Annotated in this window: 59 protein-coding genes (1 of these 59 only partly in view); 25 read left to right on the forward strand and 34 right to left on the reverse strand. The window is 63.5% G+C overall.

Annotated features, from left to right (window positions below; all coding sequences use genetic code 11):
* Nucleotides 1–27: 27 nt before the first annotated feature.
* The 11 genes from NUH88_RS14085 to NUH88_RS14135 all read right to left on the reverse strand — a co-directional run bounded on the left by NUH88_RS14085 (nt 28) and on the right by NUH88_RS14135 (nt 8877).
* Nucleotides 28–1170, reverse strand: coding sequence for an acyl-CoA dehydrogenase family protein (locus tag NUH88_RS14085; RefSeq protein WP_257767045.1), 1143 nt, complete (start codon nt 1168–1170; stop codon nt 28–30).
* 13 nt (nt 1171–1183) lie between these two features.
* Nucleotides 1184–2383, reverse strand: coding sequence for an acyl-CoA dehydrogenase family protein (locus NUH88_RS14090; protein WP_257767046.1), 1200 nt, complete (start codon nt 2381–2383; stop codon nt 1184–1186).
* Between the two features lie 14 nt (nt 2384–2397).
* Nucleotides 2398–3579 carry an acetyl-CoA C-acyltransferase gene (locus tag NUH88_RS14095; protein WP_257767047.1) on the reverse strand — a complete coding sequence of 394 codons (1182 nt, stop codon included), beginning with the start codon at nt 3577–3579 and terminating at the stop codon, nt 2398–2400.
* A gap of 98 nt (nt 3580–3677) precedes the next feature.
* Entirely contained in the window at nt 3678–4481 is an 804-nt protein-coding gene (ppk2, locus tag NUH88_RS14100; RefSeq protein ID WP_257767048.1) for a polyphosphate kinase 2, read from the reverse strand.
* A gap of 51 nt (nt 4482–4532) precedes the next feature.
* The gene (locus NUH88_RS14105) at nt 4533–5243 is read right to left on the reverse strand and encodes an SDR family NAD(P)-dependent oxidoreductase (RefSeq protein WP_257767049.1); all 711 of its coding nucleotides are present in this window, start codon (nt 5241–5243) and stop codon (nt 4533–4535) included.
* 26 nt (nt 5244–5269) lie between these two features.
* A complete protein-coding gene (locus tag NUH88_RS14110; RefSeq protein WP_257767050.1) occupies nt 5270–5563 on the reverse strand; it encodes a hypothetical protein in 294 nt (97 codons plus the stop codon).
* Nucleotides 5563–6327 carry a hypothetical protein gene (locus NUH88_RS14115; protein ID WP_257767051.1) on the reverse strand — a complete coding sequence of 255 codons (765 nt, stop codon included), beginning with the start codon at nt 6325–6327 and terminating at the stop codon, nt 5563–5565. Before NUH88_RS14115 ends, NUH88_RS14110 begins: the two co-directional genes overlap by 1 nt.
* A complete protein-coding gene (locus tag NUH88_RS14120) occupies nt 6324–7379 on the reverse strand; it encodes a Rieske 2Fe-2S domain-containing protein (RefSeq protein ID WP_257767052.1) in 1056 nt (351 codons plus the stop codon). The genes NUH88_RS14115 and NUH88_RS14120 overlap by 4 nt, the downstream gene beginning before the upstream one ends.
* Nucleotides 7376–7534, reverse strand: coding sequence for a hypothetical protein (locus NUH88_RS14125; RefSeq protein WP_257767053.1), 159 nt, complete (start codon nt 7532–7534; stop codon nt 7376–7378). The genes NUH88_RS14120 and NUH88_RS14125 overlap by 4 nt, the downstream gene beginning before the upstream one ends.
* Nucleotides 7531–7767, reverse strand: coding sequence for a hypothetical protein (locus NUH88_RS14130; protein ID WP_257767054.1), 237 nt, complete (start codon nt 7765–7767; stop codon nt 7531–7533). Before NUH88_RS14130 ends, NUH88_RS14125 begins: the two co-directional genes overlap by 4 nt.
* 39 nt (nt 7768–7806) lie before the next feature.
* Nucleotides 7807–8877 carry a methyl-accepting chemotaxis protein gene (locus NUH88_RS14135; protein ID WP_257767055.1) on the reverse strand — a complete coding sequence of 357 codons (1071 nt, stop codon included), beginning with the start codon at nt 8875–8877 and terminating at the stop codon, nt 7807–7809.
* Between the two features lie 287 nt (nt 8878–9164).
* Here NUH88_RS14135 and NUH88_RS14140 point away from each other — a divergent pair, with 287 nt between their 5' ends.
* A complete protein-coding gene (locus tag NUH88_RS14140) occupies nt 9165–9371 on the forward strand; it encodes a hypothetical protein (protein ID WP_257767056.1) in 207 nt (68 codons plus the stop codon).
* Here the strand turns inward: NUH88_RS14140 and NUH88_RS14145 are convergent, their stop codons facing one another.
* The 3 genes from NUH88_RS14145 to NUH88_RS14155 form a co-directional block, all read right to left on the reverse strand.
* Nucleotides 9372–9836 carry a DUF123 domain-containing protein gene (locus tag NUH88_RS14145; protein ID WP_257767057.1) on the reverse strand — a complete coding sequence of 155 codons (465 nt, stop codon included), beginning with the start codon at nt 9834–9836 and terminating at the stop codon, nt 9372–9374.
* 7 nt (nt 9837–9843) lie between these two features.
* Nucleotides 9844–12018, reverse strand: coding sequence for a malate synthase G (locus NUH88_RS14150; protein WP_257767058.1), 2175 nt, complete (start codon nt 12016–12018; stop codon nt 9844–9846).
* A 125-nt stretch (nt 12019–12143) separates the two neighbouring features.
* Complete coding sequence (locus tag NUH88_RS14155) at nt 12144–12659, reverse strand: D-glycero-alpha-D-manno-heptose-1,7-bisphosphate 7-phosphatase (RefSeq protein ID WP_257767059.1); 516 nt, start codon at nt 12657–12659, stop codon at nt 12144–12146.
* A gap of 525 nt (nt 12660–13184) precedes the next feature.
* On the opposite strand from NUH88_RS14155, the gene NUH88_RS14160 reads away from it, so the two are divergent.
* From NUH88_RS14160 to NUH88_RS14190, 7 genes are all read left to right on the forward strand, one after another.
* Nucleotides 13185–14141, forward strand: a complete 957-nt coding sequence (locus NUH88_RS14160) for a S1C family serine protease (RefSeq protein WP_257767060.1) — start codon at nt 13185–13187, stop codon at nt 14139–14141.
* A 145-nt stretch (nt 14142–14286) separates the two neighbouring features.
* On the forward strand, nt 14287–15549 hold the full coding sequence (locus tag NUH88_RS14165; RefSeq protein WP_257767061.1) for a polyhydroxyalkanoate depolymerase: 1263 nt from the start codon (nt 14287–14289) through the stop codon (nt 15547–15549).
* A 113-nt stretch (nt 15550–15662) separates the two neighbouring features.
* Nucleotides 15663–17210 (forward strand): acetolactate synthase large subunit, encoded by a 1548-nt coding sequence (locus NUH88_RS14170; protein WP_257767062.1) that lies wholly within the window; start codon nt 15663–15665, stop codon nt 17208–17210.
* A gap of 21 nt (nt 17211–17231) precedes the next feature.
* Nucleotides 17232–18374 carry a hypothetical protein gene (locus NUH88_RS14175; protein ID WP_257767063.1) on the forward strand — a complete coding sequence of 381 codons (1143 nt, stop codon included), beginning with the start codon at nt 17232–17234 and terminating at the stop codon, nt 18372–18374.
* Between the two features lie 4 nt (nt 18375–18378).
* Nucleotides 18379–19356, forward strand: a complete 978-nt coding sequence (locus tag NUH88_RS14180) for a PLP-dependent transferase (RefSeq protein ID WP_257767064.1) — start codon at nt 18379–18381, stop codon at nt 19354–19356.
* A 100-nt stretch (nt 19357–19456) separates the two neighbouring features.
* Nucleotides 19457–19747 carry a hypothetical protein gene (locus NUH88_RS14185; protein WP_257767065.1) on the forward strand — a complete coding sequence of 97 codons (291 nt, stop codon included), beginning with the start codon at nt 19457–19459 and terminating at the stop codon, nt 19745–19747.
* Between the two features lie 93 nt (nt 19748–19840).
* The gene (locus tag NUH88_RS14190) at nt 19841–21133 is read left to right on the forward strand and encodes a hypothetical protein (RefSeq protein ID WP_257767066.1); all 1293 of its coding nucleotides are present in this window, start codon (nt 19841–19843) and stop codon (nt 21131–21133) included.
* Here NUH88_RS14190 and NUH88_RS14195 read toward each other — a convergent pair.
* Nucleotides 21130–21390 carry a hypothetical protein gene (locus tag NUH88_RS14195; protein ID WP_257767067.1) on the reverse strand — a complete coding sequence of 87 codons (261 nt, stop codon included), beginning with the start codon at nt 21388–21390 and terminating at the stop codon, nt 21130–21132. The genes NUH88_RS14190 and NUH88_RS14195 overlap by 4 nt on opposite strands.
* 16 nt (nt 21391–21406) lie before the next feature.
* A complete protein-coding gene (locus NUH88_RS14200; RefSeq protein ID WP_257767068.1) occupies nt 21407–21640 on the reverse strand; it encodes a hypothetical protein in 234 nt (77 codons plus the stop codon).
* 238 nt (nt 21641–21878) lie between these two features.
* Here NUH88_RS14200 and NUH88_RS14205 point away from each other — a divergent pair, with 238 nt between their 5' ends.
* A complete protein-coding gene (locus NUH88_RS14205; RefSeq protein WP_257767069.1) occupies nt 21879–23780 on the forward strand; it encodes an ABC transporter substrate-binding protein in 1902 nt (633 codons plus the stop codon).
* A gap of 12 nt (nt 23781–23792) precedes the next feature.
* Here the strand turns inward: NUH88_RS14205 and NUH88_RS14210 are convergent, their stop codons facing one another.
* Genes NUH88_RS14210 through NUH88_RS14220 form a run of 3 tightly spaced genes read right to left on the reverse strand, consistent with a single transcriptional unit; the run spans nt 23793 to nt 25641 of the window.
* The gene (locus NUH88_RS14210) at nt 23793–24344 is read right to left on the reverse strand and encodes a biotin transporter BioY (RefSeq protein WP_257767070.1); all 552 of its coding nucleotides are present in this window, start codon (nt 24342–24344) and stop codon (nt 23793–23795) included.
* 26 nt (nt 24345–24370) lie between these two features.
* On the reverse strand, nt 24371–24970 hold the full coding sequence (locus tag NUH88_RS14215; protein WP_257767071.1) for an energy-coupling factor transporter transmembrane component T family protein: 600 nt from the start codon (nt 24968–24970) through the stop codon (nt 24371–24373).
* Nucleotides 24967–25641, reverse strand: a complete 675-nt coding sequence (locus tag NUH88_RS14220; protein WP_308220063.1) for an energy-coupling factor ABC transporter ATP-binding protein — start codon at nt 25639–25641, stop codon at nt 24967–24969. The genes NUH88_RS14215 and NUH88_RS14220 overlap by 4 nt, the downstream gene beginning before the upstream one ends.
* A 226-nt stretch (nt 25642–25867) precedes the next feature.
* Between NUH88_RS14220 and NUH88_RS14225 the strand changes: the two genes are divergently transcribed.
* Together NUH88_RS14225 and NUH88_RS14230 are read left to right on the forward strand one after the other, a co-directional pair.
* Complete coding sequence (locus NUH88_RS14225) at nt 25868–28945, forward strand: hybrid sensor histidine kinase/response regulator (protein WP_257767072.1); 3078 nt, start codon at nt 25868–25870, stop codon at nt 28943–28945.
* The gene (locus NUH88_RS14230; RefSeq protein WP_257767073.1) at nt 28942–29358 is read left to right on the forward strand and encodes a response regulator; all 417 of its coding nucleotides are present in this window, start codon (nt 28942–28944) and stop codon (nt 29356–29358) included. Before NUH88_RS14225 ends, NUH88_RS14230 begins: the two co-directional genes overlap by 4 nt.
* A gap of 4 nt (nt 29359–29362) precedes the next feature.
* Here NUH88_RS14230 and NUH88_RS14235 read toward each other — a convergent pair whose 3' ends face one another.
* The 5 genes from NUH88_RS14235 to NUH88_RS14255 form a co-directional block, all read right to left on the reverse strand.
* Nucleotides 29363–29764 carry a DUF1636 family protein gene (locus tag NUH88_RS14235; protein ID WP_257767074.1) on the reverse strand — a complete coding sequence of 134 codons (402 nt, stop codon included), beginning with the start codon at nt 29762–29764 and terminating at the stop codon, nt 29363–29365.
* A complete protein-coding gene (locus NUH88_RS14240; RefSeq protein ID WP_257767075.1) occupies nt 29761–30516 on the reverse strand; it encodes an ABC transporter ATP-binding protein in 756 nt (251 codons plus the stop codon). Before NUH88_RS14240 ends, NUH88_RS14235 begins: the two co-directional genes overlap by 4 nt.
* Nucleotides 30516–31577 carry a FecCD family ABC transporter permease gene (locus tag NUH88_RS14245; protein WP_257767076.1) on the reverse strand — a complete coding sequence of 354 codons (1062 nt, stop codon included), beginning with the start codon at nt 31575–31577 and terminating at the stop codon, nt 30516–30518. The genes NUH88_RS14240 and NUH88_RS14245 overlap by 1 nt, the downstream gene beginning before the upstream one ends.
* A 73-nt stretch (nt 31578–31650) precedes the next feature.
* A complete protein-coding gene (locus NUH88_RS14250; RefSeq protein WP_257767077.1) occupies nt 31651–32772 on the reverse strand; it encodes an ABC transporter substrate-binding protein in 1122 nt (373 codons plus the stop codon).
* Between the two features lie 55 nt (nt 32773–32827).
* Entirely contained in the window at nt 32828–33160 is a 333-nt protein-coding gene (locus NUH88_RS14255; RefSeq protein WP_257767078.1) for a hypothetical protein, read from the reverse strand.
* A gap of 409 nt (nt 33161–33569) precedes the next feature.
* Here NUH88_RS14255 and NUH88_RS14260 point away from each other — a divergent pair, with 409 nt between their 5' ends.
* Together NUH88_RS14260 and NUH88_RS14265 are read left to right on the forward strand one after the other, a co-directional pair.
* The gene (locus tag NUH88_RS14260; RefSeq protein WP_257767079.1) at nt 33570–35477 is read left to right on the forward strand and encodes a PhoX family protein; all 1908 of its coding nucleotides are present in this window, start codon (nt 33570–33572) and stop codon (nt 35475–35477) included.
* A gap of 122 nt (nt 35478–35599) precedes the next feature.
* Nucleotides 35600–37126 (forward strand): cryptochrome/photolyase family protein, encoded by a 1527-nt coding sequence (locus NUH88_RS14265; RefSeq protein WP_257767080.1) that lies wholly within the window; start codon nt 35600–35602, stop codon nt 37124–37126.
* Here the strand turns inward: NUH88_RS14265 and NUH88_RS14270 are convergent.
* Nucleotides 37084–37272 carry a DUF2256 domain-containing protein gene (locus NUH88_RS14270; protein WP_257767081.1) on the reverse strand — a complete coding sequence of 63 codons (189 nt, stop codon included), beginning with the start codon at nt 37270–37272 and terminating at the stop codon, nt 37084–37086. The two genes, NUH88_RS14265 and NUH88_RS14270, sit on opposite strands and share 43 nt — an antisense overlap.
* A gap of 122 nt (nt 37273–37394) precedes the next feature.
* On the opposite strand from NUH88_RS14270, the gene NUH88_RS14275 reads away from it, so the two are divergent.
* Nucleotides 37395–38021 (forward strand): 2-hydroxychromene-2-carboxylate isomerase, encoded by a 627-nt coding sequence (locus tag NUH88_RS14275; RefSeq protein ID WP_257767082.1) that lies wholly within the window; start codon nt 37395–37397, stop codon nt 38019–38021.
* A gap of 39 nt (nt 38022–38060) precedes the next feature.
* On the opposite strand, the gene msrQ is transcribed toward NUH88_RS14275, so the two are convergent.
* The 4 genes from msrQ to hutI all read right to left on the reverse strand — a co-directional run bounded on the left by msrQ (nt 38061) and on the right by hutI (nt 43477).
* The gene (gene msrQ, locus NUH88_RS14280) at nt 38061–38936 is read right to left on the reverse strand and encodes a protein-methionine-sulfoxide reductase heme-binding subunit MsrQ (protein WP_257767083.1); all 876 of its coding nucleotides are present in this window, start codon (nt 38934–38936) and stop codon (nt 38061–38063) included.
* A gap of 108 nt (nt 38937–39044) precedes the next feature.
* The gene (gene hutU, locus NUH88_RS14285; RefSeq protein WP_257767084.1) at nt 39045–40715 is read right to left on the reverse strand and encodes a urocanate hydratase; all 1671 of its coding nucleotides are present in this window, start codon (nt 40713–40715) and stop codon (nt 39045–39047) included.
* Nucleotides 40716–40733: 18 nt separating this feature from the next.
* Nucleotides 40734–42281, reverse strand: coding sequence for a histidine ammonia-lyase (gene hutH, locus NUH88_RS14290; RefSeq protein ID WP_257767085.1), 1548 nt, complete (start codon nt 42279–42281; stop codon nt 40734–40736).
* On the reverse strand, nt 42278–43477 hold the full coding sequence (gene hutI, locus NUH88_RS14295; RefSeq protein ID WP_257767086.1) for an imidazolonepropionase: 1200 nt from the start codon (nt 43475–43477) through the stop codon (nt 42278–42280). The genes hutH and hutI overlap by 4 nt, the downstream gene beginning before the upstream one ends.
* A 92-nt stretch (nt 43478–43569) precedes the next feature.
* On the opposite strand from hutI, the gene NUH88_RS14300 reads away from it, so the two are divergent.
* Both NUH88_RS14300 and hutC read left to right on the forward strand, forming a co-directional pair.
* The gene (locus tag NUH88_RS14300) at nt 43570–44946 is read left to right on the forward strand and encodes a formimidoylglutamate deiminase (protein ID WP_257767087.1); all 1377 of its coding nucleotides are present in this window, start codon (nt 43570–43572) and stop codon (nt 44944–44946) included.
* A 29-nt stretch (nt 44947–44975) separates the two neighbouring features.
* The gene (hutC, locus tag NUH88_RS14305) at nt 44976–45644 is read left to right on the forward strand and encodes a histidine utilization transcriptional repressor HutC (protein WP_257772214.1); all 669 of its coding nucleotides are present in this window, start codon (nt 44976–44978) and stop codon (nt 45642–45644) included.
* On the opposite strand, the gene NUH88_RS14310 is transcribed toward hutC, so the two are convergent.
* Entirely contained in the window at nt 45641–46114 is a 474-nt protein-coding gene (locus tag NUH88_RS14310) for a MarR family winged helix-turn-helix transcriptional regulator (protein ID WP_257767088.1), read from the reverse strand. The two genes, hutC and NUH88_RS14310, sit on opposite strands and share 4 nt — an antisense overlap.
* 127 nt (nt 46115–46241) lie before the next feature.
* Here NUH88_RS14310 and NUH88_RS14315 point away from each other — a divergent pair, with 127 nt between their 5' ends.
* From NUH88_RS14315 to gloA, 8 genes are all read left to right on the forward strand, one after another.
* Entirely contained in the window at nt 46242–47063 is an 822-nt protein-coding gene (locus NUH88_RS14315) for a hormone-sensitive lipase (RefSeq protein ID WP_308220064.1), read from the forward strand.
* 2 nt (nt 47064–47065) lie between these two features.
* Entirely contained in the window at nt 47066–47476 is a 411-nt protein-coding gene (locus NUH88_RS14320) for an acyl-CoA thioesterase (RefSeq protein WP_257767089.1), read from the forward strand.
* A gap of 165 nt (nt 47477–47641) precedes the next feature.
* Nucleotides 47642–48583 (forward strand): diguanylate cyclase, encoded by a 942-nt coding sequence (locus tag NUH88_RS14325; RefSeq protein ID WP_257767090.1) that lies wholly within the window; start codon nt 47642–47644, stop codon nt 48581–48583.
* Between the two features lie 98 nt (nt 48584–48681).
* Nucleotides 48682–49065 (forward strand): RidA family protein, encoded by a 384-nt coding sequence (locus tag NUH88_RS14330; protein ID WP_257767091.1) that lies wholly within the window; start codon nt 48682–48684, stop codon nt 49063–49065.
* A 28-nt stretch (nt 49066–49093) separates the two neighbouring features.
* Nucleotides 49094–49894, forward strand: a complete 801-nt coding sequence (locus NUH88_RS14335) for a metal ABC transporter permease (protein WP_308220065.1) — start codon at nt 49094–49096, stop codon at nt 49892–49894.
* 90 nt (nt 49895–49984) lie between these two features.
* Entirely contained in the window at nt 49985–51010 is a 1026-nt protein-coding gene (locus NUH88_RS14340; RefSeq protein ID WP_257767092.1) for a zinc ABC transporter substrate-binding protein, read from the forward strand.
* A gap of 62 nt (nt 51011–51072) precedes the next feature.
* On the forward strand, nt 51073–51711 hold the full coding sequence (locus NUH88_RS14345; protein WP_257767093.1) for a 2-dehydro-3-deoxy-6-phosphogalactonate aldolase: 639 nt from the start codon (nt 51073–51075) through the stop codon (nt 51709–51711).
* 103 nt (nt 51712–51814) lie between these two features.
* Entirely contained in the window at nt 51815–52258 is a 444-nt protein-coding gene (gene gloA, locus NUH88_RS14350; protein WP_257767094.1) for a lactoylglutathione lyase, read from the forward strand.
* 61 nt (nt 52259–52319) lie between these two features.
* On the opposite strand, the gene NUH88_RS14355 is transcribed toward gloA, so the two are convergent.
* The 4 genes from NUH88_RS14355 to NUH88_RS14370 are packed head-to-tail and all read right to left on the reverse strand — an operon-like array spanning nt 52320 to nt 54632.
* A complete protein-coding gene (locus tag NUH88_RS14355) occupies nt 52320–52727 on the reverse strand; it encodes a CBS domain-containing protein (RefSeq protein ID WP_257767095.1) in 408 nt (135 codons plus the stop codon).
* On the reverse strand, nt 52724–53074 hold the full coding sequence (locus NUH88_RS14360) for a P-II family nitrogen regulator (protein WP_257767096.1): 351 nt from the start codon (nt 53072–53074) through the stop codon (nt 52724–52726). The genes NUH88_RS14355 and NUH88_RS14360 overlap by 4 nt, the downstream gene beginning before the upstream one ends.
* 2 nt (nt 53075–53076) lie before the next feature.
* Complete coding sequence (locus NUH88_RS14365; RefSeq protein WP_257767097.1) at nt 53077–53895, reverse strand: DUF1538 domain-containing protein; 819 nt, start codon at nt 53893–53895, stop codon at nt 53077–53079.
* A gap of 2 nt (nt 53896–53897) precedes the next feature.
* The gene (locus NUH88_RS14370; RefSeq protein ID WP_257767098.1) at nt 53898–54632 is read right to left on the reverse strand and encodes a DUF1538 domain-containing protein; all 735 of its coding nucleotides are present in this window, start codon (nt 54630–54632) and stop codon (nt 53898–53900) included.
* 146 nt (nt 54633–54778) lie between these two features.
* On the opposite strand from NUH88_RS14370, the gene NUH88_RS14375 reads away from it, so the two are divergent.
* Nucleotides 54779–55166 carry the 5' portion of a carboxymuconolactone decarboxylase family protein gene (locus NUH88_RS14375; RefSeq protein ID WP_257767099.1) on the forward strand. Its footprint extends 44 nt past the window's final position, so the window shows 388 of its 432 coding nt (coding positions 1–388); its start codon is at nt 54779–54781; its stop codon lies off the right edge, out of view.

Raw genomic sequence — 55166 nt, forward strand, 5'->3', positions numbered from 1 at the left:
GACGCCCTTCTATTGGGCTGTGAACGCTTACGCAGCCGCGTCAGAGAGTGCCGCGAAGCGCTCGAGATGGTGGTCCGTATCGCCGAACAGGTGGTCGATCATCACCAGGCGCTTGGCGTAATGCGCGACCGGCACTTCCCAGGTCATGCCAATACCGCCATGGAGCTGGATTGCCAACTCGCCGACGATGCGGGCATGCTGGCCGATCCCGGCTTTGGCGGCGCTGATTGCCATCTCGCGCACGGCGCGCGGCTCGCCGAGGCGGGCGGCCGCGAGGACCGCCAGTGACTTCGCCTGCTCCAGCGAGATCCGCATGTCGACGGCCCGGTGCTGCAGCACCTGGAACTGGCTGAGCGCCTTACCGAACTGCTTGCGGGTCTTCAGATACTCGACAGTGGTCTCGACCGCGACTTCCATCGCGCCGACCGCTTCGCCCGCGAGCATGACGATGGCGCGGGCCATCACCTCCTCGATCGCCGCAAAGCAGGCTCCCGGCGTGCCGAGCACGGCGTCCGCGCCGACCTCGACCCCGTCGAGCGCGATCTCGGCGACATGGGTGCCGTCGATACCGGGCGTGCCGTGGACCTTTAGATTCGCGGCGTCCTTGCCGACCAGGAAGAGGCCGATGCCGTCTTCATCGTCATGCCCGCCGGAGATCCGGGCGGAGACGATCAGCTGATCCGCCGCCGCACCGTTCAACACCACGGACTTGCGGCCTGTAAGCGTCCAGCCGCCGCCTGTCTTCTCGGCCTTGCAGCGGACATGCGCCGGCTCGTAACGGCTGTCCGGCTCGCCGTGGGCGAAGGCGAGCAGTGTCTCGCCGCCAACAACGGCGTTCAGCAGGCTTTCTTTCTGTTCCGCGGAGCCGAGCAGATCGATCAGCCCGCCGCCGAGCACGACGGTGGACAGATAAGGCTCGACCACCAACCCGCGGCCCATGGCCTCGCCGAGGATCATCAGGTCGACACCGCCGCTGCCGAGACCGCCGAATTCTTCCGCGAAGGGCACGCCAAGCATGCCGAGTTCGGCGAGCTGGCCCCAGACATCGCGGGAGAAGCCCTCTTCACTCGCGGCGATCTTCTGCCGCTTCTCGAAATCGTAGGTCTCGCGTACCAGCCGCTCGACCGTGTCCTTGAGCATGCGCTGCTCTTCGCTGAGCGAAAAATCCATTTCCTGTAATCCCTTAGAGTCCGAGCCCGGCCTTGGCGATGATGTTCTTCTGGATCTCGTTCGACCCGCCATAGATGCTGAGCTTGCGCATGTTGAAATACTGCTGGGCGATCGGCGCGGCATAGTCGGGGCCGACCGGCTCGCCGTTGAAGCCCTCGTCGAGCGCTTCCGACTGGAACGGCATCGCGTAGGGGCCGATCGCGCGGCGCGCGAGATCCGTGATCTCCTGCCGGATCTCGGTGCCGCGGATTTTCAGGATCGAGCTTTCCAGCCCCGGCGCCCCGCCGGACTGCACCTCGGCGAGCACGCGCAGATTGGTCATTTCATGCGCCATCAGGTCGATCTCGACCTTGGCGATCCGGTTGCGGAACAGCGGGTCCTCGATCAGCGGGCGGCCGTTCTTCACCTGGTCGCGGGCAATCGCTTTCAGATGCAGCAGCGCCGCCTTGGAGGAGCCGACATTGGCGATTCCGGTGCGCTCGTGGGTGAGCAGGTACTTGGCGTAGGTCCAGCCCTTGTTCTCCTCACCGACGAGGTTCTCGGCCGGGACCTTCACATTGTCGAACCAGACCTCGTTCACCTCGTGCTCGCCTTCGAGCAGGATGATCGGGCGGACGGTGACGCCGGGCGTGTTCATGTCGACCAGAATGAAGGAGATGCCTTCCTGAGGCTTGGCCGCATCCGGATTGGTGCGCACCAGGCAGAAGATCATGTCGGCATGCTGGCCGAGCGTGGTCCAGGTCTTCTGGCCGTTGATGATGTAATGGTCGCCCTCGCGCACCGCGCTGGTCCGGAGCGAGGCGAGGTCGGAGCCGGAGCCCGGCTCGGAATAACCTTGGCACCACCAGTCGGTGAGGTCGAGGATGCGCGGGAGGTAATAGTCCTTCTGCGCCTGGTTGCCGAACTTCATGATGACGGGCGCGACCATGTTGACGCCGAACGGCAGGATGCGCGGCGCGCCGTAGGCGTAGCATTCCTCTTCGAAGATGTGCTTACGCACCGGATCCCAGCCCGGCCCGCCATATTCCGTCGGCCAGTTCGAGCCGAGCCAGCCCTGCTCGGAGAGTGCCTTGTGCCAGCGGAAATAGTCGTCCTTCACGAGACGCTTGCCGCCCTTGATCTTTGCCCTGATATCGTCCGGCAGTTTGGACTTCAGGAAGGTGCGCACTTCCTCGCGGAAGGCCAGTTCCTCCGGGGTGAAGTTCAGATCCATTTCATTCAGCTCCCTTACGCCACTTCGAAGAGGCCGGCGACGCCCATGCCGCCGCCGACGCACATCGTGGTCACTACATATCTCGCGCCCCGGCGCCTGCCCTCGATGAGAGCGTGCCCGACCATTCGCGAGCCGGTCATCCCGTAGGGATGGCCGATCGAGATCGAGCCGCCGTTGACATTCAGTTTCTCGTCCGGAATGCCGAGCTTGTCCCGGCAATAGAGAACCTGGGAGGCGAAGGCCTCGTTCAGCTCCCAGAGATCGATATCCTCGACCTTGAGGCCGTTCCGCTCTAGCAGGCGCGGCACGGCGAAGACCGGTCCGATCCCCATCTCGTCCGGCTCGCAGCCGGCGGTGGCGAGGCCGCGGAAAATGCCGAGCGGCTCAAGGTTGCGTTGCTCGGCGAGTTTGGCGTCCATCAGGACGCAGGCAGAGGCCCCGTCGGAAAGCTGGCTCGCGTTGCCCGCAGTGATGAAATTCCCCTCGCCGCGCACCGGATCGAGGCCGGACAGGCCTTCGAGCGTCGTGCCGGGGCGGTTGCATTCGTCCCTGGTCAGCGTGACCGTCTCGCGGGAGGTCTCTCCGGTCTCGCGGTTCTTCACCACTTTCTCGACCGTGATCGGCACGATCTCGTCGTCGAACCGTCCGGCCTCCTGGGCCGCGGCGGTGCGCTGCTGGCTCTTCAGCGCGTACGCGTCCTGCGCGTCGCGGGAAATGCCGTAGCGCGACGCGACCGTGTCCGCGGTCTCGATCATGGAATGGTAGAGGCCCGGTATGTGCTCGATCAGCCAGGGCTCCTCGAGCCGAGTCTGATTGAGATTGGCCTGGGTCAGGCTGATGGACTCGACGCCGCCCGCCGCCATGACCGGCACGCCGTCGACGATCACGCGTTGCGCCGCCATGGCGATGGCCTGCAGGCCGGAGGAGCAGAAACGGTTCACCGTGACGCCGCCTGCGGACACCGGCAGGCCCGCGCGCATCGCCGAGAGCCGGGCGATGTTCTTGCCCGTTGCCGCTTCCGGCAGGCCGCAGCCGAGGATCACATCCTCGATCTCGGCAGGCTCGACCTCGGCGCGCGTCACCGCATGCTGAAGTGCGTGCCCGGCCATGGTCGCGCCATGGGTGTCGTTGAACGCGCCGCGAAAGGATTTCGCCAGTCCCGTGCGGGCGGTCGATAGAACGACGGCCTCTTTCACCGTTTCCTCCCATTTGTTTTCCTATGTCATATCGAACAGCCGGGGAGGGCGACAAGTTTTTTCGAAATTGAATTTCGCTTTGCGAAACTGCGCTTCGATTAGAATGGGGTCGGGATCCTGATGCCGTGTTGCGGGCCGTCCTTGGGTGCGTCCTTGACGGTCTCCCGCTCTGGCAGTTCCGGCGCTTCAAAGGGGATTGCCTGATAGTCGAACTGGCTCAGCAAATGGGAGATGCAATTCAGCCGGGCCCGCTTCTTGTCGTTGGAATCGATGATGAACCAGGGCGTGTCCGGCGTGTGGGTCGCACGCAGCATTTCGTCATAGGCGATCGAGTACTCATCCCAGAGCCGATAGGATTCGAGATCCATCGGACTCAATTTCCAGTGCTTGGTCGGATCGGTCATGCGCGAGAGGAAGCGCCGCTCCTGTTCGTCCTGGTCGACATGCAGGAAGTACTTGATGAGCTTGATCCCCGTCTCGGAGATCTCCCGCTCGAAGAAGGTGGTCGAGCGGAGAAATCGCCGAACCTGTTCCATCTCCGTGAAGCCCATCACCCGCTCGACCCCGGCGCGGTTGTACCAGGAGCGATCGAACAGGACGATTTCGCCGGCCGCGGGGAAATGCTGAATATAGCGCTGGGCATAGAGCTGGGTCTTTTCCCGCTCCGACGGGGCGGGCAGGGCGACGGTGCGGAAGACCCGAGGACTGACCCGCTCGGTGATGCGCTTGATCACACCGCCCTTGCCGGCGGCATCCCTGCCCTCGAAGACGACGACCGCACGCTCGCCTGTCGCCTTTACCCAGGCTTGCAGGCGGCAGAGTTCGACCTGTAGATCGTAGAGCGCCTTCTCGTAGGCCTTCCGGCCGAGCTTGCGATGCTTGCCGCCGCGTTTGTTGCCCATGGGATCTCCTCCGGCTGCGAACCGGATTAGATCACGGCTGGCAGGTTCTTGTCAGCCGCGCCCGGTCACCGGGATCAGAGCGCCGGTGACGGCACGGGCCTCGCTTCCCGCCAGCATAAGCATGGCATCGGCGATGGCGGCGGGGCTGACCCATTTGGACGTGTCGGCCTTCGGCATCGCCTTGCGGTTCTGCGGTGTATCGATGGTACCCGGCAGCACGGCATTGACCCTGATCTCGTCGGCGCGCAGTTCGGCGGCGGCCGCTTCGACCAGGCGATGCAGGGCGGCCTTGGAGGCGGCATAGGCCCCGAGCTTTGCGGGCGCGTCAAGGGCCGCGAGCGCGCCGACATGCACGATCGCGCCGCCGCCCGCAGTCCGGAGCGCGGGGATCGCGGCGCGGGTCAGGGCGAGGGCTGTGCCGCAGTTCATCGCATGGAGTTTCTCCCACTCGCCGGTGTCGCTTTCCTCGACGGGGGTCATGGCGAACCCGCCCACGGTGTTCAGCACCGCATCGAGCCTCCCAAAACGATCGACGATGCGGGAGATCGCATCCGCTGCGGTCGCCGGATCGACAAGGTCGACACCGTCGACGAGCAGCAGGGCGTCATTGCCGGGAGCATCCGGAAATGTTCGGGCGAGAGAGGATTGCGCCCGTCCTAAGGCGGCGACACGTGCTCCGGCCTTGAGCGCCTTGGTCACGCAGGCGGCGCCGAGATTGCCGGTCGCCCCGCCAACCGCGATCACCTTGTTCGTGAAATTCATTCTCTCCCCCCCATGAGTTTTCTTTTCTAGGGCGTACCTTTCGGCCTCTCGAAGCGCTGAAGTCCGGCCCAGAGTTTTTCCGCGAGCCAGAGCCCGGCGGCGACATAGGCTGGAATGGCGACGATCCTGAGATCGTGCAGCCAACTGACGGGGATCACACGCTCGATCCCTGGCCAGAGGCTTTGGATGACATCGAGATCCTTCAACCAGCGCCCCCGGAGGAGGGCTGCGGACTCGTCGAAGAAATCGTAGAGCAGCCAGCCGGCCCCTGCGGCGTAGAGCAGGCCGAAGAGCGCCCAGAGAATGCCGGAAATGCGCATCAGATAAACTCCACGCGGTCGGTGGAGGTGCGCAGGATGAGCAGGTCGCCGCGCCGGTAGAGCTCGCCCTCGACGGAAACGTAGGGCGCGACATAGTCGAGGATCTCCGCGTCGAAAGCCGCGCCCGCTTCGTTCGCCAACAGAAAGAGTGTCGGCGGCGCGTCCTCGTGATAGACCGCGAGCATCGGCGGGATGCCGCCCATGATGCAGAGATTGGCGCAGGCCCGGTGCACCTTGCCTTCGCCCGGGCGCATGGCGCCGAGATAACACTTCGTGTCCACGATCTCGCCGCGCAGGATGACCTTTCCGAGCGGTACTTCGGGATGCGGGGTGAAATCGGAGAGCGGAGCAGGGTCTTTCGCCGGCCGGATCTTCGCCGCACCGCCGACCTGCAGGATACGGGTTCCCTCGCGGGTCACGAAGACACCGCCGACATCGACGATCTGACCGTCATGCTTCGCCGCGCGACCCTGTGCGCCGCGCTTGCCCGGATTGGTCAACAGGATCGTGCGGCCCTCCGGAAAACCCTCGCTCGGCGGCAGGCGGAGCATCGGGTAGGGCACGGTCTCGAGAATGCCGAGATGCTCCTTGTAGCCGCCCTGGAACCGGCCGTCGCCGTAGTCCCTCTGGCCGCCGACCATGGCAAGGCCGCCGCCGATCCCGAGGCCGATCAGCAGGACCGAAACGAGCGCGAGGAAGGCGGCCAGTTTCGGCGGTGTCTTCAGGTAGCCGACGAAGAAGTCGCGCTTCGAACTGTCGCTCATGCTCCGGTCTCCAGGACGATCGGGGGCACCGGGGTGCCCGGCGGCAGGGCGTTGGCGTCGATCAGCAACCGGTCGCCCTCGCGGCGGAGCCGGTAGGTCGCGACTTTTTCGGTGAAAGGCGCCGGGGAGCAGCCGTCTTCGGGCCGGTATTGATAGCCATGCCAGGGACAGGTGACGCAGCCGTCGATGATCCTGCCTTCCGCGAGCGGCCCGTTCTGGTGTGCGCAGGCATTGGAGAGCGCGGACACCTTGCCGTCATAGCGGAAGAGGGCCGCCTTTTCCCCGGTCGGAAGGAACACGGTGACGCCTCCCTCATCGGGCAACTCGTGGATATTGGCCGCATGGACCCAGTGCCCGTCGTCCGAGGCAACTGTCTCCGTTTCCGCCGGCCCGTTTTCTTTCAGCGCCGCTGCGAGATGAAGGCCGCAGACGAGCAGCACGCTTGCCGCTGTCAGACCGAGCAGCCAGGGGGAATGTTCCGCCTGCAGGAGGCCGAGACAGACATGTGCGATCACGGCGGCATAGGCCGCGTAGACCGACATGTGGATCGCCTTCCAGAGCGGCGCGCCCAGGAAATTGAGCCAGAAATCGTGACTGGTCGCGGCCAGTGTGAACAGCACCGCCAGCGCGAACATGCCGAGATATTCGAAGGGAAAGGCGTGCCAGGAGGCGATATTGCTGCTGGCGACGAAGAGTGCCACGTAGCGGTCGGTCGGGCTGAAGGCCTGGTACCAGCCAAGCACGGTCAGCGCGTGGGCGAGGGCGACGAAGAAAATCGCCACGCCGAAGTGGCGCCGATTGTAGAGCAAGGGAAGGAAGCGACGGTCCAGCCGGGCGAGCGGGCCGATGGCGAGCACGATGGTCAGCAGTATGAAGGCGCAGGTGCCGAAGGCCCTCATGCGGAGCTGCGGTCCGCTGATCCGCGGGCTCTCGAGCCAGCCGGGCGCGTAGCGCAGAAAGACGATGACGAAGGCGGAGATCCCGAGCGCCAGAACGAGATCGTAGATCAGCTTGTTCCGGGTCCAGGTGACGGGCCGGTATTGTACGCTCATTGCGCCGCTCCCTCTGCCGGACGGGTGAGATAGTCCGCGACAGGCTCGACGGGGCGCTCCTGCCGGCCCAGGACGGTCAGCAGGAGCAGAAGCGGAAGTGCCAGCGACAGGATCACCCAGAGCCGGAGGTGCCAGGTTTGATGACGGCGTTTCATCGGTCGTCCCCCGAGCGCGCGACGACGGCCCAGCGCCAGATCACCACCGGCCAGAACACGATCGTCGCCGGCAACAGGAGCAGGCGGAAGAGATAGCTCCCGCGGCTGCCGGGATCGAAACGGTCGATGCCGATCGTGAGGAAGAATGCGGCGACGGCCATGCCTGCATAGGCCCAATAGGCCGCGGCTTCCAGCAGTGCCGAGATCGCTCCCGTGCCCGGTGCCTCGATCATTCCGTCATCCTCCCCTCGACGCCCCACGCAGAACGGCGGTCAGGCGTAATGGTGCCGGATCCCGGCCACCGCGTCGTCAATTTCGTGTCCGAGCCGCGCCATCCGGTCGGCGATCTCGTCGGTGGCGCGAAGCTGTTCGTCCGCGGCCGAGCCGTTCTGCTCGATCGACTGGACCATGGTCGAAACCCGCCCGGTGATGTCCTGGAAACCCGACTGGATCATGGTCAGCGTGTCGCTCAGCCTGGTGGTCATCTCCGCGATGCTGTCGGCGGCCTCCCGGCTGTCAGACGCGAGCAGCTTGACCTCGCGCGCAACCACCGCGAAGCCGAGTCCGGCCTCGCCCGCGCGCGCCGCCTCGATCGTCGCGTTCAGGGCGAGCATGTTGGTTTGCCCGGCGATCGACTTGATCCCTTCGAGAAGTTTCAGGATGCCGCCGATCGCACTGGAGAGTTCGGTCAGTTTGCTCACCGCGGTATCGACCGTGCCGGAAATGTCGGTCGCATATTGCAGGTTGCGGCCGACATTTTCCCGGATCGTCGCCATGCTTGAAGAGAGCTTTTCGGAGGCACCCGCGACGTCGCCGATGATGTTGCCGACATTCTGTCCCATCAGCCCGGTCAATTCCTCGATGGTGGACTGGCTCTTCTCGGTTTGCGCCTCGCTATAGGCCGATGAGGCGATGGTCGCCTCCGCATTCATCAGCGTGGTCACCAGGAGGCTGGCTTCAGTCGCTTCCGGCCGGCCTTCCCCCGCAGCGAGGATGCGGGCGGACAGTTCGCGTCCGAGGCAGGCGAAGAACTGTCCGTAGACGGCCGGGTTCATCTCGCTCTCGAGGTCTCCCTTGGCGAAACCGCGGACGCGCTCCACGTGCGCGGCATCGATCCCGGTACGGAAAACATCGGCCCAGCGCTGGTGCTGGCCGCGGACCCATTCCTGCTCCGGTTGCCCCCAGAGAAATCCCTTGAGGCCCGGATAGGAGCTGCAGAACCGGTAGGTGGCCGTGAGCGCCTCTTCGATTTCAGGGCCGGCGAACCGGTCCCACACATCCGGAAGGGCCCGCGCGCGCGCCGGATCGAAGCCACAACCGGCGATCAATTCCGCTACATCCATTCAGCCGCGTCCTTTCCTCAGCGGTTCGCGTCAACCTCCGGGCAAATGGGACTTCTGTCGAAAGATCAATGAACCGATCAAGGATTTGTGAAAGCTTGTCAGCTGCTGGTCGGAGCCGTCGGCAATGTGCGGGGACCCCTCGCACAACCGCTCGCCGGACATTTTTTATTGGCGATCCTTGCTCAGTTTGGTGAGACTGCCCATTAGACCTCCGGACAGAGGCGCCGATGCTTCGGACTCTGTATGGGCAATGGCTGATTCCGCTCCCTATGCGCCGAGAGGCTGCCTTGGAAGAATCCACGAAGAGCATGGTCGAAGAGGCCTATTTCGAGACCGTGGAAGAATCCTTCGAGCGTGGCTTGACGCCTCTCAAGGCGCATATGGAAGGTGTGGTTGCGGCCGCGATGCTGCTTTCGGCGGTTGAAGGGGTCGAGGACGAGGCTGCGCGCAAGATGGTCATGGAGCTCGGACTGCGTCCGCAGCAGGAAGAGTGACTAGGAGCCGCTGCTCGGCGCATATCTGAGAAAATGAGCTTTGCAGGTGCCGCAGTCGCTGCTGCCGAAACCGGCTACCGGCGGCGAGAAAGCCCCATCGGCCGTAAGCCTTCCGATGAGGTCGCATTCCGTCATTTCGGAAAAGTCGAAACCTGCCCGCTGATCGGCTCTCGCGGTGACCTGATCGATGTGCCAGCGCTGCTTTCCATCGCCGCGCAAGTGACGTCCGAGGCGGGCGCTGATCCCACCGGGGCCGCGTGCGCTGCCGGCATAGACATAGAAGCCTGCCGGCAGATCGGCGGGACGGTCGCGCACGGTCGCCGCCAGCGGCGCCGGCAGATGGAGGAGCAGCAGATAGCTGCCGGGATCAGACCGGAGAGATTCCGGCGACTGGTGCAGGTCGCCGCATTCCGGAACCAGCGCACGGATGGCCTCGGCGAGGCCATCGAGCGCCGTTCCGGACATGGCGGGCTTACCCGGCGGCCTTCACTTCGAGGCGGCGGCCGTGCAGCACCGGTTCGGTATAGCCGCTCGGCTGCTCGCGTCCCTTGAAGACAAGGTCGCAGGCTGCCTTGAAGGCGATGCTCTTGTCATAATCGGGCGCCATCGGCTTGTAGGCCGGATCGCCGGCGTTCTGACCGTCCACCACTTTGGCCATCCGCTTCATCGTCTCCTCGACCTGTGCCGCATCGCAGACGCCGTGATGTAGCCAGTTCGCGATGTGCTGGCTGGAGATCCGCAGGGTCGCGCGGTCTTCCATCAGGCCGACATTGTTGATGTCCGGCACCTTGGAACAACCGACCCCTTGGTCTACCCAGCGCACCACGTAGCCGAGGATGCCCTGGGCATTGTTGTCGAGTTCCTGCTGGATCGTCGCGGCGTCCCAGTTCGGCCGCTCGGCGACCGGGATCGAGAGGATGTCGTTGAGGTTCGCGCGGCCGCGGGACTTCAACTCGTCCTGGCGCTTCTTCACGTTGAGCTCGTGATAGTGGGTCGCGTGCAGGACCGCGGCCGTCGGCGACGGCACCCAGGCGGTGTTGGCGCCGGCTTCCGGGTGCCCCTTCTTCTGCTTCAGCATTTCGGCCATCAGGTCCGGCATCGCCCACATGCCCTTGCCGATCTGGGCGTGGCCCTGCAGGCCGCATTCCAGACCGATATCGACGTTCCAGTCCTCGTAGGCCTTGATCCAGGCGGACGCCTTCATGTCGCCCTTGCGGATCATCGGACCCGCTTCCATCGAGGTATGGATCTCGTCGCCGGTGCGGTCGAGGAAGCCGGTATTGATGAAGACCACCCGGTCCTTGGCGGCGCGGATGCATTCCTTGAGGTTCACCGTGGTGCGACGCTCCTCGTCCATGATGCCCATCTTGAGCGTGTTCGGCGCGAGGTCGAGCAGCTTCTCGGTCTCGGAGAAAAGCGCCTCGATGAAGGCGACTTCCTCGGGGCCGTGCATCTTCGGGTTCACGGTGTATACGGAGCCGGCGCGGCTGTTGCCGCCCTTGTTGGCGCCGCGGATGTCATGCAGGGCGATGGCGGCATTGAAGACGCCGTCCATGATGCATTCGGGGATTTCCTTGCCGCCGTCATAGAGGATGGCCGGGTTGGTCATCAGCAGGCCGACATTGCGGACCAGCATCAGGCTCCGGCCATGCAGCCGCACCTCACCCTTGCCGTCCGGCGCGGTGTAGGTGCGGTCCGGGTTCAGCTTGCGGACGACTTCCTTGCCGCCTTTCATGAAGGCGTCGGAGAGATCGCCCTTCACCAGGCCGAGCCAGTTCCGGTAGGCGAGCACCTTGTCCTCGGCATCGACGGCCGCGACCGAGTCCTCGCAATCCATGATCGTCGTCAGCGCCGCCTCGACGATGACGTCCGCGACACCGGCCGCGTCGTCCTTGCCGATCGGGTGGTCCTTGTTGATGACGATCTCGAGATGCAGATCGTTGTTCCTCAGTAGAATTCCGCTCGGGGCGCTTGCATCGCCTTTGTAACCGGCGAACTGCTCCGGGGTTTTCAGGCCGGTGGTCGAACCGTCCTTCAGAGCGACGGAAAGCGTGCCTTCAGCGATGTTGTAACCCGCTGCATCTGCATGGCTGCCGATGGCGAGCGGCGCGGATTTGTCGAGGAAGTCGCGCGCCCAGGCGATGACTTTCGCGCCGCGCTTCGGATTGTAGGCACCACCTGCTTCGGCGCCGCCCTCGTCGGAGATCGCGTCAGTTCCGTAGAGCGCATCGTAGAGGCTGCCCCAGCGGGCGTTTGCCGCGTTCAGGGCATAGCGGGCATTCATGACCGGAACGACGAGTTGCGGTCCGGCGACCGTGGCGATCTCGGAATCGACATGTCCGGTGCCGACAGAGAAGGCCGGGCCCTCTTCCACAAGGTAACCGATCTCCGTCAGGAAAGCCTTGTAGGCCTCGAGATCGAATCCGGCGCCGCGGTTGGCTTTGTGCCAGGCATCGATCTTTTCCTGCAGTTCATCGCGTTTGGCGACCAGGGCGCGGTTCTTCGGGGCGAAGGTGCCGACGATGGCGTCCAGTCCGTTCCAGAAGGCGGCGGCATCGACGCCGGTGCCCGGCAGGGCTTCTTTGTTGATGAACTCGTAGAGTCCGGTATCGATCTGCAGGCTGCCGATCTCGGTACGGCTGGTCATTGGGGAAGCCCTTTCCGCATGGGGTCACGATCATGAAAATCGGGCGCATCCTCTTGATCGCGGCAGGGCTGCGCAAGCTGAGGTTCCGCAATGCGGAAACGGAAACCATTTTTTTGTGCGGGCGCTCAGTGGGGGAGGTTTTCCAACACCTGTTCAACGAAGTCGCGGAGGTTTCCGCCGCCGAAAAGGAAGCCGCGCAATCCGGCGGCCTCTGCGGCCTGAAGATCGGATATCTGGTCGCCGATGAGGAAAGAGCGCGGAAGGTCTATGTCCCAGGATGAGAGCAAGTCGAGAATCATCCCGGGGGCGGGTTTGCGCCAGTCCGCGAGATGGCTGAAGCGGCCGTCGTCGAAATCGGGATGAAACGGGCTGTAGCGCGCATCGTCGATTGCTCCGCCGACTGCGCGCAAGGTCTCGTCCATCCAGCGGTGGAGGGCCTCGACCTCGCTGCTTTCGTAATAGCCGCGCGCGATGCCCGACTGGTTGGTCACGATAAAGACGAGAAAGCCCCGCTCTTTCAGGAGAGCCACGGCATCACTTGCGCCTTCGACCCATTCGATCTGTTCGGGCTTGTGCGCATAGCCGGTATCGCGGTTGAGGACCCCGTCGCGGTCGAGAAAGGCTGCCGGTCTTTTGGTCATTCGATTTTCATTCTGCCGATCTTTTGGCCATCAGTTCCGGGGACGCATCCGTTCGCATCGGAAGCTTGGCTGAAGTGAGTTTGTTCACACCCCGCCGCCGTGCAGCGCATTTGGGTCAAATCCCTTGGTTTCTTTACGTTATCTTCATTCCCATATCGCACAGTATGCATGGCGATGCACCGGCTGTTTCTTGGCCTGTCAATTGCATCGCATCTTATTATCTTGAACCCGGGACGGGTTCTCGCCAGTGACGCGAGATACCGGTCCCCCCGATCTGATGGAGTAGGCCAGAATGGTCCGCTTTGTGGAAATGGTCCGTAAATCGGTGCACGCTCTGTTTCATCCGTACCGCCCGGAGAAACGTTACATGCGCGGCAGTTCGGCCAGGCACGGTGTCTGAGCCGCGCTGACGAGCGAAGCTGCCCGAGGTAGAGCACCCGATCCGCGGCTGCCGGTCTTCCAACCGGTCTGCGGGTCTGTATAGTGATGCGAGCGGGCCGGGTTGGTCTCACTGCCAGGACACCGATGGAACAGGAACGCGCAAAGTCGCCCCGACAGCAGGACTACGGATACGACCTCGACAGGGTCTATGCATCTCTGGTCGGTATCAGAACCGGCATCGCGGACGATGCCTTCACCGCAGACATCTTGGGAACGGAGCGGAGCGGAAACGGCGTCGTGATTCGCGACGACGGTCTGGTTCTCACGATCGGTTATCTCGTCACCGAAGCAGAACAGGTCTGGATCACCGACAATTTCGGCCGGGCGGTGGCGGGCCACGTCCTCGGTTACGATCAGGAAACCGGCTTCGGGCTGGTACAGGCTCTTGGCCATCTCGACCTGCCGGCGCTTCCGCTCGGCGATTCGGACATTCTCGAGGAAGGCGATCCGGTGATTCTCGCCGGTGTCGGTGGGGCCAAAGGCGCCATTGCCGCCGAAGTGATGACCATTCGCGAGTTCGCGGGTTATTGGGAATATCTTCTCGACAAGGCGATCTTTACCGCTCCGGCCCATCCGAACTGGGGCGGGTGCGGGCTGATCGGACCGGATGGCAGTCTGCTCGGAATCGGATCCTTGATGGTGCAACAGACGACGGACCAAGGAGCCATCGACGGCAACATGGTGGTGCCGATCAATCTGCTGAAGCCGATCCTTGAGCAGCTGACGACCTTCGGCCGGGTCGAAAAACCGCCACGCCCGTGGCTTGGCCTGTTCGGGACGGAAATCCAGGATCAGGTCGTTGTGGCCGCGCTTAGCGAGAACGGTCCGGCAGACGAAGCGGACATCCAGGTTGGCGACATCGTGGTCGCGGTCGACGATGCACGGGTCAAGTCGCTTGCCGAGTTCTTTCGCCATGTCTGGGCGCTGGGTGAAGCCGGCGTGACGGTTCCGCTCTCGCTTGCCCGGGACGGCGAGATCCTGAGCGCCAATGTGCGCTCGATTTCGCGCGACACGCTCCTGAAATCGCCGGCGCTGCACTAGAGACTTGGCGGTCTCCCGAAATCGGGAGCCCCACTTTCTTTGGTGCAATGCAGCAAAGAGGGTGTCACACTCATCCCCAATGGTGTGGAGATAGCGGCCTGCTTTCGAGATCTGGCTGCGTCCTCCGGAGAACGGAGCCGAAGCAATGCTGTATCATATGTATGAAGCCACCCGCATGGCGATCATGCCTTGGCGTCTCGGCGCACAGGCCGTACGAAATTCGGTCATGGCGCCCTGGAGCCCCCTTTCCTACACGCCGTTCGGCCGCCAGATCGGCTCGGCCGCGGAGCTTTTCGAGCGTGTAACCCGGCGCTACGGAAAGCCGGACTGGGGTCTGGAGAAGACGGTGATCAACGGCAAGGAGGTCGCGGTCGAGGAAGAGATCGTCATCCACCGCGCCTACTGCAATCTTGTGAACTTCAAGCGCGATACCAAGCGCAAGGATCCGAAGCTGCTGGTGGTGGCGCCGCTTTCAGGGCACTACGCGACTTTGTTGCGGGGTACTGTGGAAGCGATGCTGCCGGACCACGATGTCTATGTGACCGACTGGAACGACTGCCGCTACGTGCCGATCACGTCCGACAGATTCAACCTGAACGACTACATAGACTACATCATCGACTTCCTGCATTTCCTCGGACCGAACACACATGTGATCGCTGTCTGTCAGCCGAGCGTGCCGGTGTTGGCTGCGGTCTCGGTGATGTCCGGCTGGGGCGATATCTGCGTGCCGGCCTCGATGACCCTCATGGGCGGTCCGATCGACACGCGGCGCAACCCGACCGCGGTCAACAAGCTGGCCAAGGAACATGCCATCGAATGGTTCGAACGCCATGTCGTGACCATCGTGCCGCCGCCCTATCCGGGTATGGGCCGCCGCGTCTATCCGGGCTTCATCCAGCTCACCAATTTCATTTCGATGAATCTTGACCGGCACATGATCTCGCTGAACGAGCTGTTCGATCACCTGGTGCAGGGCGATGACGAAGAGGCGGACAAGCGCAAGGCCTTCTATGAAGAGTATCTCGCGGTCATGGACCTGCCGGCGGAGTTTTATCTGCAGACGGTCGAAACCGTGTTCCAGAAACATTCACTCCCCAAGGGGGAGATGATCGCGCGCTGGCATCCGGTGAGACCGGAGGCCATCACAAAGACTGCGATCTGCTGCGTCGAGGGCGAACTTGACGATATTTCCGGTGTCGGGCAGACGCAGGCGGCTCTTGATCTGGCGACCAATCTGCCTGATTCCATGAAGCACTATCACCTGCAGAAGAATGTCGGCCATTACGGCATCTTCAACGGCGGACGGTGGCGCCGCGAGATCGCGCCGATGGTGAAGGAGTTCATCCGCGCGCACGATCACGAGCTTGGCGGCAAAGCGCCGAAGGTGCATGCGATCGCGAGCTAGAACCGCGCTATCGCCAATTCGGACAGAGTGACCGCGGCCGCCGGGCTTGCGCTTTCGGCGGCCCGGCGCCATCATCGCCGTTCCTTTCCCGACCTCCCCGATTTCAGAGGACAATGATGAACGGCGCTGAGAGCCTGGTGCGAACCCTTGTCGCGTCCGGAGTGGACGTGTGTTTCTCCAACCCTGGTACGTCGGAAATGCATTTCGTCGCCGCGCTCGACCGGGTCGAAGGCATGCGCTGCGTGCTCGGCCTGTTCGAGGGGGTGGTTACCGGCATGGCGGACGGTTATGCGCGGATGGCGGAGAAACCGGCCTCGACCCTGCTGCATCTCGGTCCGGGGCTCGGCAACGGCCTCGCCAACTTGCACAACGCGAAAAAGGCCTTCACGCCGGTCGTTAATATCGTCGGAGAGCATGCGACCTATCATGTCGAGCACAATGCGCCTCTGACCGCCGATATCGAAGGCATCGCGCGCCCGGTCTCCGGCTGGGTGAAGACCTCCATGTCGGCGAAGGACGTGGCGAAGGACGGGGCGGAGGCGGTTGCCGCCTCCATGGGCGTACCCGGCCAGATCGCGACGCTGATCCTGCCCGCGAACACGGCCTGGGAAGAGTCCGACGGCCCGGCCGCGCCGGTACAGCCGGTGGATCGCCCGAAAGCACCGGCGGAGGCGATCCGCGCCGCAGCGGCAGCGCTCGTTTCCGGCGAAGAATGCATGATCCATATGTCCGACACCGCTCTGATGGGCGAGGCGCTGGAGATGGCCGGCCGTATCGCCGCCAAGACCGGCTGCCGGCTGTCTTGCAAGACCAGTAACCGGCGCTGGGAGCGCGGTGCGGGCCGGGTGCCGGTAGAGCGTGTCCAGTATCCGGTGGATATCGCCCTGAAGCAGCTTTCCTCGGTCAAGCACCTTGTCCTGCTCGGCGCGCCGGTGCCGGTTGCCTTCTTCGCTTATCCGAACAAGCCGAGCGTGCTGATTCCCGAGAGCTGCAATGTCGTCGAGGTGGCGCCGGAGGGCTACGACCTGCTGGCGGCGCTGCGCGACATCGCGGAAGAGCTCGGCGCGACCGATATCGAGCCGATCCGGCAGGAAGCGTCAAAGCCGGATCTTATGTCCGGCGAACTGACACCGGAGAGCATTGCCTCGGCCATCGGGCATTTCATGCCGAAGGACGCGATCATCGCGGACGAGTCGGTGACTTCCGGTCGGGGGCTGATGCCGTTCACCGCGGGTACGGAGCAGCATGACTGGCTGTCGCTCACCGGCGGTTCCATCGGCATCGGCATGCCTTACGCGACAGGCGCCGCGATCGCCTGTCCCGACCGCAAGGTGATCTGCCTCGAAGGCGACGGCAGCGGCATGTATACCCTGCAGGCGCTCTGGACCCAGGCGCGGGAAAAATGCGACGTCGTTAACGTGATCTTTGCAAACAGGACTTATGAGATCCTGAAAGGCGAGCTGATGAATGTCGGTGCGCAGAACCCGGGCCGCAAGGCCTTCGACATGCTGGAGATCGGACGTCCGGATCTCGACTGGCGGCAGCTGGCCGAGGGAATGGGGGTTCCTGCGACCCGCGCGACGACCGCGGAAGAGTTCAACCAGCAGTTCGAGCGTGCATTGAATGAACCTGGCCCGCATTTGATCGAAGCCTGGATGTAATTCTGGTACATACTTTTGCCCATGGGCCATACGCGTAAACGAGTCTCGATAGAGCGGCTTGCCGTCGAACAGCTTTCCCGCATGCTGCAGGCGGGCTCGTCCCGGGTGTACAATTGTGCCGCCTTGCATCGGAATGTTCTAACTGCGGGCGGTGCGCCGGGTCAGTTCCTGTTCAAGACCCAGGACCTGAACAGCGCGATCTTCATGAAAGAAGTCTATTCGGACGACGAACAGCGCGAAGCATCGTCCTATCCGGTCGGGACCAAGGTTTTCTTCTCCTATAACCAGAAGGCGAATCTTGAGGGCGGAAAGTCGATTTTCCTGAACGATCGCAATCTGAGGACAGCGCTACAGTTCCACGCGGGAATGTCGGCCTCCGACGAGTCAGAGGATGCGCAGGCCGATCTCAAGGTTCTTAAGATCATCGACCAGCTCCCCTCCGTCGATCCGTTCCTGTTTCGGGAGCGGATGGAGGCGGAAGGGCTCGATCCGCATCCGGGGTATTTCGAGATCACCGAGGCAGAGTACGGCCGGATCCGCGACCATGTGATGCGCCAGTTCCAGCCGATCATCGAAACCGCGTTCGAGGATGTCACGGAGGCGAACAAGGCAGTCTTTCTCAAGACGCTGGTCAACAAGCTCTGGGATGCGACCGACATGGAGGCGCTGGGCCCGGTGATGGATGCCATGGGTATCAGCGAAGACAATGCCGGCAACACCTTCTATGCCTGGAAGGGTATCATCTACTACGACTACGTGTTCTCCCGCCGGCAGGAAGCCTGGAAGGATTATGCGAACTGGCTGAACAGCGAGTCCCGGCCGCTCGACTCGATGCCACCCATGGCCCAGATGAAGCTGAACGACCTGCAGATGCAGTGGCGGAAGAACTATCAGAAGCGCTGGAAGGCGGTGCATCTGATGCTTTCGGAGTATCGGAACTCGTACGAGATGCTGTTCCGCGACCACAAGAGCCCGGAGCCGTTCATCAAGTTCCTGAAAGCCGCGCCGAAGCGCTTTTACCAGCTTGGCGATTGCATGAGCCGGATCGATCACTGCATCGAGGTCTGGCGGACCTATGTCGGCGACTCCTCCATGCGATTCCTGCGTTTCGAGCCGCTTTACGAACTCGGTGGAACCAGCAACCGAATTCTCGGCGGCAGTTGAGCCGATGCCGGAGCGGTCAGGCGCGCCTGAAATCGACGCGCTCGAGCGCGCATTCGCGGAGGCTCACGAGGGCGGAAACGGATACGCTTTCGCATCGGCGCCGATTGCTGTGTCCGCACTGCTCGATCTGCTCGATAGCGGGGCCCATATCCTCGTTTCCGAAGGGCTGCAGGCCGACACCTACCGGATGATCGAGGGAATCCGCCGCCGCTCGGCGGGGCTCAGGGTCGGTTTTGTCGACATGGCGGATCTCGCGGCCGTCGAGCAGGCTCTGACGAGCGAGACCCGCCTTCTCTGGATCGAAACGCTGGCCGGCCCGCGTCTGTCCGATCCGGATCTGCGGGCAGTCGCGCGGCTTGCGCGGGAGCGCGATGTCTATACGGCCGTCGATGTATCCGCTGCGACCCATGTCCGTTCGCGTCCCCTGGAGCAGGGCGTTCACATCGTCTATTCCTCCGCGCCGGGACTGTCCTTGGGCGGCGTAGCGGGTGGCACGCGCGGCGGCCTTGTCGCGTTTGCGGCGGAACCTGGCTTCGCTGAGGACCGCTTCGCATTTTTGCAGCGCGCCTACGATGCATTGCCGGAACCGGATCAGGCTGCCGCGCTGCTCGACGCTCTGGAGCGTATCCCCGAGGAAATGGCGGCGAGAACCGCCTGCGCCGGGGAACTCGCGGAGCTTCTTGCGGGCGAGACGTTCGTCTCTGAGCTTCTCTTTCCAGAGCGGGGCGCTGCCGAGCTTTCGGTTGTTTTCGAAGGAACGGCGGGTGAGGTCGCTTCCGCGCTCGCGCGTCTCGACCTGTTCACTCAGGCTTTGTCGGCCGGGCGTCCCGGAACCTATTGGCATTACGCGCGCCGAACTTATGAGGCGGTTCCGGACGAGATTCGGCTGGCGCTCGGGATCCCGGACGGGATCGTCCGTTTCGGTGTGCCGGCGGGCGAGGCGCCGGAGCTGCTGGACGATTTCCGCCGCGCGTTCGGCTGATTTGCCGGATTTCCGCGGTCCGTGATTGAATTTTTCACCGACTGCAACTATCTTTGGAGTCGAATTCCGGATCGGTTCGGTTTTTCGGTTGGAGAATAAAATGGCTGTCGGACCAGCGACCAGCGCATCGATATCTGATCTTCGGGGCCTTGTTCAGCCCCAGGAACCCGTGCGTCCGGCGCCAGAGGAGCAGGCTGCCGCGGAACAGGATTCCGGTGTCGACACAGCCCAACTCGATACGGCGGCCAGCCAACCGGCGGCCGGTGTTCAGGAATCACCGAGTAATCGCGGCGAGAATGATAACCCCGGTGTCGCTGCGCAGGCGCGGGACGACCGGTTGCCGAATTCCGGTGACCCGAACAGGGGAACGACCCTCGATATCGCCGTGTGAGTCGTGGCGTGATCGGGTGAGTTCAGAAGCGGCCGCAAGCGGCCGCTTTTTTGTTTTGGGGCCGGCGGGGAGCTGACTGCGGGAGGGCCAAAGATGCCCGACAGGACGATCTGCGCTGTGTTTTCGCTGGCAGCGGCGCTGGCTGTTTTCCTCGCGCCCGATTTGTCTTCCGCTTCGGACGGCGGCCCCGCGGTTCGCTTCGTCGACGAGAACATCCCCAAATTCCGGGCGAAGAAGGAAATGATCGCCGAATACGGCGCGCGGTACGACGTTCTGCACAACCGGCTGATTGAGCGGAACCGCGCGGGCGAAGATCTTCCGTGTTCGACGCAGATCCTGAATGAGGTCGGATGGTGGATCAAATACTCCACCGAGCGCGAAACGGTCGAACGGCGTCTCGACGATCTGGAGCGGAGCCTCGCCCCGGACTATCGCGACCAGAGCGCCGCGAGGAAACAGTCCGCCGAAGACGGGTCCTGGGGCGGATGCTATGAGCCCTGGTTCTTCCGCGCCTGGAACAGTGTCGATCCGCTCCGGGAAGTGCTGCTCTCAGGGGAGCGGCCCGAGTATCCCCTGCATTTCCTGAAGGAAGTCGAAACCCCTGAGCTGATAGCAGCGCGGCTCCGAGGGCTGATTGTCTCGCGCCCGGCCAAGGATGGCAGGAACAACCGCAAGGAACTGAACCTCACCGTCACCGGCCTCGGTCAACTGCTCTGGCTGCCTCTGTTCGAGGATGTCGTCTCCGAAATCGTGCCGCGCGCGGCGCTCGGCGCGGCCTTGATCGAGGTGATGGACGAGGAATGGCAGGACCCCGAGACGGGCTACTGGGGCGCCTGGTACGAGGCGGACGATGGCCGGATCGTCAAGACGGAGGATCTCAGCATCACCTTTCACATCGTCAGCTACCGCTCGGGCGACGTGCCGCGGCGTGAGAAGCTGATCGAGACGCTGTTCCTCACGCGGGAGCGGCCCTATCCATACGGCTGGCAGGATCGGGGCACACAGAACACCCACCATACCTACGACGTCGTCCGGATCATCGAGCTGGTCTGGCCAGATCTGGATGCCTATCAGCGGGCGCGCGCCAGGGCCGAGATTGTCATCATCCTCTCCCGCGCCCTGCGCATTGCGCTCCAGCAGGACGGCAGCTTCGACCCAGCGCCCTATAACAGCGTGGCGGAGGCCTACTATTTCGGTGTCTCCCTGCTGGATGCTGCGGGCTATCTCGATCCCGAGAAACGCTTCTGGGCGGAGAAGTGGAAATTCGAGGCCCGGACGCGCACGCGGGCCAGGATCATCGCGCGGCTCGAAGAACTCGATAGCGACGCGCCGATGGCGAAGGCCGCCCTCCGCAAACTGTACAAATCTCCCGAACAGGCCTTTTAGCGCGAGGTGCCGGATGCAAGCATCCGCTCCATCCGGGCCAGACGTCCCTCCATCTCCGCAATTCCGCGGGCGTTGATTTCGGTATCGACCGCGAGGCTGGAGAGGGCCATCACCGTGGCCATGAAACCGGCTTCCAGTTCCTCCAGCGGCGTCGTTTCAGCGGGAGCCGCGGCATGAGTCCGGGCAGCGGAGCCCGCATAGAACCCGATCGTTCCGGCAACGATGGCAGTTGCGACAAGAGCGCTGATCGATCTCATATGTTTTTCTCCCAGGCTATTCGCCTTTGCAGTCACCGGTCGCGTAGGTGTTCTTCACCCGGCAACTGGTGCTCAGATTGACGACGAAATTGCCGGAGCAGCTCTGACGCGTGATCCAGGCGGTATATCCGTCGACGCGCGGAGAATCGCCGCCGGCCCGCTCGGCGCTGACCGTAACGGATTTGACGTCGCTCTGCGGGATTTTGGCACTTTCCAATGCCTCGGCTATCTGCGTTTCGCATTGTGCCAAGGCCGTCTCCGCGGAAAGCGCGACCAGAAGGGCTGCCGCGGCGAATGCGCCAGACCTCCAAAATTTTTGCTTCATCGTCATATACCGGTCTCTTGAAGTGGCTGCTACCAATCAGTTAGCTCCGCCGGGCCCACGATCCAGTGTTGCGTGCAATTTCGGGGCGCTACTTCGGGCATGGGTGCCGTGTTAGAATTGCGCCTCTCTCGATCCTGTTTGAGCAGGAAATTGGAGGCCCATCATGAAGTCCTTCACCTGGGGCGCGATGGCAGCGCTGTTGGTTGCGACGGGCGTGCAGAACGAGTCTCGGGCACTTGAGATCGTCAATCCGCCCATTCTGGAGCCGCTGGTTGCCAACGGGACGCTGCCGCCGGCCTCGGAGCGCGTTCCGGAGCATCCCAGGGTAATGGATTTCTCCGCGCCCGGTCTTCGCATCGGCCGGCATGGTGGCCGGATCGAGTCCCTGATCCGGAAGGAGAAAGACGTCAAACTGCTGACCGTCTATGGCTATGCGCGTCTGGTCGGCTTCGACAGTGAATTCCGTCTCGTCGCGGATATCCTTGAGAGCTATGAGGTCGAGGACGGACGCGTCTTCACCTTTCGCCTGCGCAAGGGACATCGCTGGTCGGACGGGCAACCGTTCACCGCCGAGGACTTCCGGTTCTGGTGGGAGGATGTGGCGACGAACGAAAAACTCCGTCCGGCGGGCCCTCCCAGTACCATGCTTGTCGACGGCAAGCCGCCGCGTTTCTCTGTGCTCGACGCGGAGACCGTCCGTTATGAATGGGACGCGCCGAATCCCGATTTCCTGGCGCGCCTGGCGGGCGCATCGCCGCTCTATATCTACGCGCCCGCGCATTACCTGAAACAGTTCCATGAAGCCTACGCCGACCCGGATGTGCTGCCGCGGAAAGTGGAAGCGGCGGGATATCGCACCTGGGCGGAGTTGTTCGATGCCGTCGACAATCTCTATTTCGCCAACGATCCGGACCTGCCGTCGCTGCAGCCCTGGGTGAACGGGACGCGCCCGCCGAATACCCGGTTCGTGGCCCGGCGAAACCCGTATTACCATCGGGTTGACCCTGAGGGCCGCCAGCTGCCTTATGCGGACGAGCTGATCCTGACCGTCACGGCGGGCGGGCTGATTCCGGTCAAGACGGGTGCGGGCGAGAGCAACCTCCAGTCGCGTGGTCTTTCGTTGAAGGATTACGTGTTCCTTCGCGAGGCAGAGGAGCGCAGCGGTTACCGCACCTATCTCTGGACCTCGGCGCTCGGCTCGGAAGTCGCGCTCTTCTTCAACTTCAATGTGTCGGATCCGGTCTGGGCCAATGTGATCCGCGACGTGCGTTTCCGGCGGGCGATGAGCCTCGCGGTGAACCGGCATGAGATCAATCAGGTGCTCTATTTCGGGCTCGCCAAGGAGGGCGCGGACACGGTTTCCGCCGACAGTCCACTCTACCGGCCGGAGCTGGCATCGGCCTGGTCCGGTTTCGATCCCGGACAGGCGGAGCAATTGCTCGACGCCGCCGGGCTCACCCGGGGCGCGGACGGTCTCCGGCGCCTGCCGGACGGTCGCCCGCTGACGGTGATCGCCGAGACGGCGGGGGAACAGGGTGCGCAGGTCGATACCCTGCTGCTGGTCAAGGACAGCTGGGAGCGCATCGGGGTCAAGCTCATCATCAAGCCGATGCAGCGCGAGCTTCTGCGCAAGCGGATAGCGTCCGGAGAGTCCGTTCTGGCGGTCTGGACCGGGCTGCCGAACGCCGTCGCGACACGGGAGACCAGCCCGAAGGACCTGGTGCCCTACAGCCAGTACGATTTCCAGTGGCCGTCATGGGGCGCCTATTACGAATCCGGCGGCCATATGGGCACAGAGCCGGATCTGCCCGAGGTGCGCCGGCTCGCCGAGCTCTACAAGCTGTGGCGCGCCGCCGGCAGCGATGCGGCCCGGCGCGCGGCCTGGGACGAGATCCTCTCGATCCGTGCGGATCAGGTCTATTCGATCGGCACCGTATCCGCCTCGGGGCAGCCCGTCGTGGTCGGCGACGGACTGGTCAACGTTCCGAAGCAAGCCGTCTACAACTGGCATCCCGGCGCCTTCTTCGGAGTTTATGCGCCGGACATCTTCTGGTTCGACAGATAGACCCTGACCGGCTCACACGGTCTGCCCGAGCGGGTGTTGATGGTAGCGCTTCAGCGTGACCGCGACGGCGGAGGCCGCGGCGACCTTTAGTGCGTCGCCCGGAATGAAGGGCAACGAGCCAAAGAGCGCCTTGTCGAGCGGAATGCCGGCGACCGCGGACATCCAGGCAAGGCCGCCCGCATAGACGACGAGGATGCCGCCCGCCACGTTGATAAGGATGGCGTGCTTCAGGTCGTAGCGTGACCAGCTTTTCTCTGTCATCCAGCCGATCGCGAAGGCGGCGACTGGCCAGGAGAAGAGGAAGCCGGCGGTGACGCCTGCGAAAACCGCCGCGCCGCCGCGTCCTCCGGCAAGCAACGGCAGTCCAAGCGCCACCAGTACCAGAAAGACGACGAGTGCGAGCCCGCCACGGCGGGCGCCGAGCAATGAGCCGGCCAGCATGACGCCGAGCGTCTGCGCCGTCACCGGAACGCCGGTCAGCGGCAGGGTCAGGGCGGGGAACAGGCCGAGCACCGCGGTGATGGCGGCGAGAAGCGCGATCAGGACAAGGTCGCGTGTAGACATGAACGTGGGCTTTCCAAATCGTCCGGTTACAGGTCGATCCCGCGGGCCTCGATGGCCTCGGCGATCCGGTCTGCGCGGCGCAGGGTCTGGATCGTCACCGGGATCAGGAGGGCCAGCGGATTGCCGCCGAGCCCGCGCGCCTGCTGCGCGGCGCGCACCGACATCCATGTGTCGGCAAGGACGGGAATGAAGCGGATTGTCAGGGCAAAGACAAGACTGATCTTCGCCGGATTGAAGCCGAAGACCGCCAGCGGGCCGAGGCCTTTCTCCAGCACCGCCATCATACCGGAAACCGTCGTCGTAAGCGTCAGCAGCAGTCCCGCGGCGACGATTGTCGCGAAGCGCAATGCCAGGAGCGTACCGGTCTCGACGGATGTGAAAACGGCGTGTGCGGCGAAGAAGAGGGCCAGAACCGCGAAGAGTGGAACCGCTTGCCGCAGCACCGGTTTGAGAGGGAGTCGGGCCGCCGGGAACCCGGTCAGAACCAATGCCAGCCCGATGGCGAGATGCGACGGGTCGTCCGTCAGCAAGACGGCAATGCCGATTGCGAACAAGGTTGCGAGCTTTGCACCGGCAGGCATCCGGTGCAGCGGCGAGTTTCCAGGTTGATAGAGTGTCAGGTTCATCCGGCGAGGCTTCTATAGCGGGCGATCACGTCGGCCGGCGCGCCGTCCGCCAGCACCCGTCCGGAGTCCAGGAGAAGAACCCGCTCGAAGCCCGCGGCGATTTCAAGATCGTGGGTCACGCATATGACGGTTTCCTCCAGGCCGTCCATCGCATCCAGAATCCGGCGCCGGTTCCGGAGGTCGAGCAGGGTCGTCGGCTCGTCGAGCACCAGATAGCGCGGCGCGCGGAGCAGGATGTTGGCGAGCGCCAGCAACTGTTTCTCGCCGCCGCTGAGGTAATGCGCGGGCTGCTGACGCAGGTCTTTAAGGCCGAAGCGGGAGAGGATCCGTTCGATCGCGGCGTCTTCTCCGTCCTTGTCCAGTTTCAGCGCCTTCAGGCTGAAGCGGAGATCCTCCTCGACCAGCGGCATGACGATCTGGTCGTCCGGGTCCTGGAAGAGGAAGCCGACAAGCGCTCTTACGCCGCGCGGGGCCTTTGCCGTATCTATTCCGTCTATGAGGACGCGGCCAGAACTCGGCTTGGCGAGACCGTTCAGGAGCCGTGCGAAAGTCGATTTCCCGGAACCATTGGCCCCGATGATTGCGATACGCCGTTCGCTCAGGGAGAGAGATATATCCCTGAGAATTGTGCGTCCGGGAACTTCGACACATGCATTTTCGAAAACGATCAAGCGGCCCGTCCTTCCTGCGCGCCTTCTGCCTCAGACGGGAAGGGTACGGCAAGGCAAATCCTGATCGTGGCGGCCGGGCACTCTATCCTGCGGTTGACGAACGGACCTGTACTCGCGTCAAAGTGCAGCATTGCAACAAAAGGGATTCTCAGACGCGCCTTTCCATGCATCATGGGAAAAAATCGAACCTAAAGGGGGCGAGCCCCAAAACGCCGCCGGTACTGTCATGAAACGGACCTCCGTCACGCTCCTTGCGTTCCTGCTGATTCTGGCAGTCGGCTCGGGCATCTCTTACTGGGTTTATCAGAAGCAATATGGCGAGCTCGTTGCCGAGGGCCGATCCCAGCTTGACGTGGCGCGGGAGTCCTTCACGCGGGAACTGAACCGTCTGTTCGAACCGGGGCCTGCGGTTTACGAGGCCGTTACTGATGCACGGTTGTCCGAGCGCTCAGAAGAAGAGGCAAGGGATCTCTTTTTTGCCATCGCAACCGGACCGGTCCGGCGCACACGGCAGATCAACGGGATTTTCCTCGGCTTTCCCGACGGGCGCTTCCTCCATGTTCAGGACCTTGTCCCGTCCAGCAAGAGCGGTTTCGCCGGCGGTCTCACGCGCAGGGTAATCGACGATCCCGATTCGCGGCCCGAGGGGCGCTGGCTCCAGCCGGGCGACGGGCCGGGGCTCTGGGCTGAGAAACAGATTGAGGCCGCGCCGTACGATCCGCGCGAGCGGCCATGGTTCAAGGCGGCCGCTGTAACCAAGCATCCCGTCTGGACGAAGCCCTATGTGTTCGCTTCGAGCGGGTCGCTCGGCGTCACCTATGCGCACAGCATTTACCGGGAGGACGGAACACTTTGGGGCGTTCTCGGGGTCGATCTTTCGCTCGCATCCCTGTCGCTGACCCTTCTCGACGCCGCGAATACCCTGACGAGGTTCGACGACCTGGTTTTCGCCACCGACCTTGCGGGGCGGATGCTGGCCCATCCGGACCTGGTGCGGGCGCGCCCGTCCGAACGCGAGGATGTCGAGGCCTTCCTGTCGCGCTACCGGGCGGAAGAGTCGGTCGAGAGCATCCTGATCGACTCGGTGAAGCGGAGCGGAGCCGTACGGGTCGTCGACACGAAGGAGGGGGCATATCTCGCAACCAAATCGGTGCTCGACCCTAATCTCGCGATGCCGATCAGCATCTATCTGGCGCAGGATATGGATACCATCCTGACCGAGGCAGACCGGACATTGCTCCGCAACGTGGCCTTGCTGTTCATCGCGATCGTCGCCTTCGGCACGGTATCCTTCTATGTCGTGAAACTTGGAGTGGAGGTGGCGGCGCGGGTCAAGGCCGAGGCGGATCTGGTCGAGGCGCGCGATACGGCGGAAGCGGCCACGCGTGCGAAGTCGGCTTTTCTTGCGACGATGAGCCATGAGATCCGGACGCCGATGAACGGCGTGATGTCGATGGCTGAGCTGCTTTCTGTCAGCAAGCTCGATGCCGAGCAGAGCAGCATGGCCCGGGTCATTCGGCAGTCGGCAAGCGCGTTGCTCACGATCATCGACGACATCCTCGACTTCTCGAAGATAGAGGCGGGAAAGCTCGATGTAGAAAATGTCGAGCTTTCCTTGATGGATTGCGTCGACGGCGCGGCGGAGATCATCGCACCTCGGGCGGAGGAGAAAGGTCTCTCCCTCATCGTCGACATCCAGACAGACCTGGCCGACAAGCGGTTGGGAGACCCGACCCGGCTGCGCCAGATTTTGCTCAATCTCGGCGGCAATGCCGTGAAATTCACCGAGCGCGGCGAGGTCCGGATCCGCGTGCGGGCGCTCCCGACCCGAGGCGCCGACTGGCTGCGTTTCGAGATCTCCGATACCGGGATAGGTCTGACGGACGAGCAGCGCGGTCTGTTGTTCCAGCCATTTGTCCAAGCTGATCAGTCCACTGCTCGGAAGTTCGGCGGCACGGGGCTTGGCCTTTCGATCTGCCGGCGGCTGTGTGAACTCATGGATGGCCGGATTGGAGTTGAAAGTCGTATCGGCGAGGGTGCGACTTTCTGGTTCGAGCTGCCGATGAAGGTGATGGAGAGCGGGGTTCCGAAGCCGGAATTTGACTTGTCGCCGGCCCGTGTCGTCGTGGTTGGCTTGGATCCGTCCGAAGCCGAAGTCGCGGCGCGGTACCTGCAGGCCGGCGGCGTGACCGATTTGGCGATGCGCGGGGAAGTAGGGCGCGATCCCGCGCCGGGAGACCTCGTGATATCCGGTACATTCGCGGCGCCCGAGGATGCCGAACGTCTTTGCAGAGCGGATGGCAAATTGGCTCTCTACGGGGGCCGCGAACAATTGGCGACTCTGCCGTCGGACATCCAGAAGCGTGTCGTTTTCCGGATTTCCATGCCGCTCACTCGGCCGAAGCTCTGGGATGCTATTGCCGTTTCGCTTGGATTGAAACGGAGCGACGAGGGAGATGGTGAACGGCGTCCGGATCTTGCCTTTGCTCCCCCCTCGGCGGAAGAAGCCCGTGCCGTCTCGGCGCTGGTGCTCGTCGCAGAGGACAATCAGACGAATCAGACCGTAATCCGAAAAATGTTGTCACGGATGGGATATGCGGTGGAAGTCACGCCGGACGGTCTGGCGGCCCTCGATGCATTGGCACGGGGAGGGCACGGACTTCTGCTGACAGATATCAACATGCCCGAAATGGACGGTTTCGAGCTTGCGCGTACGGTGCGCAGAGAGGAAGCTGACACTCGCCTGCCTATCATCGCGCTCACTGCGGACGCGATGTCGGAGACGGAGTTAGAATGCAATGCAGCCGGAATGGACGGCTGTCTTACCAAGCCGATCGATAGTCTGGCGCTCGGTTCGGTGCTCGCGGAATATCTGCCGCAAGCACAGAATCTCCGGCGGCCTGCCAACACCGCTGCTGAAACCGGGGCGAATACCGCCGAAAAGTGGGACCGGGAGATCTTCGACCCCTCGTCGATGGAAGAGGCCTTTGGCGGGCTGAATGACGAGGCAAAAGAATTCGTAAGGTCTGCCCGCGCGGTCTGGGGCACCCGGATCGAAGAGATAGCCCACGCGCTCGCGAATGAAGATCGAAAATCGGCCCGGAGCGCCGCACACTCTCTGAAAGGCGCTGCGCTTTCAGTCGGCGCGCTGAGACTTGGGCGGATCGCGGGTGACCTGCAATCGGCGCTGGATCAGGACGATGATGCGATGGCGTCCATCATGGTCGAGATCCTTCAACCGACCCTCGTCGAGTTCGACGAGACCACGGAGAAGATATTCGCAGTCCGGGGGCAGGAGGCATGAGTGGTTCGAACTATGAAATGATGCGGGTGCTGGTCTTGGAGGATGAGCTCCATATTCGCAGGATCGTCGTCCGGCTGCTCAGGGAAATTGGCTTCGACACGATCTACGAGGTGAGCGACGGCATTGACGGCATGAAGGAACTTTTGAGGGTCAATCCCGACCTGATTATCTGCGATGTGCACATGGAGCCGATGGGCGGTCTCAAATTTCTTTCGACGATCCGCAATTTGAAGAAATCCGATGTGGCGAATTTGCCGGTGATTTTTCTGACCGCCGATGCCGACATCGATACCGTGATGAAGGCCAAGGAACTGCGCGTCGACGGCTATATCGCGAAGCCGGTCTCGTTGACTCAATTGAAAACCAAGATCGACACGGTGCTGGCGGAACACAAGGCGCGTGCGGAGGGGTGACCGCTCAATCCTGCGCTTTCCGAGGTGACGGCAACAGGGGCGCGGTCCTTCCGAGAGTCTTGCTGATAAGTTCCCTGCTGCGTGCGGGTTTCGGGATCAGACCGGACTTCGCGGCATGCCAGGCCGCGAGCGTGTCTATCAGGAATGCCGGGCCGCGTTCCGGCGTGAGGCCGCCGAAGCTCCACGACCACCGTCCCGGTCCAAGGATCGATGCACGGCAGCGTTTCCGGCAATTTCCAAGGCATGCGACCGGTCGCACGACGGCCTCTGGCGCATTTGGATGTGCAACCAGAAGGTCGTGCGTCGCCGCTAGCAGTCTCTGGCCTGCGGTGACGGCTGTGCGCTTGCCGGCATGAGGATGCGTGCACTCGATGCAGATCTGGATTTCGGCCGGCGCGGCGCTCATTGCACCGGTCCCGCGAGGCCCGTCGGGACGATGGCGAGCCTACCCGACGAAGTGCGGGAAACTTCCGCGGTGACCCGGTACAGGTCCGCGAGACTGTCCGGCGTCATCACGTGTTCCGGCGTTCCCTCGGCGACGATCCGGCCGTCGCCGAGACCGATCATTCGCTCGGCGAAACGCCCTGCCAGCGTCAGGTCGTGCATGGCCGCCAGAACCACGATGTTCCGCTCGCGGCAGAGGTCGGCAACGGTATCGAGCACCAGCAGCTGATGGCGCAAGTCGAGAGCCGCGGTCGGCTCGTCCAGAAGCAAAACGTCCGGGGAGCGCACCAAAGCTTGCGCGAGATACACCATCTGACGCTGTCCGCCGCTCAAGGCAGAGATGGCGACATCCTGCTTGTCCGTCAAACCGAACAGATGAAGGACGTCGCGGGATGCTTCGATGTCGCTGCGGGCGACCCTGAGGCCGAGTTTGCCCAACCTTCCGAGCAGGGTGACTTCGAGCGCTGTCAGGGACGACGCAGCCGCCGTATCCTGAGGCATGTAGGCGATCCGCCCCGCCGGGGCCGCGTCGCCGGCGAGCGCGATCGTGCCCCCATGGCGCTGTAGTCCCGCGATGGCTCTCAACAGGCTCGACTTTCCGGTGCCGTTAGGACCGATCAGGGCTCCGGGGGAGCCGGACGGGAGATGGAAGGTCACATCCTGGAGTACGGTATTGCGCCCGTAGGCGACCGACAGATTATCGACGGTGAGCATCACCAGAAGGTCCTCCGCTGGGTGACGATGATTCCAAGCAGAAACGGTACGCCGACGACGGCGGTGACGATTCCGATCGGCACCACCGCGCCGGGGGCGATGAGTTTGGAGGCGATCGAGGCGCCGATCATGAGCGCGGCGCCGACGATGGCGGAAAGGGGCAGTAGCGCACGCTGGTCCTCGCCGACGAGCATCCGGGCGACGTGTGGGGCGACCAGCCCGATGAAACCGACGGTCCCCACGAACGAGACTGCGCCGGCGGTCAGCAGGGACACGATCGCGAAACTGCGCAGCCGTAACCGCTCCGTGTTGACGCCGAGACTGGTTGCTCTCTGGTCGCCGAGACGGAGCGCGGTCAACCGCCAGATATCCGGCAGCAGCAGGCACAATCCGGCGGCAAGAATGGCTCCGGACACCCAGACGCTCGTCCAGTCCGCCTTCAGAAGGCTGCCGAAGGTCCAGAACACGATCTCCTGAAGCACTTCCGGCGCCGCCATGTACTGAACCAGGGACTGCAGCGACTGGAACAGGAACAGTGTGGCGATGCCCGCCAGGATCATCGTTTCAGCTTTCAATCCTTTAACCCGCGCCAGCCCGAGCACCAGCATCGCGGACAGGGTCGCGGCCGCGAATGCCGCTACCGGCACCGAGAAAGCGGGCAGGACTGGCAGGGTGAACCCCGTCAGGATCGCCAAGGCGGCTCCAAAGCCCGCAGCGGCGGAAAAGCCCAGCGTGTAGGGACTCGCGAGCGGGTTGCCGAGGATCGTCTGCATCAGTGCCCCGCCGACGCCGAGCGATGCGCCGACGACGATCCCGGTAAGTGTCATCGGGAGTCTTATGTCGTGCACGATCACGCCGGCCATCGTGTCAGCCCTGCCGTCCGCGTTGACAAGGGCGGCCAGTACGTCGCCGACCGCCAGAAAAGACGGGCCGACGAGGATGTCGATCACGGTGCCGGCCGTCAGGCCGAGGAGCGCGCCGAGGGTCACCGCCACGCGGCGGAACATCAGACGGGTATATCCGTCCCGCTCCGCCATGTGCGGATGCGTTGCGATTGCCATGGAAAAATACCTTTCCTGCCAGCAAGCAAGTCATGCCGGGACGGCAGAACCCGTCCCGGCATGAGGAGAGGGCTCAGTCGGCCCGCATCATGAAGGTGCCGTTGGCTTCGATCGGGAGCCATTCCTCGTAGAACCTGCGATGGTTTTCGACCGGATCGATATCCGCGAATGCCTCGGGGTGGATCGCTTTGGCGATGAACTGGAGGAAGGCGAAATCGTAGAGGGTCCGCGCGCCGCCGTGATAGACGACATAGACGTCGCCGGTCTCGACCGCGGGCAGCTTGCTCCAGCCGGGCCGTGCCTTGAAGGGGGCGACCCGTTCCCGCGTGAGGGTTTCCGAATGGTCGAAGCCAAGCAGGATCGCCTGATCTCGTCCACGCCAATCCGATCCGGCGAAGAGCACGATTTCCGGCTTCGAGGCGAGGACATATTCCGGGTTGAGCGGGGAAGAGGTGGTGATCTTCCCGTCGGCGATGTTCGTTCCGCCAGCCATGCCGATCACGCGGCCCCACATATGACCGGCATAGCTGTTGCCGTATTTGTCCGGGCCGGAGTTCCCGAGTTCTACATAGACCTTCTTCGCGCCGCCCTTGGCCGATCCGACCCGGTCCAGCACATCCCGCACCGCATTCTCATATTGCGCGGCGAGGGCGGTCGCCCGCTCCTCAGTCGCCATGACCCGGCCGATCAGACGGGTGCTGACGAGATGTTTCTCGAGCGTCTGCGCATTGTAGTCGGCGACAACGACCGGGATGCCCGCCTTCTCAAGTTTCTGTACGGCATTGCCGAGCATGCGGTACTGCCACGCGGCGAGGATTGCGACGTCCGGCTTCGAAACCAGTGCGGCTTCGATATTGAAGGTTCCCGCATCGACTTCGCCGATATCGGTCAGTTTCTCCAGCCGCGGGTCGATCGCCGTATAGGCCTTCCACTGGGAATTGCGCCAACCTTCCCAGGCATCGCGGGAGATCGCGACCACGCGGCTATAGGCATCGGGCCCGACGATGGCGTAAAAATCCTCGAAATAGAAACCGAGAAGTACACGTTTCGCCCCGTGCGGGACCGCGACCTCGCGGCCGAGCGTGTCGGTCACTGTGATCGTTTCGGCGGCGCGGCCGGAAGCAGGAGACAAGGCGACGAGAAGAAGCGCGGCGACGGCGACAGCCGTCGCGCCCATGCGCGATAGACGGAACATAAGACAGTCCTTTCAAGAAATCCGATTGGCGTGCCTGAGGCACGGATTGGTGCAATCAGATCTCGAAAGGCGGTGCCCGGGTGACATAGGAGCCGGAGGCGGCGTTCCCGCGAACCGTCTGTTCATCGAGAGACGTGCGGAGCGTGTGACCGGTATCGTACCGCGTGCAGGACCCGTCCGACGGCGGGACCGGGAGAAGGCTCGCGCCGAAAGACTGGCACCAGTCGCAGCGCTCGGTTCCGGCGGGAGTTTCGACCGGCTGTCCGTTCTCGCCGAGTGCGACAAGGCGAAAGCCGTCCGGCGTACAGAGCGAGACGATCTGGCTCGCATTACCAGTCCCGAGTGCACGCAAGGCATCGGTGGACGGGCCGCTGAGAATTCCGGTCATCGCAAACTGCGCCGTGAGCCAGAGCATCACTGGGATCAGTGCGAGTAATCGGAGCCGGCGGCAGCTGCGCATCGGGTTCAGTCGGAAAGTGGAACGGAAACCGCGGGACTGTGTCCCGGCTGCCGGAGAAAAACAACCAATAACGCGCCCTGGTGTTTAGATCCTCGGTAAACTGCAAGGAATCGTCACGCCGACAAGAATGCGGTTCGGGCCCCTTCATGAATTTTGACTTAACGCTTGGTGAACTTTCATCCGGCAACCGGTGCCAGGGGCAAATGTCATATTTGGATCATGCACCGCCGCTACCTTCGGGCGGTGCCGGAGTCTCTCGGAAGAATGGAGGGAGCCCGCAGACCGCAGCCGCTGATCGGCTGCCCGGTCAGACAAACGAACGCTATGAAGGTGAGATATGACCAACCTGACGAATCAGACCACGGTTGCGAAGGACCATGACCTGTCCTTCGACGATTGGGACGAAGTGAATTCTCCGCGCCCGGAGCTATGCGATTTCGACCATGTCGTCGATAAGGCCATGAGCCGCCGCGGCTTCCTTGGTGCCTTGACCGTGTTCGGCGCCTCGAGCTTCTTGATGGGGACCTCCGCCCTCACACCGGCCGAAGCGGCCTCGCGCCTCTCCTTCGAGCAGGTGGCGGCGAACACGCTCGACACCGTCACTCTGCCGAAAGGCTATAATTGGAGCATCGTCGCGACCTGGGGGCAGCCACTCTGGTCCCGCGGCACGGAGTTCGACGAGGCTACGCGCGGCACCGGTGCGAGCCAGGAACTGGCCTTTGGCGACAATACTGACGGCATGGCGATGTTCGTCGATGGCGACAAGCATGTTCTCGCGATCAACAACGAATACACCAACCGCTCGATCATTTACGGCGCCCGCGAGAGCAAGCTGCCGGAAAATGCTGACGACGTCCGCAAGGGCAAGGCGGCCCACGGTGTCTCGGTCGTCGAGGTGAAGGAAGCGGGGGGCCGCTGGAACATCGTCACCGACTCGCCGCTGAACCGGCGCATCACGGCCGACACGCCGATGGAACTGACTGGACCGGCGCGCGGCCACGACCTCCTCAAGACCGCGGCCGATCCGAGCGGCACGACGTCGCTCGGCACCTGGAACAATTGCGGTAATGGCCGGACGCCCTGGGGCACTTATCTAGCCTGCGAAGAGAACTTCAACGGCTACTTCTCCTCCAGCGACGAGAACTACAAACCGAGCGCGGAACTTTCCCGCTATGGGGTGAAGACCAAGGACTGGGGCTATGCCTGGGCCACCGCCGACGAGCGGTTCGACATCTCCAAGCACCCGCACGAGCCGAACCGGGCCGGCTACATCGTCGAAATCGATCCGTTCGACCCGGCCTCGACGCCGAAGAAGCGTACTGCCATGGGCCGTTTCAAGCATGAGAATGCAGAGCTGGTGATCGCTTCCAACGGACAGGCCGTCGTCTATATGGGCGACGACGAACGCGGCGAGTTCCTCTACAAATTCGTTTCCGACGGCACCTACGCTGTTGGCGGGGACAACAGCGACCTGCTGGAAACCGGCTCGCTCTTCGTCGCCAAGTTCAATGACGATGGTACCGGCGAATGGCTTGCGCTGACCCCGGAAACGACAGGCATGTCCCGGGCCGAAATCTCGATCCATACCCGCATCGCGGCCTCCAAGGTCGGCGCCACCACGATGGACCGTCCGGAGTGGGTCTCGTCGCACCCGAAAAAGGCAGAAGTCTATTGCTGCCTGACCAACAACAAGAACCGCGGTGTGAAGCCGAACGCCGGCGGCGACGACACGTCGGTCAACGGCCCGAACCCGCGCGAGAAGAACAATTACGGTCAGATCGTGCGCTGGCAGCCGGAAGGCGGCGACCATGTCGCGAGCGGTTTCAACTGGAATTTGTTCGTACTCGCCGGCAATCCAACGGTACATTCCGACGCCTATGCGGGCTCGGCCAATGTCAATGCCGACAACATGTTCAACTCGCCGGACGGCCTTGCCTTCGACACCACCGGTCTGCTCTGGATTCAGACGGACGGCAATTACAAGAACGAAGGCGATTTCGCTGGTCAAGGCAACAACCAGATGCTGGTCGGCGATCCGGAAACCGGAGAGATCAAGCGTTTCCTTGTCGGGCCGAAAGAGTGTGAGGTGACCGGAATCACTTGGAGTCCTGATCGCCGCACCCTTTTCGTCGGCATCCAGCACCCGGGCGAGAAAAGCAATAGCCACTTCCCCGGGGGCGGCGCTTCGGTACCGCGCTCCTGCGTCATTGCTATCAAGCGCGACGATAATGGCCTGATCGGCTGACGCGTTTGATCTTTTGAAGCTGACGGCCGACTGCATCTGCGGTCGGCCGTTTTCTTTGCCTTGACCGATCTGCGTGCGCGAACCGGACGTATCTTCCGCATGTGTCAGGCAAAGGAAAGAAGATGCCGGGCAATTTGGTATTGATTCTCGGCGATCAGCTCTCGCCTTCGATTTCGTCGCTGCAACAGGCAGACAGGGCGCGCGACCGCGTGCTGATCGCGGAGGTTTCCGCCGAGGCGACCTACGTGAAGCATCACAAGAAGAAGATCGCCTTCCTGTTTTCGGCTATGCGTCACTTCGCCGAGGAATTGAGAGCGGACGGCTGGCAGCTCGACTATGTGCGGCTGGACGATGCGGAGAATACCGGGACGCTTTCAGGCGAGGTCGCCCGGTTCGCGGAGCGGCACGACGTCCGGCGCATCGTTCTGACGGAACCCGGCGAATGGCGCCTCGCGCGCGATATCGATGCATGGTCGGCGGAATTGAACCGCCCGGTCGATGTCCTGCCGGACGAAAGGTTCGTCGCGAGCCGGGAGGAATTCGCCGCCTGGGCGGACGGGCGCAAGCAGCTCCGGATGGAATATTTCTACCGCGAGATGCGGCGCAAAACCGGTTTGCTGATGGATGGAGACCGGCCCATCGGCGGCAAGTGGAACTTCGATGCGGAGAACCGCAAAGCGGCCTCGTCGGATCTGTTCATGCCGGCTCCGCTTGGCATCGAACCGGACGGGATCACCCGCGAAGTGCTGGATCTCGTCGGACGGGAATTCGCCGGCCATATCGGCGATCTCGAACCGTTTTGGTTCGCGGTGACCCGGGACGACGCGGAAGCGGCATTCGAGCTGTTCGTGCGTGAGGCGCTTCCCCGTTTTGGCGATTTTCAGGACGCGATGCTGCGCGGGGAGAAGTTCCTCTATCACTCCGTCGTCAGCCTCTACATCAATGCGGGGCTGCTCGAACCGCTCGCGGTCTGCCGCCGTGTCGAGGCGGCTTATGCAGCCGGTGACGTGCCGCTTAACGCCGCGGAAGGGTTCATCCGGCAGATCATCGGCTGGCGCGAATATGTCCGCGGCATCTACTGGCTGAAAATGCCTGATTATGCGTGCTCGAATTTCTTCGGCGCGGACCGCCCGCTCCCGGAATTCTACTGGAGCGGTGAGACGGATATGGCCTGCCTCGCGGCCGCGGTCCGACAGACGCGGGAAGAGGCCTATGCCCACCACATCCAGCGCCTGATGGTGACAGGCAACTTCGCGATGCTGGCAGGAATCGAACCGCGGCAGGTGCATGAATGGTATCTCGCCGTCTATGCGGATGCCTATGAATGGGTGGAACTGCCGAACACACTCGGCATGAGCCAGTTTGCCGATGGCGGGTTGCTCGGCTCCAAGCCCTATGCCGCCGGCGGCAATTATATCAACAAGATGTCCGACTATTGTGGCGCCTGCCGGTTCGATGTGAAGCAGAAGACCGGAGACAGTGCCTGTCCGTTCAATTACCTCTACTGGGATTTCCTCGCTCGGAACCGGGACAAGCTAGACGGAAATCCGCGCTTGGGCCCCGTCTATCGGACGTGGGACCGGATGACGGCAGACAAGCAGGCATCTTACCGCGAGAGTGCCGCCGAATTTCTCGCGACGCTCTTCTGACGGCCGTTCCGTTTGCTTTGTCGGCAGCGCTCTGAGCAATACCGCACCTCATCCCAGACCCTTGCCCATTTCCGGCGCCAAGCGAAGGAGCGCTTGCAGACCGGGCAGAGTTTTTCCGGCAGTTCGCCCTTCCGTCGCATCCTCATCGCAGCTCCCGAGAGATCCCGGTCCCGGATACGCGCCGGACCGCAACAGGGATCAGTTGCAGGAGCGTGAACAGACGGCGCGCGCGGAATCCTCTAGGATGCCGCCTCAATCCGGAGGTTCCATGACAACGATCGAGTATTTCTACGCCGCCTATTCCGGCTACGCCTATATCGGCTCGGCCCTGTTCAGGGAAATCGCCGCGGAAGCGGGGGCGACGGTGGTGCACCGCCCCTTCCAGCTCCGCACCCTGGTCGCCGCCCGCGGCAATGCGGAAAGGGTGCTGGATCCGGTCTACCGCAACTACGCCTTCCGCCGGGAGATCGAGCGCTGGGCGGAATATCGCGCGGTGCGAACGCTCGGGCACGGACCGACACATCACCAGAAATCTTACGAGACGGCCAACCGGATGCTGATCGCCGCCGGGGAGACGGGGAGCGGCACGGACGATCTCGCGCATGCCTTCCTTGAGGCCCATTGGGCCGACGATGCCGATCTTTCCGACACGGGTACCCTCACTGCGCTCGCGGATGCCGTCGGACTTGACGGAGCTGCGCTCCTCCGCGCGGCGGCCACGCCGGACGTCGGTGCGCGTCACGAGGAGAATACGGAGGAAGCGATACGGCGCGGCTTTTTCGGCTCGCCGACCTATGTGGTCGATGGCGACCCATTTTACGGGCAGGACCGGCTGGAGCTGGTGGCGCGGGCCCTGGAGCGGCCCTTCGCGGACAAGTGGGCGCCGCTGGCCTGAACTTGAGCTATCAAGGTGACGCGCTCTGGCAGCTCTCGACTAGGCGCGGGTGTGCTTCTGCCGTTGGCGCAGTTCCGAGGCGATGGCGACTGAGAGTCCGGCAAGCAGGACCCACCACGCAGGCCGGATCCCGGCATCGAAATCGAGCTGAGCCAAAGCCATGTCCCAGGGCGAGACCGGATATTTGAGCGACAGGAACACGATCTCCGCGGCTGAGGTCAGGAGTGCGGCTACGGCGGCGAGCATTGCGAGGCCGACTCCACCCGGATCGCCTGTCCGCCAGTGCCAGATGCGGTAGCCCATGAGCCAGGCGAAGAGTCCGCTGAAGAGCAGGGGCTCGGTCACGTCGCTCTTCGATTGCAGGAAGAAATGCACGAGCGCCAGCAGGGCGACCGGATAGACCAGCTTGTGCAGCCTCTGCCAGCGCCTGCCGCCGAGCCGGCGGACCATGCCGTCGGTCGAGGTCGCGGCGAGCGCGCCGAGCCCGAGAAGGGCGACGAAGCCGGTGGTCAGGTAGAAGCGTAGCGCGATCTCGCTCGCCACCTTCGGCAGGTCCCAGGCTTCCTGGCCGGCATAAAGCACGAGATGCAGCGCGGCGCCGAAGAAGACCGTCACCCCGACCATCCGTCGGACGGTCATGAGTTCTCCCCAGCGCAATGCCCGGCGGAGCGGGGTTACCGCCAGCGAGGCAAGCAGGAAGAGTGTGGTCCACCATCCCGCCCGGTGGATCGCCGCGTCCCAGGGTCTGGCGCCGAGGGTTCCGGCGAGCGCGTCAGCGAGGAGGAAGATGGCAGGCGCGAGCAGGGCGAGAAAGACCGCGAGCTTCAGCCGCGACAGTCGCCCCGACCGGTCGGTCCAGGGCAGGTGGCGCGGCAACATGCCGAAGGAAGGCCGGCGGAGGGTCGCGATACTCATGCGGTGCATTCTCCTTGCCCGGAGGTGGAATTCAAGCGCTTCCGGGCAAGCTGGTTCGTCTCACCGCTGACATGAACGCACGTTCGCGTGACCCCGCCGTGCGCTGTCCTAGCCGAGGATGCCCGGCAGGTTCAACTGGTGCTCCCGTGCGCAGTCGAGGGCGATCTTGTAGCCCGCATCGGCATGGCGCATGACGCCGGTCGCCGGATCGTTCCAGAGCACCCGCTCCAGCCGCTTGTCTGCCGCTTCCGAGCCGTCGCAGACGATCACCATCCCCGCATGCTGCGAGAAGCCCATACCGACCCCGCCGCCGTGATGCAGCGAGACCCAGGTGGCGCCCGAGGCGCAGTTCAGCAGCGCGTTCAGCATCGGCCAGTCTGAGACCGCGTCGGAGCCGTCTCGCATGCCCTCGGTTTCCCGGTTCGGCGAGGCGACGGAGCCGCTGTCGAGATGGTCGCGGCCAATCACGACCGGTGCTTTCAGCTCACCCTTGCGGACCATCTCGTTGAAGGCGAGGCCGAGGCGATGGCGGTCGCCGAGCCCGACCCAGCAGATCCGCGCCGGCAGGCCCTGGAAGGCGATGCGGTCGCGCGCCATTTCCAGCCAGTTGCGCAGGTGATTGTCGCCCGGCAGCAGCTCTTTGACCTTCTCGTCGGTGCGGTAGATGTCCTCCGGGTCGCCGGAGAGGGCGCACCAGCGGAACGGGCCGACGCCGCGGCAGAAGAGCGGGCGGATATAGGCCGGCACGAAGCCGGGGAAGGCGAAGGCGTTTTCCAGTCCTTCCTCGAGCGCGACCTGGCGGATGTTGTTGCCGTAATCCACCGTCGGCACACCGCTCTCGGAGAAGGCGACCATGGCTGCGACATGGGTCTTCATCGAGGCGCGCGCCGCCTTCTCGACAGCCTTCGGATCGCTTTCCTGCTTCTCGCGCCATTCGGCGACGCTCCAGCCCTGCGGCAGGTAGCCGTGCACCGGGTCGTGCGCCGAGGTCTGGTCGGTGACGATATGGGGGCGAATGCCGCGGCGCTGGATCTCCGGCACGATGTCGGCGGCATTGCCGAGCAGGCCGACGGATTTCGCCTCGCCCGCCGCCGTCCAGCGCTCGATCATCTCCAGCGCCTCGTCGAGGCTGGTCGCCTTCTCGTCGAGATATTTCGTGCGCAGGCGGAAATCGATCCGGGTCTCGTCGCATTCGACGGCGAGGCAGCAGGCTCCCGCGAACACGGCGGCGAGCGGCTGCGCGCCGCCCATCCCGCCGAGCCCGGCGGTCAGGATCCATTTGCCGGTGAGGTCGCCGCCGTAATGCTGGCGACCGGCCTCGACGAAGGTCTCGTAGGTACCCTGCACGATGCCCTGGCTGCCGATATAGATCCAGGAGCCGGCCGTCATCTGGCCGTACATCATCAGGCCCTTGCGATCGAGCTCGTTGAAATGCTCCCAGGTCGCCCAGTGCGGCACCAGGTTCGAGTTCGCGATCAGCACACGCGGGGCATCGGCATGGGTTCGGAACACCCCGACCGGCTTGCCGGACTGAACCAGCAGCGTCTGGTCCTCCTCCAGTTCCTTCAGGCTGGCGACGATGCGGTCGAAATCGTTCCAGGTGCGGGCCGCCCGGCCGATGCCGCCATAGACCACGAGTTCATGCGGGTTCTCGGCGACATCCGGGTGCAGGTTGTTCATCAGCATCCGGAGCGGCGCTTCCGTGGTCCAGCTCTTGGTGTTCAGCTCCGTACCAGTCGGTGGGAAAATGTCGCGGGCGTTCTTGCGGGGATCGGTCATGGGTTTTGCTCCCGGGGGTCAGTAGCGGCTGGCAATTTCCATCAGCGGCAAGTGGCCGCTTGCCTTGACGATGCTGAGGTCGCGGACGAGCCTGGCGACAGCCTCGATATCGGCGGCGACCTCGCGGTCGTCGGTGAGGGACGGGGAGACCTCGCGGACCGCCGTGATGACGTTCTGCAGAGGTCGGCTGGTCTTCAATGGCGCGCGGAATTCGACACCCTGCGCGGCGCAGAGCAGTTCGACGGCGATGATATTGCCGAGGTTCGCGTTCATCTGGTGCAGCCGCCGGGCGCCGTGCGCTGCCATGGAAACGTGGTCCTCCTGGTTGGCGCTGGTCGGCGTCGAGTCCGTCGTGCAGGGATTGGCGAGATGCTTGTTCTCGCTCATCAGCGCCGCGGTGGTGACCTCGGCGATCATCAGCCCGGAATTCAGGCCCGGCTCCGGCGTCAGGAAGGCCGGCAGGTCGAAGGAGAGCACCGGGTCGACCATCAGCGCGACGCGGCGCTGGGCGATGGCGCCGATCTCGGCGATGGCGAGCGCCATCATGTCGGCGGCGAACCCGACTGGTTCGGCGTGGAAGTTCCCGCCGGAGACAATGCGGCCGTCCTCGACCAGCACCAGCGGGTTGTCGGTCACCGCGTTGGCCTCGATTTCCAGCGTTCGCGCCGCATGGCGGAGCAGGTCGATGGCGGCGCCGGAGACCTGCGGGTGGCAGCGGATGCAATATGGGTCCTGGACGCGGGTATCGCCGTGGCGGTGGCTCTCGCGAATTTCGGAGCCGTCCATCAGGGCCCGCATCGCGGCCGCGACGTCGATCTGTCCCGGCTGGCCGCGCAGGTCGTGGATCGCCGGCTGCAGCGGAGCGGTTGAGCCCATGATCGCATCGGTCGAGAGGGCCGCGGCGACGATGCCGGCTTCGACATTGCGCCAGGCATCTGAGAGGGCGAGCAGGGCGTAGGCGGTGGAGAATTGGGTCCCGTTGATGAGGGCGAGGCCTTCCTTCGGGCCGAGTTCGATCGGTTTCAGTCCTGCGGCGTCCAGCGCGTCGCCTCCGGGGAGAATGCGGCCTTTGTATTCCGCCTTGCCCTCGCCGATCAGTACGGCGGTCATGTGGGCGAGCGGCGCGAGGTCGCCCGAGGCGCCGACCGAGCCCTGGCTCGGCACGATGGGGGTGACGCGTTCCCGCAGCATGCTCTCGATCAGCTCGATCACTTCCCAGCGCACGCCGGAGGCGCCTCGGCCGAGGGAGAGCAGCTTCAGTACCATCATGGTGCGCACCACCTGCGTCTCGGTCGGATCGCCGACGCCCGCACAGTGCGAGCGGATCAGGTTGCGCTGCAGTGTGGAGGTATCTTCCGGCGGGATACGGACGGTGGCGAGCTTGCCGAAGCCTGTATTGACGCCATAGACCGCCTCGCCGCCCGAGGCCGCCTCCGCGACCATCGCCGCGGCCGCTTCGACCGCCGGCTCGGCGGCTCGGTCGAGGCGGACGAGATGCCCCTGACCGAGCAGGCTTTCGAGCTGCTGCAGGGTGGTCTGGCCCGGCGTCAGGATGATGTCGCTCATGCGGTCCCCGCGAAATAGCGTTTGTAGAGAGGATTGAAGCCGATGCGATATGCGAGTTCGGCCGGTTCCCGGACGTCCCAGACCGCGAGATCGGCACGCTTGCCGACTTCGAGCGAGCCTGCGTCGGCGATCCCGAGGGCCCGGGCGGCTTCGCGTGTCGCGCCCGCGAGCGCTTCTTCCGGCGTCAGGCGGAAGAGCGTGCAAGCCATGTTCATGGTCAGCAGAAGGGAGGTCAGCGGGGACGAGCCGGGGTTGCAGTCGGTCGCGATTGCGATCGGTACGCCTGCGTCCCGGAGCGCCTGAAGCGGCGGCAATTGCGGCTCGCGCAAGGTATAGAAGGCGCCCGGCAGCAAGACGGCGGTCGTGCCGGCGTTCGCTAAGGCGGCGATACCGTCCGCACCGAGATATTCGAGATGGTCGGCGGAGAGGGCGCCATGATAGGCCGCGAGTTTGGCGCCGCCGAGATCGGACAGTTGCTCGGCATGCAGCTTCACCGGCAGGCCGACCTGCGCCGCGCGGGAAAACAGCCGGTCGAGCTGTTCCGGAGAGAACGCGATCCCCTCGCAGAAACCGTCTACGGCATCGGCAAGCCCCTCTTCGGCGGCCCGGTCCAGAGCGACCCGGCAGACCTCGTCGATATAATCGTCGGCCCGCCCCTTGAATTCCGGCGGAACCGCGTGGGCGCCGAGATAACTGGTCCGGATCCGCACCTGCCGCTGTTCGCCTATACGGCGCGCGGCGCGCAGCATGCGGAGCTCGGTTTCGACATCGAGGCCGTAACCCGACTTGATCTCGATAGTGGAGACACCCTCGGCGAGCAGCGCATCGACGCGGGGCAGGGCGCTGGCCAGGAGCTCTTCCTCGCTCGCCGCCCTTGTCGCCGTGACGGTGGAGAGGATACCGCCGCCGGCGCGGGCCACCTCTTCGTAACTTGCCCCTTTCAGCCGGAGCTCGAACTCGCGTGCCCGGTTGCCGCCGAAAACGATATGAGTGTGGCAATCGATGAGCGCGGGCGTGACGAGCCGGCCACCGAGATTCTCCTGCGGCCAGACCGACATCGACGTCGGCATCTCGCTTTCCGGTCCAAGCCAGATGATATCGCTGCCCCGGATCGCCAGGGCGCCATTCTCGATAAGGCCGTAGGCCGTGCCGCCCGGGACCATTGTCGCGAGGGTCGCATTCCTTAGGATCAGCATGGGCCGATATTCCGAAAAGGATGGTTGCTCAATTGGCTGTTTCGATTATTATGTCTATACATAATATTGCCTGTCAATATGGGGTGCGCGCGGTGACCAAGATTTTTGCCGAGACCGTTCTGATGGAAGAAGGCTGGCGCGAGAATGTTCTGGTCTCGGTCGGCGATGCGGGGACAATCGAGGCGGTGTCGCCGGACGATCCGGGTTCGGTAGCGGGGGCGGATCACCGTGCGGCGGTCCTGCTTCCGGCGCCGGTAAACCTGCATTCCCACGCTTTCCAGCGGGCGATGGCGGGGCTGACCGAAGCGCGAGGGCCGGACCGGCGCGACAGTTTCTGGACCTGGCGCCGACTGATGTTCCGTTTCCTGGAGCGGCTGACGCCGGAGCATGTGGAGGCGATCGCGGCATTGGTGCAGATGGAGATGCTGGAAGCCGGCTATGCGGGTGTCGCGGAGTTCCATTATCTGCATCACCAGCCGGACGGTACGCCCTATGACGATATCGCCGAACTTAGCCGGCGGATCGCCTTCTCCGCGGCGGAGACCGGAATCGGGCTGACCTTGCTGCCGGTGCTCTATCAGGTCGGCGGCTGCGACGGACGGGCGCTTGGCGCCGGCCAGATCCGTTTCGGCAACGACATGGATCGTTTCGTTCGCCTGCTGGAAGGTGCGGAGGACGCGGTCTCGGGATTGCCGTCGGACTGCGGCACCGGCGTCGCGCCGCATTCCCTGCGCGCGGTCAGCCGTGAGGCCCTGAGGGATGCGGTTGCGCTGCGGAAGGATCGCCCGCTCCACATCCATGTCGCAGAACAGGTGGCCGAGGTGGAGGAGGTCGGGGCCGCCTGGGGTGCCCGGCCGATGACCTGGCTGCTGGACAATCATCCGGTCGACGAGCGCTGGTGCCTGATCCATGCAACGCAGATGGAGCCGGACGAGACCGTCGCCCTGGCAAAGAGCGGCGCCGTCGCGGGGCTCTGCCCGATCACCGAATCCAGCCTCGGCGACGGGATCTTCGACGGCGTGCGCTACCGGGAGCATGGCGGGCGGTTCGGCGTCGGCTCGGATTCCAACATTCGGATATCTCTCAGCGAAGAGCTCCGCACGCTCGAATATTCCCAGCGCCTGCGTGACCGCGGCCGCGCCGTGCTGGCGGACAGCGGCCGTTCGACTGGGCGTGTGCTCTTTGAGGAAGTGGTTCTCGGCGGTGCGCAGGCGGCGGGCCGGAACAGCGGGCGGATCGCAGCCGGGAAACTGGCGGATATGGTCGCGCTCGACGGGGAGGCGCTGGATCTCGCGGGGCGCACCGGGGACCGTATGCTGGATGCTTTCATCTTTACGGGGGACGACCGCTGGGTGCGAGATGTCTGGTCCGCCGGACGTCACATGGTACGAGAGGGGCGGCACGTCGCCCGTGACCGTATCCGGACGAACTATCTGAAGACCATTGCGGAGCTGGAGGACGCGCTCTGAGCCAGACGGCCCTCAATTCCTGGCAGGGTATCCAGGCGGAGATTCGGCGCCGGATCGCCGAGCGAGTCTGGCGGCCGGGGGATCTCATCCCTGGCGAGGCGGAACTCGCCGCGGAATTCGGCTGCGCCCGGGCAACGGTCAATCGCGCACTTCAGGGGCTGGCGGAGAGCGGGTTGCTGGAGCGGCGGCGCAAGGCCGGAACGCGCGTCGCGCTCGACCCTGTGCGCAAGGCGACGCTGGAAATTCCGGTCACGCGGCTCGAGGTGGAGGCGTCGGGATGCCGTTACGGGTTCCACATTCTGGAGCGCCGAAAACTGCGGGCTCCGGTAGAGGGCGCAGACCTGATGGGACTGGCCCGCAACGCATCCCTCCTCTTCATGCGCGGGCTGCACACCGCAGACGGTACGCCGTTCCTCTACGAGGCGCGCTGGGTCAATCTCGTTGCGGTGCCGGAATTCGCCAAAGAAGATTTCCGGGAGATGAGCCCGAACGAGTGGCTCGTGCGGAACCAGCCTTTCACGCGCGGCAAGATCAGTTTCCTCGCGGTGCCGGCCTCTCCCGAACAGGCCGATGCACTGAAAGCGGAAGAAGGGACGGCGCTTTTCGCCATCGAGCGCACCACCTGGAACGCGGAAACGGCGGTCACCCATGTGCGCCTCGCCTACAGGCCCGGATACCGGATGAGCACGGAGATTTAGTTGCCTTCTCCCGCACGCCGGACTCGGGTCAGGCGCTGGATCATTGCATCCGCTTCGGCGCCGGAGATGCTGGAAAGCAACCCGTCGACCCAGCGCTCGTGCACATCCGCCATCTCGGCGAACACCGCCTCGCCCTTGTAGGTCAATCGCACGATGCTGGCGCGCTTGTCGTCCGGCACCGGCACCCGTTCGGCGAGCCCGTCCTGGACCAGCCGCTCCACAATGCCGGTGACATTGCCGTTCGAGACCATGAGGCGGGACGAGAGATCCGTCATTCTGAGCCCGGTTTCGCTGCGCTGCAGGACAGCCAGGATCTCGAAGCGCGGCAAGGTCAGGTCATAGGCGAGGCGCATATCTTCCCGCAGGCGGTTCTCCATTGCGCGTGTCGTCCGGAGCAGGTTGAGCCAGAGGCGCAGCCGCTTCTTACGGGTCCCGGGATCGTCGGGCGCTTGCATGGGCATGCTGGACATGGGTCGAATTGTATCGATCGTATCTCGTTTTGCATTAAAATTTTATATTTAAAATAATATTGTCCGTAGCCGAGTGCGGCTTTTAACATGCCGTCAATCAACAACGAATAACCGGTTAGGGGACGCCATGATGATCGTCGATTGGGACGACGCCTACGCGAACGGACCGCATATCGAGGGCGCCGACGACTATCCCGGGATTTGGCAGAAGAGGGCAAAGGCCTTCCGGGACGAACTCGGCGCGCGCGCACGTCTCGATATTGCCTATGGCGAGGGAGAGCGGCAACGCCTCGACCTGTTCTTGCCGGCGGGTACGACGGCCGGCCTCGCGATGTTCGTGCATGGCGGCTACTGGAAGGCGTTCGACAAGAGCACCTGGTCGCATCTGGCGCGCGGTGCCGTGGAATCGGGTTGGGCGGTCGCGATGCCGAGCTACACTTTGGCGCCCGAGGCTCGCATCGCAGGCATTACCGAAGAAATTGCCCGGGCGCTCGGCGTCGCCTCGGAGATGGTGGCGGGACCGGTCTGTCTTGCAGGTCACTCCGCCGGGGGGCATCTCGTGAGCCGGATGCTGTGCCGCAACGCGCCGCTCGGCGAGACCCTCCGCGCCCGGATCGGGAACGTCGTTTCCATCAGCGGCCTTCACGATCTTCGCCCGCTCTTGCGGCTGGAGATGAATCGGATCCTTGGCCTCGACGATGCGGAAGCGGTCATGGAAAGCCCTGCGCTGCAATATCCGGCCGAAGGCGCCCGGCTGACCTGCTGGGTCGGATCCGAAGAACGGCCGGAATTCTTGAGGCAGAACGACCTGCTGGCAAATATCTGGACCGGCCTCGGGGCCGAGACGAGCGCGGTTCATGCCCTCGGAAAACATCACTTTGACGTGATCGCCGATCTCGAGGATGCAAATTCGGCCCTGACGCGCCTTCTAACCGGTGAGAGGAACTGACCATGCCGGTCTTTCAAATGCAGCAAGAGGTCCGTTTCCAGCACTGCGATCCGGCGGCGATCGTGTTTTATCCTCGCTATTTCGAGATGATCAACCTGACCGTTGAGGAATGGTTCGGGTCCGGACTGGGATGGGGTTTCCATCGCATGCACGAGGTTGATGACCGCGGCATCCCGACTGCCCGGATCAAGGTCGAGTTTCATGCTCCGAGCCGGCTTGGAGACGTTCTGGACTGGTCTCTGGCGGTCAAGCGGATGGGCTCCTCCAGCCTGGATGTCGAAATCCTCGCGAGCTGCGCCGGCGAGCCACGCCTGACCTGCCGGTCCACATTGGTCCAGTTCGTTAAGAGCACAGGGAAACCCGTTGCGTGGCCGGAAGAGCTGAAGGCCAAGATGAGTGAGTTCGGCGCGTAACCCGGGTGCCGGGGCAGGTCGCTCGGGAGCCGGTCGGTGAAATTCTGAGTACAGAAATAATCCTATTAAAGTTGTGTTTTTACGTGACGTTAATCATCTACGACCATACTCGGAGTGGATATACTTACTGCGAACGACGGTGCTCGAAGCGTGCTGGATTTGATGATGGGTGAAGCCGCAACCGCCAATGAGTTCTCGATCCTTGTGGTCGATGACGCGCCAGAGAATACCATGTTGCTGAGCCTGATTCTCAAGGATCAGGGCAATGTGACGACGGCGCTCAGCGGCCGCGAGGCAATCGACATCGCGCTCGCGACGACGCCCGATCTGATTCTTCTCGATATCCAGATGCCGGATCTCGACGGCTACGATGTGATCCAGGCTTTGAAGGGAGAGGAGCGCACGCGAAACATCCCCGTCATCTTCGTTACCGGCCTCTCGGACGAGGGCGACGAGGAAAAAGGGCTGGAACTCGGTGCAATCGACTACATCACGAAGCCTTTCAAGCCGGCGGTCGTTAAGGCGCGTGTCCGCAATCACTTGCGGTTGCGCGACTATGCGCTGCAGCTCGAAAAGCTCAACGAGGAACTGGAGCGTCTCGCGACGACCGATCCGCTGACATCGGCCTTTAACCGCCGCTATTTCATGACAAAGTTACAGGACGAGCTGAAACGGTCCCGCCGGTATGACAGATCCTCCTCTGTCCTGATGCTGGATATCGACCACTTCAAGAGCATCAACGACACCTATGGCCACGATGTCGGCGATATTGTCCTGATCGAGATGGTCAAGGTTCTCGAAAATGAAATCCGCGAGTTCGATACGCTTGCGCGGCTCGGCGGCGAGGAATTCGCGATCCTGCTTCCGGAAACGAACGAGACCTCCGCGAAAGTCTCGGCCGTCCGGCTTCTGGACGCGGTTCGGAAGATCACGATCGATGCCGGCGGCAAGCCCCTGAACTTTACCGTAAGCATCGGGTGTTCGGAGTTCGACGGCGACTACGATACTGTCGAGGCCGTCCTCAAATCCGCCGATCTCGCCCTCTACGAGGCGAAACATTCGGGGCGGGACCGTGTCGTGACGAAGCAATCGATACCGGCTGCTTGAGGCTCCCGCACTCGGCCTGGCGATTTGCCATTCTCCGTCTTTCGCTCTAGATGAAGCGCGGGGCCGCTCCTGGCTCCGCTCGTTTGGGGAGCTTTCCGATGGAATTCACCAATCCCGAAGGTGTTGCCGCGCCGGCATCGCGCTATTCGCAACTCGTGACGGTCCCGGCGAATGCGCGCCGCGCCATCGCGTCCGGGCAGATCGGTGTCGCTCCGGACGGGAGCCTGCGCGAGGGTCTCGAGGCGCAGATGGAACAGGCGTTCGACAATCTCTTCAAGGTTTTTGAAGCCGCGGGCATGAAAAAGACGGACATCGTGAAGATCGTCTTCTATTCGACGGTACCGGGTTCGGTCGCCGTCTTCCGGACGATGCGCGACAGGCTCTTCGAGGGGCACGCGCCGGCCTGCACCTATCTCGAAATCTCTCAGCTCGCGACGCCGGAGATGCTCTGCGAGGTCGAGGGCGAAGCGGTCGCCGTCTGAGGGTAAAGGGTTCCGAGGGGCTTTCGCGATGATTGACGACTTTCTGCTCCGCGCGCTTGCGGCCGGGGCGGGCGCTGCTCTCGCCGCGGGGCCGCTCGGCTGTTTCGTCGTCTGGCGCAGGCTCGCTTATTTCGGCGATACCATGGCGCATTCGGCGCTGCTCGGGCTTGCGCTGGGGTTCCTGCTTGGCTTCGCACCCGTGCTGGGGATCGCGGCGGTGACCGTCGTCGCGGCGGGGCTTCTGATGACGCTCGAGCGCCGGACGGCGGTGCCGACGGATACCTTGCTCGGGATCCTGTCCCACGGCGCGCTCGCGCTGGGCCTGGTCGCAATCGGCCTGATGAGCTGGTTGCGTGTCGATCTCATGGGCGTGCTATTCGGTGACGTGCTGGCCGTGTCACTGGAGGATATCGCGCTGATCTACGCTGCGGCGGGGATCGTTCTGCTCTGTCTCTGGCGGATCTGGGAGCCTTTGCTGGCCGCGACCGTCAGCAGCGATCTCGCTCAGGCGGAAGGCCTGGCCGGCCGGCGGGCGTCGTTGCTCTTCACGCTGCTGCTCGCGCTGGTCATCGCGGTTTCTATCAAGGTGGTCGGCGTATTGCTCATCACCTCGCTGTTGATCCTGCCGGCAGCGGCGGCCCGGCGCTGGTCCCGCAGCCCCGAGGCGATGGTGGCGGGTGCGGTGCTGATTGGACTGGTTTCGGTCTGTGCCGGATTGGGCTTTTCCGTCGAACTCGACACGCCTGCGGGACCGTCCATTGTCCTCGTCGCCTTCGTTATTTTTCTGCTCGGCCTGCCTCGCTGGCGCATCGGGGCCGGACTCCGCTGATCACTGTGCCACGCGGCTCAAAGCAACCTGCTTGAATTGAAAAAATGTAATGTTATAACGTTTTTCTCAATTCAATTTCAGAGATAGTAGATGTTCAGATTAACCCGATGCGCGGCAATCCTTCTGCCGGTGCTCTTCAGCAGTACCGGAACAGCCCGTGCCGAACTTTCCGTCGTCGCCTCAATCCCGCCGGTGCACAGTCTCGTGGCCAAGGTGATGGCGGGTGCTGGGGAACCGCATCTGATTCTGCGCAACGGACAATCGCCGCATGATTATTCGCTGCGTCCCTCGGACGCACATGCTCTGGAAAAGGCGGATCTGGTGTTCCTGATCTCGCACCGGGTCGAGTCGTTCCTCGATGCGAGTCTGGATAGTGCCGAAGGCGACGGACGGTTCGTCGAGCTTGGCGACGCCCACGGTGTGCTTCACTTGCCGGTGCGAGAAGGCGTGCTGTGGGAACATCACGATCACGACGACCATGGGGGCCATGGGGGAGAGAAGCATGGTCACGATGATCACGAAGGCCATGCGGAGCATGGTGACGGGAAGCACGAATCGAAAGAGCATCTGCACGATGCGCATGAGGATGCCCATGACCACGAGGGATATGACCCCCACGTCTGGCTGAGTACGCGGAACGCGAAGGCTTTTGTCGATGCGATCGCGGAGGCGCTGACGCGAAAGGATCCGGCGCATGCGGCGCTATATGCGGACAATGCGAAAACGGCACACCGGGAATTGGCGGCGCTCGGCGAAAGCATCTCGGCCAAGCTGGCCCCTGTGCGGGGCCGGCCGTTTCTCGTCTTTCACGACGCCTATCAGTATTTCGAGGCGGAGTTCGACTTTGCCGCTGCGGGGGCGATCAGTATCGGTACCGCCGCCGCGCCCGGTGCCAAGCGGTTACGCGAGCTGCGTCATCGCGCGTCCGAAGGCGACATTCGGTGCATCTTCCGCGAAGTGCAGTTCTCGCCGCGCCTCGCCGAGGTGGTCGCCGAAGGGACCGGCACCAGGATCGGAACGCTGGATCCGATCGGGAGCACGCTCGATTTCGGTCCGGACAATTACGACGGGCTGATGCTGGGACTTGCAGACGGTTTCCTGTCCTGCCTGGAGTAGGGTGCCTCTCAGGTGGCCTGTTTCCCGCCGTCATTGCATACTGACCTCGAAATCGCTCGGGGATGGATGTGATCAGCATCGAGGAAGCGCTTACCGAAGCACCGATAGTCGCAATCCTGCGCGGGCTGGAACCGGAGCGCGCAGGGGAGATCGGCGGTGTGCTCTACGAGGTCGGTATCCGCGTGATCGAGGTACCGCTCAATTCGCCCGACCCGCTTCGTAGCATCGCCACGCTCTCGGAAAACCTTGGAGATCGGGCGGTCGTTGGCGCCGGGACGGTGCTCTCTGCACAGGCCGTGCGCGAGGTGGACCGGGCCGGCGGGCGTCTCATCGTCTCTCCGAACAGCGACGAGCGGGTGATCGCCGAGACCGGGCGGCTGGCGCTTACTTCGATGCCCGGTATCTTCACACCGACCGAGGCCTTCCGGGCGCTCGAGGCCGGAGCGGACTACCTGAAGCTGTTCCCCGGGGATGCGATCCGGCCGAAGGTCGTCGGCGCGCTGAAAGCGGTGCTGCCGCCGGAGACCGGTATCGTGGTCACCGGCGGCGTCGGCCTCGACAATATCGCTGACTATTTCGCCGCTGGCGCCGCGGGTGTCGCGATCGGCTCCTCCATCTTCAAACCCGGCAAGCCGGCCGCTCGGATCGGCGAGGATGCGGCGGCGCTGGTTGCGGCCTGGAGAACGTGCAAGGCCGCGTAGCGGAACGAGGCAATTGCGGAAAGCGGGGTTGCCACCGGCGCGCCGCTGCGCGATGTCATAGCGAACACGTCATTCCACCTGCCTGAAAAACGGGAGCGAACCCATGCGTTATCTGCACACCATGGTCCGGATCAGCGATATCGACGAGAGCCTGAAATTCTATTGCGATATCCTCGGCCTGAAGGAAGTCCATCGCTATGACAGCGAGAAGGGCCGCTTCACCAATATCTTTCTCTATGCGCCGGGAGACGAGGCGACCGCTGCGTCCGACAAGCGCGCTCCGGTGATCGAGCTGACCTACAACTGGGATCCGGAAGAGTACAAGACCGGCCGGGCCTGGGGGCATCTCGCCTTCCGGGTCGATAACATCTACGACACCTGCCAAAAGATCATGGATGCGGGTGTGACGATCAACCGGCCGCCGCGCGACGGCTACATGGCCTTCGTGAAGTCCCCCGACGGGATCTCGATCGAGATCCTGCAGGAAGGCGAGAAGCTGGCCCCGGCCGAGCCCTGGGCCTCGATGGAGAATACCGGCACCTGGTAAGACTGCCGGTTCGGAAAATGCGACGGGGCCGCATTCGCTGGCCCCGTTTCTGTTTTCTGCGTCAGTCGGAGCCGTCGGACGTATACCGCACCACCATGTCGCGCAGCGTGACGATGCCGACCATCTCGCCCTGCCGCGTCACCAGCGCGCGGGTGAGCTTGAAGCGGTTCAGCATCCGGATCGCGTATTTGATGTCCATGGTGACGTCGATCGTCAGCACCGGCTTGGACATGATCTCGTAGACGCTGGTGCGTTCCGGCGAGCGGTCCTTGCTGGCGACATGGGCTGCGATGTCGCCGACAGTGACCACGCCGTACTCGTCACCCTCGTGCCGCCGTTCGATGACGAGAGAGCTGACATGGTGTTCCCGCATCAGGTCGATGGCGTTGCGCACGGTCGCGAGGCCGTCGATGACGTGCGGATTGCCGGTCATCACGTCCTCCACCTTCACGTATGGGTGCTGGCTCATATTTCTTCCTCGATTTCTTTCTCGATGGTCTTGATTTGCGAGGTGAGGCCGACGGCATCCTCGATGTCGATCTGGAAAGCCACGCCGGTTCCGACCTCCTCATCGAACCGTCCGGCCTTGCAGATCTCCTCAAGGATGTGGCGCGACATGTGTTCCTCGACGACGAGCAGAACGATATCGCGCTGACCTTCCAGCGTCAGGCCGAGGAAGGTCGAGGACGGCTTCAGGCCCTCGCCGCGGACATTGGTGATCACCGTGCTGCCGGTACCGCCGCATTTGCGCGCGGTGTCGACCACGGTATCGGTCTTTTCGTCGCTCACGACGGCGACGATCAGCTTGAACTTCATTGCTAACTCCCTCCCTTTGGGGTCGCTTCGTCGGACAATCTGGCGGCCTCTTCACGTTTTTTGCGCCGCGCCGCGAACCAGGCACCGGCCTGGGCATAGGTCATGACGCTCAGCATTGGAAACAGGCTGGCGAGGGCGATCAGGCCGAAGCCGTCGAGGACCGGGTTGCGGCCGGGCACGGTTGAGGCAAGCCCGAGCCCGAGTGCGGTCACCAGAGGCACTGTGACGGTGGATGTGGTGACCCCGCCGGAATCGTAGGCGAGCGGAATGATCATGCGCGGGGCATAGATCGTCTGCAGGACGACGAAGGCGTATCCGACGATCATGTAGAGATAAAGCGGCGTACCGGTCACGATGCGGAAGGCGCCGACGGCGATGCTCAGGGCGACGCCCACCGCGACCGCGACCCGCAGACCCCAACCGCTGACCGTTCCGCCGGTCAGGTCGTTGGCCTTGTTGGCGACGGCGATCAGGGAGGGCTCGGCGATGGTGGTCGAAAAGCCGATGGCGGCGGCAAAGAGATAGACCCAGTAATAGTCCTCCCAGCCGAGCGAATCGGCCGGCTCGCCCGGGGCGATGAAGGATGGGGCTGTCAGCTGTTTCGCCATCAGTTCGCCAATCGGAAACAGCGCTTTCTCGAGGCCCACCAGAAAGAGTGCGAGACCGATGATCACATAGACAAAGCCCATAAGCACCTGGGGAAGATGCGGGATGCTCTGGCGCAGTACGACGAGCTGGAAAAAGATCAGGATCGCGGCGATCGGCAGGACGTCGAAGACGGTGCCGAGAAGAGCCTCCCAGAGGGCCAGGATCCAGTCCATAGCTAGACCACCATCCCGAAGATCAGTACGAAAATCATGGGGGACAGGCTGGCGAACGCAATCAGTCCGAAACCGTCAATCGCCGGATTCCGTCCGCGGATCACAGTCGCGAGCCCGACGCCGAGCGCGGTGACAAGCGGCACCGTGACCGTGGAGGTCGTCACACCGCCGCTGTCGTAGGCGATGCCGATGATTTCCTTAGGTGCCAGCGCGGTCAGCCCCTGCACGGCCACATAGCCGCCAATCATGATCCAGTGTAGCGGCCAGCCCTTCAGAATGCGGAACACGCCGACCACGATCGCGATGCCGACGGAGACGGCGACGGTGTAGCGCAGGGCCAGCGCGTAGTTCGCCATCGCCTCTTCGTCGCGCTCGAGATAGCCGCTCTCGGACATGGCTTCCGCGGCTTCCTCGCCGACCGCGATCAAGGATGGCTCGGCGACCGTGGTTCCGAAACCGAGCCCGAAGGCAAACAGCAGAAGCCAGACGAGGCTGCCCTTGCGGGCGAGGGCGCCGGCGAGAAACTCGCCGATCGGAAACAGCGCCATCTCCAGTCCCTGCAGGAAGAGCGTCAGGCCGAGCACCACAATGACCAGCCCTATCAGGGTCTCCGATAAATTCGGAAAAGGCTGCTGCAGGACGGCGAGCTGGAAAAAGGCGACAACGAGAATGATCGGCAGCACGTCGCGCACCGTGCCGATGAAAAGATTTCCGAATGCCAGCAGTCGCTTCCCCATGGTGGTAAAGCTAACCCTTTGATCCGGCGACTTCCAGAGCATCTCGCTGGCGCAGCAAAAAGAAATTTGCGCCGCCACGTCACAATGCCGGTCTCTGTCTCGACATGTCTGTGAAACCACGTCGCAACACCACAAAGGAGGACAAGTTGGCTGGTACCGCAGTAGTGAACTTTCATGTCAATGCCGAGGATATCCTGGGGCGCCTGGAAGCGGTGGAGGGGCAGATCGAGGAAGCCGGTTTCGACAAGCTCCTGCACCATTTGGTGAAACTCCGGGCCTCGCAGATCAATCAGTGTGCCTTTTGCGTGAAAATGCATATCGACGAGGCGCGCAAGGACGGCGAGAGTCAGGACCGGATCGACAGGGTGGTGGTCTGGCGTCATGTTCGCGACTTCACGCCCGCCGAGAAGGCCGCACTTGCCTGGACGGAGGCATTGACGCAGCCGGACCCGAAGGCGGATCTCAGTCCGCTCCGCAGGGAGCTCAAGGAGCATTTCACCGATAGAGAGATCTCGACGCTGACTGCTATCGTCG

This window comes from Nisaea acidiphila (assembly GCF_024662015.1).
Lineage (GTDB): Bacteria > Pseudomonadota > Alphaproteobacteria > Thalassobaculales > Thalassobaculaceae > Nisaea > Nisaea acidiphila.

Coding starts and splice junctions, on each gene's coding strand:
- NUH88_RS14130 (WP_257767054.1), bottom strand. CDS start 7,767: ATGATCGAGGCACCGGGCACGGGAGCGATCTCGGCACTGCTGGAAGCC.
- NUH88_RS14225 (WP_257767072.1), top strand. CDS start 25,868: ATGAAACGGACCTCCGTCACGCTCCTTGCGTTCCTGCTGATTCTGGCA.
- NUH88_RS14245 (WP_257767076.1), bottom strand. CDS start 31,577: ATGGCAATCGCAACGCATCCGCACATGGCGGAGCGGGACGGATATACC.
- NUH88_RS14120 (WP_257767052.1), bottom strand. CDS start 7,379: ATGAGCGTACAATACCGGCCCGTCACCTGGACCCGGAACAAGCTGATC.
- NUH88_RS14215 (WP_257767071.1), bottom strand. CDS start 24,970: ATGAACCTGACACTCTATCAACCTGGAAACTCGCCGCTGCACCGGATG.
- hutU (WP_257767084.1), bottom strand. CDS start 40,715: ATGACCGATCCCCGCAAGAACGCCCGCGACATTTTCCCACCGACTGGT.
- NUH88_RS14125 (WP_257767053.1), bottom strand. CDS start 7,534: ATGAAACGCCGTCATCAAACCTGGCACCTCCGGCTCTGGGTGATCCTG.
- NUH88_RS14250 (WP_257767077.1), bottom strand. CDS start 32,772: ATGTTCCGTCTATCGCGCATGGGCGCGACGGCTGTCGCCGTCGCCGCG.
- NUH88_RS14195 (WP_257767067.1), bottom strand. CDS start 21,390: ATGAGATCGATCAGCGCTCTTGTCGCAACTGCCATCGTTGCCGGAACG.
- NUH88_RS14110 (WP_257767050.1), bottom strand. CDS start 5,563: ATGCGCATTTCCGGCATTCTCTGGGCGCTCTTCGGCCTGCTCTACGCC.
- NUH88_RS14355 (WP_257767095.1), bottom strand. CDS start 52,727: ATGAGCCAGCACCCATACGTGAAGGTGGAGGACGTGATGACCGGCAAT.
- NUH88_RS14160 (WP_257767060.1), top strand. CDS start 13,185: ATGGAACAGGAACGCGCAAAGTCGCCCCGACAGCAGGACTACGGATAC.
- NUH88_RS14365 (WP_257767097.1), bottom strand. CDS start 53,895: ATGGACTGGATCCTGGCCCTCTGGGAGGCTCTTCTCGGCACCGTCTTC.
- NUH88_RS14265 (WP_257767080.1), top strand. CDS start 35,600: ATGCCGGGCAATTTGGTATTGATTCTCGGCGATCAGCTCTCGCCTTCG.
- NUH88_RS14175 (WP_257767063.1), top strand. CDS start 17,232: ATGGGCCATACGCGTAAACGAGTCTCGATAGAGCGGCTTGCCGTCGAA.
- NUH88_RS14255 (WP_257767078.1), bottom strand. CDS start 33,160: ATGACCGGAATTCTCAGCGGCCCGTCCACCGATGCCTTGCGTGCACTC.
- NUH88_RS14135 (WP_257767055.1), bottom strand. CDS start 8,877: ATGGATGTAGCGGAATTGATCGCCGGTTGTGGCTTCGATCCGGCGCGC.
- NUH88_RS14335 (WP_308220065.1), top strand. CDS start 49,094: ATGATTGACGACTTTCTGCTCCGCGCGCTTGCGGCCGGGGCGGGCGCT.
- NUH88_RS14105 (WP_257767049.1), bottom strand. CDS start 5,243: ATGAATTTCACGAACAAGGTGATCGCGGTTGGCGGGGCGACCGGCAAT.
- hutI (WP_257767086.1), bottom strand. CDS start 43,477: ATGCTGATCCTAAGGAATGCGACCCTCGCGACAATGGTCCCGGGCGGC.
- NUH88_RS14165 (WP_257767061.1), top strand. CDS start 14,287: ATGCTGTATCATATGTATGAAGCCACCCGCATGGCGATCATGCCTTGG.
- NUH88_RS14185 (WP_257767065.1), top strand. CDS start 19,457: ATGGCTGTCGGACCAGCGACCAGCGCATCGATATCTGATCTTCGGGGC.
- NUH88_RS14205 (WP_257767069.1), top strand. CDS start 21,879: ATGAAGTCCTTCACCTGGGGCGCGATGGCAGCGCTGTTGGTTGCGACG.
- NUH88_RS14085 (WP_257767045.1), bottom strand. CDS start 1,170: ATGGATTTTTCGCTCAGCGAAGAGCAGCGCATGCTCAAGGACACGGTC.
- NUH88_RS14170 (WP_257767062.1), top strand. CDS start 15,663: ATGATGAACGGCGCTGAGAGCCTGGTGCGAACCCTTGTCGCGTCCGGA.
- NUH88_RS14275 (WP_257767082.1), top strand. CDS start 37,395: ATGACAACGATCGAGTATTTCTACGCCGCCTATTCCGGCTACGCCTAT.
- NUH88_RS14190 (WP_257767066.1), top strand. CDS start 19,841: ATGCCCGACAGGACGATCTGCGCTGTGTTTTCGCTGGCAGCGGCGCTG.
- NUH88_RS14270 (WP_257767081.1), bottom strand. CDS start 37,272: ATGAGGATGCGACGGAAGGGCGAACTGCCGGAAAAACTCTGCCCGGTC.
- NUH88_RS14340 (WP_257767092.1), top strand. CDS start 49,985: ATGTTCAGATTAACCCGATGCGCGGCAATCCTTCTGCCGGTGCTCTTC.
- NUH88_RS14240 (WP_257767075.1), bottom strand. CDS start 30,516: ATGCTCACCGTCGATAATCTGTCGGTCGCCTACGGGCGCAATACCGTA.
- msrQ (WP_257767083.1), bottom strand. CDS start 38,936: ATGAGTATCGCGACCCTCCGCCGGCCTTCCTTCGGCATGTTGCCGCGC.
- NUH88_RS14115 (WP_257767051.1), bottom strand. CDS start 6,327: ATGAGCGACAGTTCGAAGCGCGACTTCTTCGTCGGCTACCTGAAGACA.
- ppk2 (WP_257767048.1), bottom strand. CDS start 4,481: ATGGGCAACAAACGCGGCGGCAAGCATCGCAAGCTCGGCCGGAAGGCC.
- hutH (WP_257767085.1), bottom strand. CDS start 42,281: ATGAGCGACATCATCCTGACGCCGGGCCAGACCACCCTGCAGCAGCTC.
- NUH88_RS14330 (WP_257767091.1), top strand. CDS start 48,682: ATGGAATTCACCAATCCCGAAGGTGTTGCCGCGCCGGCATCGCGCTAT.
- NUH88_RS14315 (WP_308220064.1), top strand. CDS start 46,242: ATGATGATCGTCGATTGGGACGACGCCTACGCGAACGGACCGCATATC.
- NUH88_RS14260 (WP_257767079.1), top strand. CDS start 33,570: ATGACCAACCTGACGAATCAGACCACGGTTGCGAAGGACCATGACCTG.
- NUH88_RS14320 (WP_257767089.1), top strand. CDS start 47,066: ATGCCGGTCTTTCAAATGCAGCAAGAGGTCCGTTTCCAGCACTGCGAT.
- gloA (WP_257767094.1), top strand. CDS start 51,815: ATGCGTTATCTGCACACCATGGTCCGGATCAGCGATATCGACGAGAGC.
- NUH88_RS14370 (WP_257767098.1), bottom strand. CDS start 54,632: ATGGGGAAGCGACTGCTGGCATTCGGAAATCTTTTCATCGGCACGGTG.
- NUH88_RS14210 (WP_257767070.1), bottom strand. CDS start 24,344: ATGTCTACACGCGACCTTGTCCTGATCGCGCTTCTCGCCGCCATCACC.
- NUH88_RS14360 (WP_257767096.1), bottom strand. CDS start 53,074: ATGAAGTTCAAGCTGATCGTCGCCGTCGTGAGCGACGAAAAGACCGAT.
- NUH88_RS14310 (WP_257767088.1), bottom strand. CDS start 46,114: ATGTCCAGCATGCCCATGCAAGCGCCCGACGATCCCGGGACCCGTAAG.
- NUH88_RS14150 (WP_257767058.1), bottom strand. CDS start 12,018: ATGACCAGCCGTACCGAGATCGGCAGCCTGCAGATCGATACCGGACTC.
- NUH88_RS14180 (WP_257767064.1), top strand. CDS start 18,379: ATGCCGGAGCGGTCAGGCGCGCCTGAAATCGACGCGCTCGAGCGCGCA.
- NUH88_RS14230 (WP_257767073.1), top strand. CDS start 28,942: ATGAGTGGTTCGAACTATGAAATGATGCGGGTGCTGGTCTTGGAGGAT.
- NUH88_RS14155 (WP_257767059.1), bottom strand. CDS start 12,659: ATGACCAAAAGACCGGCAGCCTTTCTCGACCGCGACGGGGTCCTCAAC.
- NUH88_RS14325 (WP_257767090.1), top strand. CDS start 47,642: ATGGGTGAAGCCGCAACCGCCAATGAGTTCTCGATCCTTGTGGTCGAT.
- NUH88_RS14145 (WP_257767057.1), bottom strand. CDS start 9,836: ATGTCCGGAACGGCGCTCGATGGCCTCGCCGAGGCCATCCGTGCGCTG.
- NUH88_RS14090 (WP_257767046.1), bottom strand. CDS start 2,383: ATGGATCTGAACTTCACCCCGGAGGAACTGGCCTTCCGCGAGGAAGTG.
- NUH88_RS14235 (WP_257767074.1), bottom strand. CDS start 29,764: ATGAGCGCCGCGCCGGCCGAAATCCAGATCTGCATCGAGTGCACGCAT.
- NUH88_RS14345 (WP_257767093.1), top strand. CDS start 51,073: ATGGATGTGATCAGCATCGAGGAAGCGCTTACCGAAGCACCGATAGTC.